Origin of the sequence: Nocardiopsis mangrovi (genome assembly GCF_042653925.1) — a bacterium.
Classification (GTDB): Bacteria; Actinomycetota; Actinomycetes; order Streptosporangiales; family Streptosporangiaceae; genus Nocardiopsis_B; species Nocardiopsis_B mangrovi.
Genome location: NZ_JBHSFQ010000019.1, coordinates 55,991 through 112,608 on the forward strand (window position 1 = coordinate 55,991; position 56,618 = coordinate 112,608).

A 56,618-nucleotide genomic window follows, 5' to 3' on the forward strand; every position below is an offset into this window, starting at 1 on the left:
GCACGAACACCGAGTCCGAGGGACGGGTCAGCAGCCCCTGGCAGTAGGCGACCGCCCGGTTGATGTCGGTGCCGCCGCCCAGCCGGGTGCCGAACAGCACCTCCACGGGGTCGGCGAGCCGGCCGGTCAGGTCCGCGACCGAGGTGTCGAACACGACCAGGGAGGTCCGCAGGGTCCGCATCGACCCCAGCACGGCGCCGAACACCCCGGCGTAGACCACCGACGACGCCATCGACCCGCTCTGGTCCACCGCCAGCACGACGTGCCGCCGCACGCCCCGCGCGCGGCGGCCGTACCCCACCAGGGTCTCCGGCACCACCGTGCGCCGCTCGGGCAGGTAGTGCCGCAGGTTGCGGCGGATCGTGCGGTCCCAGTCGATGTCGGCGGTCCGCCGCGGCCGCGCCGTGCGCGCCGACCGGTCCAGCGCGCCCTGCACCACCGACCGCGTGTGCCGGGCCAGCCGGCGCTCCAGATCCGCCACCACCCCGCGGACCACGGCCCGCGCCGACTCCCGGGCCGCCTCGGGCATCACCCGCGCCAGCGAGAGGAGCGTGCCGACCAGGTGCACGTCGGGCTCGACCGCCTCCATCATCTCCGGCTCCAGCAGCAGGCGCTCCAGCCCCAGCCGCTCCATGGCGTCGGCCTGCATCACCCGCACCACGCCGGTGGGGAAGAAGGAGCGGATGTCGCCCAGCCACGCAGCGACGCGCGGGGCCGACCCCTCAAGGCCGCCGCGGCGCGGCCCGTCCCCGTCGCGGTCGTAGAGCGCGCCGAGCGCGCCGTCCATCCGGGCATCGGCGGCGCCCAGCCCGCCCAGCGCGTCCGCGGCCGTGCCGCCGAGCACCAGCCGCCACCGCCGCATCCGTTCCGTGGCGGCCTCCGCCCCCGTGTCCGTGCCGTTCATCCGAGACCTCCTTGCGTGCGGGCCCCGGACCCGGCCGGGGAGGGACACGTCGTCGACGCCGGTTCCGTGGCGGGTCCGCCGTGCCCGGCCGAACCGCGGGTGACCGACGCGGCCGTCACCGGGCGCCGCCCGCGCCCCGCGGCACCGCACCCAGCACGAGGGCCGCCGTTGCCAGCGCCGGCGCCGCGCGCCCGGCGTCGAGGGCGGCGCCGCCCGCCGCCGGCACGGGCGCGCCGGTCTCGCGGTGCCGCACCCGATCGCCGACGGCCCGGCGCTCGGGCGCCTCGAACGCGCCGAAGGTGCGCCGCAGCAGGGGCAGGACGTCGGTGAACGCCTCGGGTGACAGGCCGGTCAGCCAGCCGTCGACCAGCGCCAGCAGCGCTTCGTCGTGGACCAGCAGCAGGCCCGAGCCCGACAGGAACCCCTCGATCCAGGCGGCCGCCCGCTCCGGTGGCGCGGCGCGTGAGGTGGCCAGGCCCAGCCGCACGGCGACGGTGGCGTCGTCGAGCCGCCCGGAGTCGTACAGGATGCGGTGCGCCCGGCCGCACACCCGGCCCGGGACGTCGTCGCGGACCGCCACGGAGCCGAGCGCGTCCAGCCAGTCGGCCTCGGCCGCGCCGCCCAGCAGCACGGCCGCCCCGTGCACCCCGTCGATGCCGGACACCACGTGCGCGGCGGCGTCGTCGCCCAGCCCCGACAGCGCCGGGCCCAGGCCCGCGCAGACCCGCGCCATGAGCTGCCCGGCCACCCGGCCCAGTGCGGCGGAGCCGGTGCGGCGGACGTCGCCGTAGCGGGCCGACCGGGCCAGCGGCGGCACCGCGTCCATCAGGTGCTCGATGTCGTCGTCCTCGGCCGCGCGGACGGCCAGGCGGGCCAGCACGTCGTCGACCGCGTCGTCCAGCCCGGCCTTCAGGCACGCTTCGGTGAGCGCGGTCAGCTCCGGCAGGGGCGCCCGGGCGGCGAGGTCGCGGGCGCGGGCCGCCGCGGCCCCGGCGACGGTGCCGCCCCAGCGGCCGGCCTCGATCAGCGCGAGGTCCAGTTCCGGCGCCCAGGCCAGCGTCCACGCCTCGCGAAAGGTGCCCTGCGACCGCGTCGGGCCGCGCCGGGGCTCGCCCCACGCGACCCCGATGAGCCGCAGCCGGTGCAGCAGGGCGCTGCGCGTTCGCGCGGACTCCTCGCGCAGGTCCAGGTCGAGGTCGTGGGCGACCGGATCGGGTTTGAGCCGGAGCCGCCGCTGCTGCGCGGCCAGGTCGCTCCGGAGCGGCACCATCGGAGTGGAATCGGGCACCGACCCCATGCGCTCACCGATCGCCATCTCGCGGTGGACCGGCCCGGCGCGCTCCGCCGAGCCCTCGCACAGCACCGCCGATGTCGCCTCGGCCAGCTCCGCCAGCCCGGCGAGCGGGCGCCCGCGGAGTGCGGCCAAAGCGCCGGTCAGCCGTACCGCCTCGATGACGTGCGCGGACGACACCGGATGGTCCTTCTCGCGCAGGAGCCGGGCGGCCTCGGCCAGCCAGCGCTCCACCGGCCGGTCCGGCGCGGTGAAGAGGTGGTGGTACCAGCCGGGGGAACGGACGCCGGCCAGGTACCCGGACCCCGCGGCCAGGCGGCCGTGGGTCCAGGGGATCCAGGTCGCGGCCACCTTCACCTTGGGCAGGCCGCGCAGGAGCGCGTCGTCATCGGCCACACGGGGGTGCTCCAGCAGAGCCGGCACGTGCCACGCGCCGCACACCACCGCGATCCTCTCGTGGCCCGCGCGCAGCGCCGAGCGCAGCACCCGGCGCATGTGCGCCTCGCGGCGCGCTTCGTGTGGATCGGGTCCGGGGGAGAGCTCGGCGCGCACCGCCGCCATCGCCTCGGCGATGGCCGGGAACGGCGAGGGCGCCCCGATGGCGGCGCCGGATTCGGGGCGCTGCTCGACGACGTCGTCCCACCAGCGCTCGGGGTCGTCGTAGCCCGCGGCTTCGGCCAGTACGCCGAGCGGGTCGACCCGGGCGCGCTCCGCGGCCCCGGGGGCGCCGCCCGCGGGGCGGACCCGTTCCGGGCCGTCGCTGCTGTCCACCTCCTCGGGCATGCCACCGGCCCCGGGACCGCCACCGGGCCCGCGGGCGGCGTCGGCGGCCAGGGAGTGCGCGGCGGGGAGGTCGCAGAAGCGGACCTCGGCGCCCGTGCGGGCGGCGTACTCCAGCGCCACCCACTCGGGGGAGAACTCCGCGAACGGCCAGAACGCGGCCCGCTCGGTGTCGCCGGGCGTGTAGGCGAGCAGCGCCACCGGCGGTTCCAGCCCCGGTACCAGGCGGGTCAGCGCGTCGGCCTCGGGCGGGCCCTCGATCAGCACCGCGTCGGGCCGCAGCCCCTCCAGCGCCGCCCGCACCGCCCGCGCCGATCCGGGGCCGTGGTGGCGCACCCCCAGCACGTGGACCCGGTCGGTGTCCACCCGGCCCATCAGCGGCTCTCCTCGCGGCAGGCGGCGTAGAAGTCCTCCCAGCCCGGGCGCTCGCGCACGACGGTGTCCAAGTACTCGCGCCACACGACGGCGTCGGAGACCGGGTCCTGCACCACGGCGCCGTGGACCCCGGACGCGACATCGGCCGGGCGCAGCGTCCCGTCACCGAAGTGCGCGGCCAGTGCGATGCCGTTGGTCAGCACCGAGATCGCCTCGGCGGTGCTCAGCGTGCCGCTGGGCGACTTCACCTTGGTGCGGCCGTCGGCGGTCACCCCGGAGCGCAGCTCCCGGAACACCTGGACGATGCGGCGGATCTCGTCGGTGCTGGTCGGCACCTCGGGCAGCTCCAGCGAACGGCCCAGGTCGGCGACTCGGCGGGAGACGATCTCGACCTCGTCGTCGGCGGTCCGCGGCACCGGGAGCACGACGGTGTTGAACCGCCGCCGCAGCGCGCTGGACAGGTCGTTGACGCCGCGGTCGCGGTCGTTGGCCGTGGCGATGACGTTGAACCCGCGCACCGCCTGGACCTCGGTGCCCAGCTCCGGGACGGGCAGCGTCTTCTCCGACAGCACCGTGATCAGCGCGTCCTGGACGTCGGAGGGGATCCGGGTCAGCTCCTCGACCCGGGCCAGGCGACCCTCGGCCATCGCGGTCATGACCGGGCTGGGCACCAGGGCGGCGTCGGAGGGCCCTTCGGCCAGCAGCCGGGCGTAGTTCCAGCCGTACCGGACCGCCTCCTCGGCGGTCCCGGCGGTGCCCTGGACCAGGAGCGTGGAGTCGCCGGAGATCGCGGCGGCCAGGTGTTCCGACAGCCAGGTCTTGGCGGTGCCCGGAACCCCGAGGAGCAGCAGGGCGCGGTCGGTGGCCAGGGTCGCCACCGCGACCTCCACCACGCGGCGGGCGCCGATGTACTTGGGGGTGACGGCCGTGCCGTCGTCGAGCGTGGTGCCGAGGATGTAGGCGGTCACGGCCCACGGGGACAGCCTCCACCCGGGCGGGCGCGGCCGGTCGTCGGCCGCGGCCAGGGCGGCCAGCTCGTCGGCGAAGTGCTGCTCGGCGTGCGGGCGCAGGGCGGCCGTGGCGGTGGCGGAGGTCAACGAAGCTCCTCGTGCATGTCGGATCGGAATCGGAGGGTGCGGGCGAGCCGGGAACGTGGTTCCCGGCGATCGTCCTCGGCGAGGTGGAGGCCCCCGTCGGCGTACGCGTCGAACAGGGGGTGCGTGCGGGGCGGCAGCCACGCCTCGGCCTGGCGGCACAGCCCGGCCAGCGGCGAGGAGGCGAGGTCCGATGCGGGCTCCCGGAGGATCACGCCGGCCACCAGCGCGCCCAGCTCCTCGGTCCACGGGCAGGAGAGCTGTTCCAGCACGGTGAGCAGGGCGGCCGCGGTGGCGCCCGTTCCCCGCTCGGCCGCCCAGGCGCACCGCTCCGCCGCGGGCAGCAGGGCCAGCAGCGCGCGTCCCCGGCTGCCGCGCATGTCGTGGCCGCGGGTGAGCCGGTCCATGGCGGCGGGGAGGAGCGCACGCGCCCACGCGAGGTCGCGCTGGACCACGGCCGCGTTGGCGAGGGCGTCGAGCAGGTCCCAGTCGCCGGAGTCCTGGGCCTGCGCGACCACGTGGGCGCGGTCGCCGCCGAAGTGGCCGGTCCAGGTGTCGAGCGGGGTGTGGGACACGAGCGTCCACAGCCATTCGCGGCGGATGTCCCCGCGGGGGTCGCCCCCTTCGGGGACGCTGACGTTCAGGTCGCGGACCAGGTCGGCGTCCGACGGGTCCGGCAGCGTCACGCGCGGACCACCGGTACCGGGGCGGATGTGGCGCCGGGCGTGGCCGGCGAGCCTCCTGCCGCGGTCGGTGTCGCCCAGCCGGGCCATCAGCGCCATGGCCAGGCCGCGGACGCGGGGGCTGCGGTCGGACAGCGCCTCGGCGAGGAGGGGTTCGTCGCCGGGGGAGAGGCACTCCTCCAGCGACTCCAGCAGCCGGCGGCGGTGATCAGCGTCGCCGGCGCGCCACTGCGCCACGGTGAACGCGCCGACCGGGGCCGACCGGGGCACGTAGGACCACTGGGGAGCGAGCGCGGCCAGCCAGCGGCCGCGCTCGCCGCAGACCCGCGCCACCCGGCGGCCCAGCCCGTGGTCGCGGGAGCCGGCGTCGAGCAGCCGGGGGAGCAGGTGCGGCGGGACGCGCCGCCCGCGCTCGGCGGCGAGGTCCAGCCACTCGCCGAGCCGGAAGTCGGCGGTCTGGGCGAGCAGCTCGCTCAGGCGCAGTGCCGCCGCGTCGCCCACCACCGGGGCGGACTCGGCCGGAGCGGGCGGCAGCGGGTCGGCGCGGCCCGGCGTTCGCCCGGCCCGATCGCGCACCGCGACCAGCGCGGCCCGGTCGAGCAGGGTCAGCGCCGGATCGCCCCCGGCGACAGCGGGCAGCCCCGGCGGATCCGGCACAGCCCGCCGGTCGGTGCCCACCAGGGCCGCGGACACCAGGTCCGGCCACACGTCGTCGGATGTCGACACGGAAAGCGGTCCTCTCACAGGGGAAGCAGGAGGGGGCGGGGTGACGGGCGGCGCGTACCGCGCCGACGCCGCGGCGGAAGCGGGCGGACCCGGTATCAGGGCCGCGATCACCGTTGCGGACGGCGTCTCAGGCGCAGGCGGCCGACGCCATCGGCGCGCACTCCGGCTTCCGCGGCGCGAAGCGCGCCGGGAGGTCCCACACGCGTCGGCCGGCGCCGCTCACCGCTGTGACCGCTCCCGGGCGACCGGCCGTCCCCGGCACGGGGTTCACGGCCGGGCCTGCTGGGTGCCTCGTCGCGTGTTCGACGCGGGCGCCGGTGGGGTGGTGCGGCTGTGTCCCGTCTGGAAATGGGCGGGTCCTGGGGTGAGGACCGCCGTGGGGGTGTGGTGTCGTGCGGGGTGTCGCCGCGGGTGGTTTCCGGTGGTCGGCCTTGCCGGGAGCGAGGTTCACGGCCGGGCCTGCTGTCCTCCTCGTCACGTGCTCGGTGCGGGTGCCGGTTGGGTGGTGCTGCGGTGGTGTCGCGGCGTCCGGAAATGGGCGGGTCCTGGGGTAGGGGTGCGGTGTCGCGCGGGGTGTCCGCGGACCTGGGGGTGTGCGTCATGGGCGGCCTAGACGGATTCGCCGGTGAGCTGCACGGGTGCGCCGTCGGGGTCCCAGACGGTCAGTGGGCGCAGGCCGTGCGGGGTCCACTCGGCGGCGACCGTGGCCGGGGCGCCGCCCGTGACGGCCGCCCACTGCCACGGCGGGGCCGACGCGGCGTGCAGCGGGAGAGCGGCCCCGGTGGGGTCGGCCAGCCACCACCCCTCGTTCCGGCCGATCACGGAGTCGGCCACCACCACCGGCCACGCCTCCAGCCAGGGGTCGTCGGCCAGTGCCCGCGCCCACGACGCAAGGGCGTCGGCGACGGTGCCGCCCCGCGGCGGCCCGGTCCGCCGCTCGGCGTGGCGCCGCGTGACGACGGCGCGCGATTCGGCCGGGTGGAAGGCGAGGTCGGCGTCGACTTCGGTCCCTATCCGGACCGGCGCGTCGGGGGCCTGGCCGGGCCGGGCGAAGGACACCAGGGCGGCGGCGCGCCCATCGCCGCCGCGCAGCCAGATGCGCCGGCCGCGTACCTGCCCCGCGTCGAAGAACGCCTGCCCCAGCACCTGCCAGGTGTCGCGGACCGGAGCGGATTCGTCGGCCGCGGCGGGGATCCCCGCCCGCGACCGGACGGTCGCACCCAGCGGCGCGGGGAGCCGGTCGCGGCGCCGGTAGCCGCTGATCAGCAGCCGCAACAGCGCGTACTCCGCCAGCAGCCGCGAGGGCCAGTCGGCGACCCGGCCGATCCCGGCGAGGTCGCGGACACGGTCGGCGATCCGCGCCGCCTGGGCGTCGACCAGCCGCGCCGCCATGTCGTCGTAGTGGGCGTAGCCCGGGTCGCGCGCGCCGGCGAGCCCGGACCCGATCTGGTCGCGCAGCCACAGCTCCAGTTCGGCGAGGCCGTCGGCCACCCGGTCCTCGCGCCGCCGCGCCCGCTGCTCCCGCTGTTCCTGCCGCCCGGCGGCGTCGGCGGCCGGCCGCGGGGACGTGCCGCCCGCGGCCGCCCCCCCGCGCTCGGCGAGCCAGCCGGCCACCCAGCCGGGCGGGTCGCCGGCCTCGGCCACGTGCCCGCCGCTCCACAGGTGGAGCAGGGCCAGGGTGTGCTTGCACGGGAACTTGCGGCTGGGGCAGCTGCACCGGTACGCGGGCGAACCGGGTTCCAGGAAGTGCACCGCCGCGCGGTAGGGGGTGGCGCCGCTTCCGGAGCACTCCCCCCACAGCACCTCTGCCACCCCCGCGGCCGACCGGAGCCCCCGCACGGGCCAGGACGACGGGGTCCGGGCGACCTGTGCCGCGGCCTTCCGGGACGCGGCGTCAGGGGCGAGAGCCCAGATGTCGTCGGCACTCCAGCGTTCGCTCACACCCCCGAACCTAGGCCCAGGGTGTGACATTCACCCGGCCCGGACAGCGGGACGCGGGGGACGAAATCGGCCATCCCGGTGATTCCGCGGGCACACGGCGTTACGGTGAAACGGGAGCAGGGGAGAGCGCGGGAGCGGACCGGGGAGCGGTGATGCACGTGAGAGAGGCCCAAGACGACGCCGATCGCAGTGAGCTGCTGGGACTCCTCGTGGGGCCCTGGCTGGCGTACGCGGTCTCCGCCGCCGTGGAGCTGGGCGTGGTCGACCGGATCGCGCGGGAGCCGGCGGGCCCCCGGGAGCTCGCCGAAGAGCTGGGCCTGCGACCGGAGCCGCTGTACCGGCTGCTGCGCGCCCTCGCGGCGATCGGGATCCTCGCCGAGGACCCCGAAGGCGCCTTCGCCCCCACCGGCAAGGGCCGCCTGCTGAGCGCCACCCATCCCGGCTCGATGCGCGACCTCGCGCTGCTCTACACGAGCGGCTTCTTCACCGACGCCTGGAAGCGGCTGGGCGACTCGGTCCGTACCGGCGAGCCCGCCTTCCGCACGGCCCACGGCACCGACATCTACGGCTACCTGCACACCCACCCCGCCGACTCCGCCCTCTTCGACGCGGGGATGTCGGTGGGCAGCTCGTTCGCCGCCGAACTCCCCGCCGTCGTCGACTTCTCCGCGGCCTCGCGGATCGTGGACGTCGGCGGCGGCGACGGATCGGTGCTGGCCGGGCTGCTCATGGCCCACGCGCATCTCAGCGGCGTGCTCTTCGAGCGCCCCGATGTGATGCGCTCCGCCGAGGGGCGGCTGGGGACCTACGTCGCCGAAGGCCGCTGCCGGGCGGTCCCCGGCGACTTCTTCCGCGAGGTCCCCGCGGGCGGGGACGTCTACCTGCTCTGCCGCGTCCTGCACAACTGGGACGCCGCCGCCGCCCGGACGATCCTGGCCAACTGCCGGGCGGCCATGCCCGCCGACGGCCTGCTGCTGATCCTGGAGCGGATCGTCCCGGGCCACGGCCCCGGGCGGGGCGGGGCCGCCGTCCCCGACCGGGGGCCCGAACCACGTGGGACCGCCGCCCCCGACCGCGACCCGGCCTGGCTCGCGCTCGCCTTCGACCTGAACATGATGGTCATGACCGCCGGGCGCGAGCGGACCGCCGCCGAGTACGACGAGCTGCTGGGCTCCGCGGGGCTGCGCACCCGTGAGGTCCGCGACCTGGCCGGCGAGATGCGGGTCCTGGTCGCCGCCCCCGGCTGACCTGCCTCGGCACGGGGCGCCGACCTGGTGGCCCGGTGGCCGCCCGGTCGCGGCCGGCGGCCGTCACGGCGGTACTCCGTCGCAGGTCGCGGGTGTTGCGCCGCGAATATCCCGAAACCGCCTACCTGGCCGTCGCCGGGTCGATACGATCACCGGCACGGGGGGCCGGTACGAATGTGAGCGTTGGGATTCGAGGAGGCCGCCAGGTGTCGGGACGAGAACGGGAGCGCTTTCCCTGCACGGAGGCCGTCGTCGTGCCCATTCACGGTGAGATCGACATCGCCACCGCCGACGACATGCGCGACCGCATCCTGCGGGCGGCGGGGCCCTCCGGCCGGTCCTGCATGGTGGTCGACCTCTCCGGCGTCGTCTTCTTCGACGCCAGCGGGGTGCGGGCGCTCATGGGCGCCTACCGCCGGCTCACCGGAGAGGGCCGCCACATGGTCCTCGCCGAGCCCACCTCGGTGCCCGCGCGCATCCTCGACGCCCTCCAGCTCCACGAGGTCTTCGACGTCTACCCCCTGGTCGAGATGGCCCTCGCCCACATCAACCGCCCCGCCCGCCGCTGAGCCTCCCGCGGGTGCCCGCCTCCGCCCCGGCCCGAGCCGGGAGAGGCGGGCCACACGGCGTGCCGCCGGCGTCCGTCCGCCGGCGCCGGCCCGGTCAGGCCGGCTCCAGGAACGGGGCGAGCAGCCCCGGGACCGCGTCGTCGGCGAGGCGGACCCCCTCGATCAGCCCCATGTCGACCGCGCGGTAGACCCCGGCGCCGCCGGCGGTCGTCGCGCCCACGGTGACCAGGCCGGCGCGGCGCTGCATCGGCGAGCGGGTGAACCGCCAGCCGATGATCCCCTCGCGTTCGAGTGCGACCGTCGCGCGGGCGGCCATGCCCGTGCGCGTGATCAGGTGCCCGGGCGTGAGCGCGTGCCCCAGCCCCCGGTAGGCGCCCACGGCGTAGGCGACCAGAAGCGGCGCCGCCACCGCGGCCGCGATCGGCCCGGTCCACCAGGCCACCCACGGCGTGGCCGCCGCCGCGCCCGAGAGCACGGCCCCGATCAGGGCGGTCAGCAGCAGCGCCCCGACCACGCGGCGGCGCAGCGCGGCGCTCGGGTGGGCGGTGAGCGGGGTCTCCAGGAGGAGGAAGGGGGCCTTCAGCACGGCGGCGGCCAGCCGCCGGGCCCGCGGCCCCGGCATCGCCGGCGACAGCGCGTTGCGGGAAACGGTCTCCTCGTGGTCGCCCCCGCCAAGGCCGGTCGCCACGGCGGTCACCTTGGCCCCGCCCGACCAGCGCAGCGGCAGGGGCTCCAGCACCGCCGCGCCGTGCAGCCGACGCTCCTCCACCGACAGCGCCTTGGCGGTCAGCAGCCCCCGCCGCACCAGCAGCGTCGCGTCGGCCTCCCGCGTCATCCGGTAGTTCCACCACGCCTCCACCTGGAGGGCGGTCGCCGCGACCGTGCCCGTCGCGGCAACGGTGAGCACCAGTGCGGTGGCGGCCACGGCGGGGTGGGCGAGGGCGAAGTCCCAGACGGGCATGGCCGTGCGGGCGGCCCGCTCCTCGCCGAACCAGCTGAGGACCTGCCACACGCCGCCGAGCGCGCCCGCGCCGAGCAGCGGGACGGCGCGGCTGAGCGGGGCATAGCCGAACCAGGCCGGGGACAGTGCCGCGAGTACCGCGGCCCCGGGCAGGCCGGGTGCGTCCCCGGTCTCCGCCGCGGACGCGCGGAGCAGGAGTTCGCGGCGCAGCCGCGCGCCCTCGGCCGCGGTGACGTAGTCCAGGCGCAGTTCGTCCTGCTGAGCGGCGCCCGCGGACACGCCGGTCCCCACGGTCACGGTGCACAGGCCCAGCACGCGGACCCAGATCGCCGCGGAGACGTCCACGCTGCGGATCCGTTCGCGCGGGATCGACCGCGAGGAGCGCGCGACGATCCCGGATTCCATCTCCAGCCGCTCGCCGGTGACCCGGTAGCGGGTGCGGCGCAGCCGAAGCGCGTCGAGGCCGACCAGGACCCCGATGAGCAGCACGGCGGCGGGCACGATGACCACCGGCCACGGGAGCGGCGCGCCGCCCAGGACGACCGCGGCGGTGGCGACCAGGGCGGGCAGCCCGATCACGGCGGCGAGCACGATCGCGCCGGCCCAGACGGTGGCCGGGCTGAGGCCGCGCCAGTCCGCCGGTTCGACGGTGCCACCGGAGTCCTGCCGCGGGGCCGGGCCCGCGGGTGCGGCGGCGGTCATGTGGCATCACCCGGCAGCGCCCGGGTCGTGGCGGCCGTCAGGCGCGCGGCCAGCCGGGCGGCGCGTTCATGGCCGAGTCCGTCGATGCTGAGGGGCCCGGCGGCCGAAGCGGTCGTGACGGTCAGGCTGGACAGGCCGAACAGCCGCTGGAGCGGTCCGCGGTCGGTGTCGACGGTCTGGATCCGCGACATCGGCGCGATCCGCCATTCCTGCCACAGCCACCCGGAGGCGGTGTACACGGCGTCGTCGGTGACCTCCCAGCGGTGCACGCGGTAGCGCCACAGCGGCATCGCGGCGGTGACCGCGACACCCGCGGCGGCGAGGATCCCGGCGGCCAGCCAGAGCCAGGGGCGGGCGGCGTCGGCGAACGGTATCGCGTCCAGGACGGTGACCGCCGCCGGCACCGCGGCGGCCGGGACGGCGATGAGCAGGGACCGGGTGGTCCACCAGGCGATGGCGCGGCGCTCCACCCGGTGGCGGGGCGGTCGCAGGCGCAGGGGTACGGGCATCGGTTCTCCCTGTCAGGTCGGTCCGGACCGGGGTCCGGAGGGGCGCTTAATAAAGTGATATCACAATGCTATGCTGGCGGCATCACATCAGATCGAGGGAGGACCCCCATGAACGACGCCACGCGCGCCGACGCCGCGAGCGTGCAGATGCCCGACCCGAAGGTCCGGGAGCGCCAGGTGAGCGGGGCCCCCGGGCTGCCCGTCGCGGCCCTGTGCCTGGTCCTCGTCGTCGCCGGCGTGCTGCTGGTGCTCGCCGGATTGTTCGCCGGCGCGGGCCCGGCGGCATGGGTCGGCGGGATCGCGCTGATCCTGGCCGGCCTGATCGCGGCGGTCGGGCTGACCATCGTCGCCCCCAACGAGGCCCGCGTCGTGCAGTTCCTCGGCCGCTACTCCGGGACGCTGCGCGAGGACGGCCTGCGCTGGGTCAACCCCTTGACCACCCGGCAGCCGATCTCCACCCGCATCCGCAACCACGAGACGTCGGTGATGAAGGTCAACGACTTCGACGGCAACCCCATCGAGATCGCCGCGGTCGTGGTCTGGCAGGTCGAGGACACCGCGCGCGCGGTCTTCGAGGTCGACGACTACGTGCGGTTCGTCTCCATCCAGACCGAGACCGCCGTGCGGCACATCGCCAACAACTACTCCTATGACGCCCACGACGAAGGCCGGCTGTCGCTGCGCGACAACGCCGACGAGATCACCGAGAAGCTGTCGGGGGAGATCGCCGCGCGGGTGGAGTCGGCGGGGGTGCGGATCGTGGAGTCGCGCTTCACCCATCTCGCCTATGCTCAGGAGATCGCCCAGGCGATGCTCCAGCGCCAGCAGGCCGGCGCGGTCGTGGCCGCCCGGCAGCTGATCGTGGAGGGGGCGGTGGGAATGGTCGACATGGCGCTCCAACGCCTGTCGGAGCAGGACGTCGTCGAGCTGGACGAGGAGCGCAAGGCGTCGATGGTCAGCAACCTGCTCGTCGTGCTGTGCTCGGACCGGCCCACCAGCCCGGTGGTCAACACCGGCTCGCTCTACCAGTAGCGGACGGCCGATCACCGTGGCCGAGCGGAAGAAGATCCTGCTGCGACTCGACCCCGCCGTGCACGACGCGCTCGCCCGCTGGGCGGGCGACGAGTTGCGCAGCACCAACGCGCAGATCGAATTCCTCCTCCGCCGCGCGCTGTCCGATGCGGGCCGCATGCCCAACAACAGCGCGGCCATCCCCCGCCGGGGGCGCCCGAAGAAGGCGCCTGATCCCGAGGAGGACGCCCCACCGGATTCCGGCCCCGAGGCCGAGGAGTGACCGGGCTCTGGGCGGCGCCGCGGCGCCGCCCAGAGCCCGTCCTGTAATTCCAGCTCGTGCGGCCGGGCGGGCGTTGTGGCACCCTGGGCGAAATCGAGGCCCGCGGTGTCAAGATCTCTTATGCGACCGTTACCGGCCATCTGATATGCGCGCGGTGACCCTGTTCTCGCCGCAGGTCACTGTGCTTTCCTGGGGCGGCTGGTGCCACAAGCATCCACAACCAAGGATGGGTCACATGACCGAAACCAGACGATCTATCGACGCCGAAACCGCGCCCGGCGCGGTCGACGGGATGTCGCGCCGGAGTATCCTCCGCGGATCGGCATTCGTCGCCGGCGGCGTTCTGCTCGGCGGCGCGGCTCAGGTGGGGATGGCCGGCAGCGCCCTCGCCGCACCAGAGCCCTCGATCTCGTCGCGTTCCGCCTGGGGCGCCCGCGCACCGCAGAACCCGGCGCAGGTGACCAGCACCAGGCCGACCTACATCGTGGTCCACCACACCGCCACGGCCAACAGCACCGACTACAGCCAGAGCCACGCGTTCGCGCTGTCGCGGTCGATCCAGAACTACCACATGGACTCCAACGGCTGGGCGGACACCGGGCAGCAGCTCACGATCAGCCGCGGCGGGCACATCATGGAGGGCCGCAACCTCTCCCTGTCGTCCATCCGCGGCGGACGGCACGTGGTCGGCGCGCACGTCGCCAACTACAACGGCGTCGCCGTCGGTATCGAGAACGAGGGCACCTACACCTCCGTCGGCCCGACCACCGCGCTCTACAACTCGCTCGTGGCCACCTGCGCGTGGCTGTGCACGGTCTACTCCCGGCCCACCTCGGCCATCGTCGGGCACCGCGACCTCAACGCCACCGCGTGCCCCGGCAACCAGCTCTACGCGCGGCTCCCGCAGCTGCGCTCCGACGTCGGCGCCCGGCTGACCAGCATCGGCCTCGCCGAGCTGCACGACGCCGACCTGCGCACCGACGAGCGCCCGCCCTACCCGCGGACGCCGGACGACGAGCCGTTCGTCCGCTACGACCACGGTCCCGCCCTCGGCTCGCGCGACCCCAACCACGCGATCGGCTGACCCCGACGGCAGCGGCGGCCCAGCGAGCGGGCCGCCGCCGCCCCGGCCCGACACCCGCCCGCCCGGCGGCGACCGCGGGACCGGGCCCGGCCCGGCCCCGGCCGCGCACGCCGTGCCCACCGCCGCCGCGCACCCGGCGCGCGTCCGCGGCGCTGCCGCCCCCGTATCGCATCGGCTTCTCGCCCACCGGGATACCGCGCCCGCCTGCCCGTCGGCCCAGCGCACCGCACCGGAGTACCGCGCCCGCCGGGGCCGGAACGCGCTCCCTCGCGCAGTCCTCGGCGCGGTCGGCCGGTTCCGCCCCGGTGGCGGATCCTCCGCCGCCCGCCGCCCGCCGGTCCGGCGGTCAGTCCGGGTCCAGCCCGAGCGGGCCCGCGAGCCGCCGCCGGTGCCACTCCGGGCTCCCCAGGAGCAGCGCCGAGGCGTGGGCGCGCTTGAAATACCGCTGGCAGGGGTGCTCCCAGGTCACGCCGATCCCGCCGTGCAGCTGGACGGCCTCACCGGCGACCGTCCGGAACGCCTCCGCGCACACCGACGCGGCCAGCGACACCACCTCCGGCGCGTCGGGCGCGCCGTCGGCGAGCGCGAACGAAGCCGCCTGCGCCGCCGACCGGGCACTCTCGACCAGCACGAGCATGTCGGCCAGCCGGTGCTTGACCGCCTGGAAGGCCCCGATGGGCCGGCCGAACTGGACCCGCTGCCCGGCGTAGGCCACCGCCGCCTCCAGGCAGTAGGCCGCGCCGCCCACCTGCTCGGCCGCCAGTGCGGCGCGCCCCGCGTCCAGGGCGCGTTCCAGCACCGCCGCCCCGTCGCGGGCCACCCGCCGGGCGGGTGCGCGGTCCAAGGCGACCCGCCCCTGCGGCCGGCTCGGGTCCAGCGGTACCCGTGCGGTGACGGTGACGCCTTCGGCGCCGGGGTCGACGGCGAACAGGCCCGGCCCGTCCGGCCCGCGTGCCGCGACGAGCATCAGGTCCGCGGCCGCGATGTCGAGGACGCGGTCCTTGGCCCCGGTCAGCCGCCAGGATCCGTCCGGTCCGGGAACGGCGCGCGCGGTGGTGGCCTCGATGTCGCGGGCGCCCTCGTCGGCCCAGGCGAGGGCCGCCACGAGGGAGCCGTCGGCCAGGCGCGGCAGCCATCTCCGGCGCGCCGTCCGGTCCTCGCTCGCCGCCAGGGCCTGCCCGGCGAGGATCGCCGAGCCCAGGAAGGGAACGGGGGCCAGCGCCCGGCCCAGCTCCTCCATGACCACGTGCGTCTCCCGGCAGGAGAACCCGCCCCCGCCGTAGCGCTCGGGCAGTGCCAGGCCCTGCGCGCCGATCTGGCCGGCGAGGTCGCGCCACATCCGTCCGGGATCGCCGGCCCGCCGCTCGGCCAGGCCGCGCACGGCGGCCCGCAGATGCTCCTGTTCGGCGCTGAAGCGCACGGCACGCCTCCCTCATCGCTACCTAACAAGTGTTTGCTAGGCTATCCCGCGTCCCGGCACCGCAGAAGGCGCCGGACCCGACCGGCGGGAGGGGCCGTGGACCCGGAGCGCGAATTCCGCGAGGAGGTCCGGACCTGGCTCGCGGAGAACCTGGTCGGAGATTTCGCCGCCGCCCGCGGGCTCGGCGGCCCCGGCCGCGACCACGAGGCGTTCGGCGTCCGCCTCGCCTGGGAACGGCACATGGCCGCCGCCGGCTGGACGTGCCTGGGCTGGCCCGTTGCGTACGGCGGACGCGGCGCGGGGATCGGGCGCCAGGTCGCCTTCCACGAGGAGTACGCGCGCGCCGACGCCCCCGCCCGGGTCAACCACATCGGGGAGCACCTGCTGGGGCCCACCCTCATCGCGTTCGGCAGCCCCGCGCAGCGCGCCCGGTTCCTTCCCGCCATCGCCGCCGTGCGGGAGCTGTGGTGCCAGGGCTACTCCGAACCCGGAGCGGGATCGGACCTCGCGGCGGTCGCCACGCGCGCCCGCCCGGACCCCGGGAGCGGCGGATGGGTGGTCGACGGCCGCAAGGTCTGGACCTCCCACGCCCGCGAGGCCGACCGGTGCTTCGTGCTCGCCCGGACCGAGCCCGGCTCGCGCGGCCACCGCGGGCTGGGCTACCTGCTGGTGCCCATGGACGCCCCGGGCGTGGAGGTGCGTCCGATCACCCAGCTCACCGGCACCTCCGAGTTCAACGAGGTCGTCTTCGACGGCGTGCGCACCGGCCCCGACGCCCTCGTGGGCGCGCCCGGCGACGGCTGGCGGATCGCGATGGCCACGCTCGGCTTCGAGCGGGGCGTCTCGACGCTCGGCCTCCAGGTCGGCTACGAGCGCGAACTGCGGGAGCTGATCCGGGTCGCCCGCGACAACGGCGCCGCCCGCGACCCGCTCATCCGCGACCGGCTGGTGCGCGCCTGGACCGGCGTGCGCACCATGCGCTACACGGCGCTGCGCACGATGGCCGCCACCGCCGCAGGGGCCCCGGGACCCGAAGCCTCCATCGGCAAGCTCTTCTGGGCCCGCTGGCACCGCGACCTCGGCGAACTGGCGATGGACGTGCTCGGGGCGCCGTCGATGCTCACCGCGGGCACCGCCACCGCCGCCCGTGAGGCGGGCACCGCGGACGGCGCGGCGGACCCGGCGGTTCCCGGGGGATACGACCTCGACCGCTGGCAGCGGCTCTTCCTCTTCTCCCGCGCCGACACGATCTACGCGGGCACCGACGAGATCCAGCGCAACGTCATCGCCGAACGCGTGCTCGGCCTGCCCCGCGACCCCCGCCCGTCCCCACCGCCCGCCTGAGGGCGGGGACCCCGGCCGGCCCGCGCCGGGCGCCCGGCGCGGGCCGCGGCTAGGAGCCGGCGTCCCAGCCGTGCTCCGCCTTCACCCGCCTCTTGAGCAGCTTGCCCGCCGCGTTGCGCGGCAGGTCCCGGTCGACGATCCGGATGTGGGCGGGGACCTTGAACGGTGCCAGGCGGCCGTCGAGGTGGCCGCGCAGGTCCGCCTCCGCCAGGGTGTGCCCGGGGATCGGGTGCACCACAGCGCCGACCTCCTCGCCCCAGACCTCGTGGGGGACGCCCACCACCGCGACCTCGCCCACGGCGGGGTGTTCGTGGATCGCGGCCTCGACCTCCGCGCAGTACACGTTCTCCCCGCCTCGGATGATCATGTCCTTGGCGCGGTCGACGATGTACACGAACCCCTCATCGTCGAGCCGGCCCAGGTCCCCGGTGTGCAGCCAGCCGTCGGTGAAGGTCTCCGCGGTCGCCTCCGGCCGTCCCCAGTAGCCGAGGACGACGCCGGGCCCGCGGATCCACACCTCGCCGACCTCGCCGGGCGGCAGCTCCGCCCCCGCGGGGTCGACGACCTTCACGTCCACGGTCGCGACCGGCAGCCCCGCGCTGTCGGGGCGCAGCAGGTAGTCGCGGCCGCCGTTGATCGTCGCGGTGGCCGAGCACTCGGTCATCCCGTACCCCTGGCCCAGCATGAGCTCGTGCAGGCGCGCCCGGGCCCGCCCGACCAGGGCCGGTGGCGCCGGCGCCCCGCCGGAGCCCAGCGTGAGCAGGCTGGAGAGGTCGTGCTCGGCGAGTCGCGGCGAGGAGAGCATCTGGGAGATCATCGCCGGCACCGCGGTGATCGCCGTGACCCGCTCCCGCTCCACCGCGCGCAGCGCCTCCTCGATGTCCCACCGGTACATCAGCACCAGCGTCCCGCCGGCGGCCAGAGTGGGCAGCATGACGGTCTGCGCGCCCGTGGCGTGGAAGAGCGGCAGGACGCACAGCACGACCGAGGGCGGCAGCGCGTCGAGGAGCGCCCGCACCTCCGGCAGCTCCAGGCCCAGCCGCATCAGCGCCCGGTGCCGGGCGTAGGACCCCGCCAAGATGTTGGCGATCATGTTGCGGTGCGACCCGAGGGCGCCCTTGGGGACGCCGGTGGTGCCCGACGTGTAGAACATGGTCGCCGGATCGTCGGGGGCGAGGTCGGCCGGCGGCAGGTCGGCGTCGCCGGGCACCTCGCCGAGCACGTCCGGCCAGGCGCGGGCGCCCGCCGGCAGCGGGCCGGGGGCGCGCACCGCGACCACCGCGACCCCGAGCCGCTCCGGAACGCCTGCCAGCCGCTCGATCCGCTCGGAATCGGCGACGAGGACCTTCGCTCCGCTGTCGGTGAGCCCGAACTCCAACTCCGCGCCGGTCCACCAGGAGTTGAGCGGGACGACGATCGCCCCGATGCCCGCCGCGGCGAAGAACGCGACCACCCATTCCGGGTGGTTGCGCATGGCGATCGCGACCCGGTCGCCCTTGGCCACGCCGTAGTCGTCGACGAGGCGGCGGGCGAAGACGGCGGCGGTGCGGAAGTAGTCGGCGTGGCTCATCCGCTCGTCGCCGTAGACGAGCGCCGCGGCGCCGTCGCGCCCGCGGCTGCCCTCCAGGATCGCGCGGAGGTGGACCGGCGCGTTCGCCCAGATCCGGGTCGGGACACCGTTGATGTCGGCGGTCGCGGTCTCGAAGGGGCTGCCGCGCACCAGGAGCCGGGCGGTCACCGCCGCCAGCGAGCGCACCGGCCGGGCGATGTCGGAATCGGTCATCTGCACCTCCGTCGGTCCCTGGTGTGTGCCCCCGGTCACATAGGAAGTCGTGGATGCGAGATTACGCTACCGACCGGTCGGTATCCAGGCCCCGGCGGACCGCGCGGTGGCCGGCGCCGCCCGGCGCCCGCGGGTTCAGCCGGCCATCAGCGTCACGCCCCAGCCCGCGAGCAGGGGATTGATCGGAGCGAAGTACGTGGCCCCGCCGGTGGCGCAGCTGCCCGCCCCGCCCGCGTGGATGCCCTGCGCCTGGCCGCCGCTGAGGTAGGGGCCGGGCCGGTCGCCCGGTTCGGTGCAGATCGAGGTCCGGGTGAGGCCCGAGACCGGGCCCTGGGGGAAGTTCACCGTCTGATTGCGGGCCTGGACGACACCGCAGTGGACGCCGGTCGTGGCGCCGGCCCGGCAGACCTGCGCGCCGACCGGGGCCTCCTGCGACCCCGAGACCGTGGCCAGCCCCGCCCCCATCCGGACATAGGGCGTGGGCGTCCAGCCCGGATCGGCCACGACCAGCGCCGCGCCGGCCGGGGAGACCGCCGCGAAGGTGCCGGTGCCGCCGCCCGTGCCCGACGCCGTGTCGCCGACCTCGCCGCAGCCCGGCCCCGCGACGAACCCGGTGTCGACCGCCAGGCCGATCACGCACCGCACCACGCCGTCGGTGGCGAACGGTTCGCCGCCGATGATCTGCGCGTCGGCCGCCGCAGTGCCGCGGCCCGGCGCCGGATCCGCAGCGGAGGCGGGGACGTCCGGTGCCAGGGGGCGGGGTTCGCCGGTCTCCACCCGCACCGCGCCGGCGTCGACGCCGCTCGCCGCGATGAGGGGGCCGGCGGCGCCGGGGTCGCCGCCGGCGACGCCGATGACCACACGGCCGGTGGTGGGATCGGGGTACCAGCCGGTCACGTCGGTTCCGGCGGCCCACGCGGCGGCGTCGAGGCCGGCCGCGACGGCGTCGAGCGTGCGCGCGTCCGGCGCACTGTCGCGCGGCCCTGCCGCGGCCGGGCCGGCGGGCAGGAGGGCGAGGGCGAGTCCGGCCGCCAGGAGGGCGGCGGCCGATGTGCGGGTGGTGCGGGCGCGGTCCACGGTTCGTGCTCCTTGCTGGGGGAGGACAAGGGCGGGACACGGGGCACCGGGGCCGGTCGGGGGCGGACCGCCGGCGTGCGGGGAACAGCGGATCCCGCGGCGGCTCGGAGGGTCCACGCGCCCGGGCGGTCGCGGGGCGGGTGTCCCCTGAACCGTAACCGCGGGCCGGCGCCGGAGAGGTGGCCGGTACCGGGCGCGGGACCGGGTGGACGCGGCGGTGGCCGGCTGCTACCCACGGGTCGGCGCCGGAGTCCACCGCCCCGGATCGCCCGCCTTCCAGGGCACCGGCGCACGCGCACCGCGCACGGGAACGGCGGGCCCGTGCCCGGCGGCGCCGGCGGATGTCACCATTCGAACTTCTCCGTGTGCCGCTGGCCGGGGCCGATGCCCTGCTCGTCGAGGGCGGCGTCCACCGCGGCGACGAAGGCGGGGCCGCCGCAGACGAAGAAGCGGGCGGTCCGCGCGGTGCGCGGCCCGATGCGGCCCAGCACCGCCTGCGCGTCGAACCCGGGGCCCCCGTGCGGACCCGTCCGCGCCGGCTCCATGTGCACGTAGTCCGGGCCCAGTTCCCCGCGCAGCTCCGCGCCGAACAGCGCGGTCGCGGGCGACCGGCTCACGTGGAAGAGGGTGAGCCCGCCGGCCGGGCGCGAGCGCACCAGCTCCACGAACGGGGTGACGCCGATCCCGCCCGCGATGAGGACCGTCGGCCGGTCCCCGCGCAGCGCCTCGTGGGTGAAGGTCCCGTGCGGGCCGTCGACGTACAGGGTGGCGCCGGGCGCCAGCCCGCTCAGCTCGCCGGTGAACGGGCCCGCGTCGCGCACGGCGAAGGTCAGCTCCCCGCTGCGGGGATCGGTCCGCACCACGCTCAGCGGGTGCGACCGCGCCGCGGGCCCGGTGCGCACGTTGCAGAACTGGCCGGGCAGGGGGCGCAGCCACGGGCCCTTGGGCGCCATCGTGTAGACGGTCGCCTCCGGGCCCGCCCGGGTGGCGCCCGTGAGTTCATAGCGGGGCGAGCGCAGCGGCGCGGCCAGGCGCCACGCGCACGCCGCCGCGAACGACGCCCCCAGCGCCAGCCAGTAGGCGCGCAGCCAGGCGTTGTCGTGCATGAAGGAGCCCACCCCGTAGGCGTGCACGAACACCAGCGCGCCCAGCGGGTAGGACAGGTAGTGGACGTAGTTCCAGGTCCGGTAGCGGACCGCGGCGCGCAGCAGGGTGCTGGTCAGCCACAGCGCCAGGAACATCAGCAGCGCCGCCCGGCCCAGGGACGTGTAGCTCGACTCCGCCCAGGTGAAGTCGAAGCGCACCAGGTATCTGAGGTCGTGGCGGTCCGCGATCATCTCCATCAGCGGGTGCAGGAGGATGAAGAAGGCCCCCAGCGATCCCAGCCAGGCGTGCAGCGCCACGATCGCGCCGCGGTCGGGGGTCAGCAGCGCCGATACCTGCCGCATGCCCAGGACGAGCTGCCACCAGATCAGCACGCCGCCGATCAGGCCGGCGATGTTGGCCAGCCCGGGGACGGGCCCGCCCACCGCGTCCAGCATCCCCAGCAGGGGCGCGAACGGGAGCAGCGAGACGGCGATGGCCGCCGCCACGTAGCCGGTGCGCAGCGGGCGCGGCGCGGTGAGCGCGGCCTGCCGGGCCGGGCTCGCCTCATGAACGGTCATCGAAGGCCGCCTCTTCGCAGTGGAGGTGGAGGTTGGGGGAGGGGCGCACCCGGCCGTCGCGGTCGACGGTGATCCACGCGGCGGTGGCGTCGAGCCCGGCGAGCAGGTCCGGGCCGGCGCCGGTCCCGAGCAGGAGCAGGCAGGTCGCATAGACCTCGGCCGCGCCCAGGTCGGCCGCGAGGACCGTGGCCTGCGCGCAGTCCGATGCGGAGGGGGCGCCGGTGCGGGGGTCGATCAGGTGGTGGACGGGTGCGCCGTCGGCGTCCCGCCATGCGCGGCGGGCGACGCTGCTGGTGGCCACGGCGGTGGCCGGCGCCAGGGACAGCTCGGCGGCGGTCGCGCCGGTCAGGGGGTGCTCCACCCCGATCCGCCACGGGGCACCGTCCGGGGGGCGCCAGGCGGCGATGTCGCCGCCGGCGTCGATCAGGCCGCGCGGGACGCCGCCGCGCCGCAGGGCGTCGGCGGCCTGCTGGACGCTCCACCCCTTGACGAAGCCGCCGAGGTCCACGCGCAGGCCGGGGGAGAGGGCGACGGTGCGGTTCACGTGGTCGATCTCGACCCGGGGCGCGCCCCGGGTCGGCGGAGGCGGAGCGGCCGCGTGGCCGGATGCGGCCACGCCGTCCGGGGCGATGAGCGCGAAGTCGCGGTCGTAGCCGATGCGCTCCATGTCGGCGGCGAGGAACGGGTCGAACAGCCCGCCGGTGCGCTCGGAGTGGGCGCACGCCTCGGCCAGTGCGGCGGCGAACATCGGCGCGACCTCGGTGGGCCGGCCCTCGGCGGAGTTGACCCGGGCGGTGTCGCTGCCGGCGGTGAACCGGCTGAAGGTGCGCTCGACGTCGCCGAGCCAGCCGAAGACCTGCGCCTGCCGGGTGGTGTCCAGCGCCGCGAGGAGGACCTCGGTGCCCATCAGGCGCTCGCGGGCGCCCCGGCTCTCAGGAGCCACGGGTGAAGGCGGTCAGCACGGCCGGGTCGAGCGGCTCGCCGGGGCTGAACTCCGCGCCGACGTCCTCGACCATCGTGCCGTCGCGCTCGGCGGCAGCGGGCAGGAACTCCTGCTCCGCCGCCGAGGAGCTGGGCTCCTCTCCCAGGGTGATCGTGCCGGTGAACATGATCCGGTTCTCCCAGGAGGTGTTGCCCTCGATGCGGTACACGTAGTCGCCCGGCGGGACCGGCCGCCCGGTGCGGTCGGTGCCGTCCCAGTAGAGGGTCTGGTCGCCGCTGTCCTGGGCGGGGCGGCTCGCGCTCTCGACCTCGTCCTGGGGTGCGGACTCCCACTGCGCGGCGGCGCGCCATTCCACCAGCGATTCGGGGCGGCGGACGTAGCCGCCGTTGGCGGTGAAGCTGGTGGCGAAGAGGGTGCGGATGTAGGTGCCGCCCGCGTCCTCGATCCACACCGCGATCTGGTTGCTGGCGAGCTGCGGCAGGCGGTGCAGCCGGTAGTTCACCCGCACCAGGCCCAGGCCGGCCGCCGCGGGCTCCTGGGCCGACTCGCCCGGGGAGGGGCCGGGCCCCTCGCTCTGCGCCGGCGCCTGGGGGGCGGCCTGGCCCTGGGGGGCGAAGGCCACGGCCTCGACGGGCTCGCGGTGCAGGAAGTAGGTGCCGGTGGAGACGGTGGCCACGCCGGTGACGACCACCAGCGGGACGACCATCCGGATGCTGCGGTCCGACATGGGCTGCGGCGTCCTTTCCGGGTTCCGGTCAACGGCGAACAGGTCGAACGGGTTAAATCCGCGCAAACCACGACATATGCCATTTATAAGTCCTCTCACGAGTATAAGATCGCTGACGAAAATTCGACGAAAGACCAGCTAGGGGGCGTAATCGAGTGATCAGCGACACGCGATCACGCCCCGCCTCCCGCTACTCGGGGATCTCGCCCAACCGGACGGTCCCGGACGCGTCGACCCCCCACCCGGGGTTGTGGCAGACCTCCCAGATCACCCCGTTGGGGTCGGCGAAGTGGCCGTGGTACCCGCCGAAGGCGGCGCGCTGCGGCGACTTCACCAGGGTGGCGCCCGCCAGGAGGGCCGACTCCACGACCGCGTCGACCTCCGCCGGGCCGTCGACGTTGTGGGCCAGGGTGAGCCCGGTGACGCGGGTGTCGGCGACGGCGCCGGCGATGTCGGCCCGGAACTTCTCGGCGTCGAAGAGGCCGAGGGCGAACGCGGGGGCTGTCTGGAAGAAGATGATCTCCCCGGGGACGTCGAGCAGCGGCTCCCAGCCGAGGCCGTCGCGGTAGAACCTGCGTGCGGCGTCGAGATCCGGGGTCGCCAGCGTGATGATGTGCGTCTTCTGTTCCATGCCGCGAGTCTTGCAGCGGGGCGGGGTCGCGGGCTTGAACGAAACGGCCGTCTTCCCGGTCCCGCGCGGCGGCCTCGCGGCCGGAGGGTGCGCGCATATGCGGGGAAATGCATCGGCCGCGGAGTTTCGCGTCGTGTGGCCGACCGGGAGAATTTTGCCGGGTTCGTTCCCGTGCGTTCAATTCGCGCGTCGGATGTCCGGTGGAATTTCCGCCGCGCGCACGTCCCGCCGCGGATCCCCATTCGGGCAGGCGGGCGTCCAGGGAGGTCAGGGATTTGCGGAAGCCGCACACGGGGTGCATCCGACGGGCCATATCCACGTGAGGCAGATAACCGGGTGCGAGTTGCGCCGATGGGCTGTGGAAAACGGTTCTGAGATCGTAGAGTGCGAATCCAGGGATCTCGGAGGGAACCGGATATTCGGCGCCACCCCGGGGTGCCGCGGACACAGGACTTCCCCGGCCACATTCCGACGAGGGGGTGGGCGGGCCGGGGAGCAGGGAGGCCCCGGGGCCGTGAACCCGCCCCGGGGCCTCACCTCGTCCGGCGCCCGCCCCGTCCGCGCCCGGCGCCATCAGCTGAAGAACTCGACCTCCACCACCTCGTCGTGGAAGTGCACGGGGAGACTGGATCCGGGAAGGGAGACGAGGGAGCAACGGGCGGCCTCGAAGCAGACGTCGCCCATGGCCGGGACCGGCCAGAGGGCGAGCGCCGAGGCGGTGACGGATGCGGCGGTGAGCCGTCGCAGCATGGTGGGCTCCGTTTCCAGGCGTGTGTAGGGGTCGGTGTGTGATCGCACGGTGTCCGGCGCGTCCCGCCGGGTGCCGGGGCGGTGATCCGCCGGTTCCCGGCCGCAACGAACACCGGAAAGTGCATGTCCCAAATCGGGTCCGCGAACGCCCTCGAAATGGCCAAGTGCAGGTCAAGGGAGTCCCGGACCGGGGCGTCGCCGACGTGTGCGGTGAATGTGGCGAGGGCCACCGAAGCACCGCGAATGCACACCGCGTGATGGTCGCGCCGGGTATCCGGCCCATCCGGCCCGGCCGACGGCGACGGGCGCCCGCCGACGCGTCGATAAGGTCGGGAACCGTGTCCAGCAAACAGAAACGGCTGCCCCGCGAGGTCCGCGAGCAGCAGATGATCGACGCCGCCGTCCAGGTCTTCTCCCGTTCGGGCTACCACTCCGCGAGTGTCGAGGAGATCGCCGAGGTGGCGGGGATCTCCAAGCCGATGGTCTACATCTACCTCGGCTCGAAGGAGGGGCTGTTCACGGCGTGTATCCACCGGGAGGCCGACCGGCTGGTGCGGGCCGTGCGCGACGTCGTGCGGGCGGACGACCCGCCCGAGCTGGGCCTGTGGCAGGGGCTGCGCGCGTTCTTCGGGTTCGTCGCCGAGAACCGCCAGAGCTGGGTCGTGCTCTACCAGCAGGCGCGCACCCAGGGCGAGCCGTTCTCCAAGGAGGTCGCGGCGGCCCGCGCGCGGGTGCTGGACGAGATCACCGCGATGGTGGTGGCCGGGACCGGGCTGCCCGGCGGCGGGCGCATCATCTCCCCCAAGGACGCCGAGATCCTCGCCCGCATCGCCACCGGAGCCGCCGACGCCCTGGTCGACTGGCTGCTCGACCACCCCGAGGAGACGCCCGAGAGCCTGAGCGACCGCGTCCTGAACCTCGCCCTGGTGGGGGTCGAGCGCGCCACCGCCGACTCCGCCGCCCTCTGAACCGCCCGCGCCGCGGGCGGCCCCGCACGGGTCAGGCCAGGCGCCAGCCGGTCTGGGCGAACCTGTCGTCGCCCTTGCGGAAGGCGAAGACCCTGGCGGGCGCCACCTCGTAGACGCCCGCCAGACCGCCGCCCTCGTGCCAGAAGTCGCCGCCCCTGACCTCGAAGCGCCAGACCTCGCCGTACTTGTCGACCCACGCCTGCGCCAGGGACGCCAGCCGATCCGGGTCGCTGATGCGCACCGCCGCGCCCTCGGCGACGACGTCGAACCCGCCCTGGAGCGCGCTGTCGCCGGTGGTGAGCACGACGTTGGGGTTGGCGGCGAGGTTGTGGGCCTTCTGCTCGCGGTCGCCGGTGCTGAAGTACAGCGACGCGCCGTCCCAGACGGCGATCAGCGGGGTGACGTGCGGGCGCCCGTCGCGGCGAACGGTCGACAGCCAGTACGTCCCCGCGGTCTCCAGGGTCGCGTGCACCTCCGCCCACGCGCTCGGTCGTGCATCGGGCCGGCTGTAACGCGCGTCGAGCGTGCCGGTGCGCGCGGGCGAGTCGGTCATGGCGGTCCCTCCAGGGTCGGGGCTGCGGCCGGGCGGGCCGGTGCGGCGGGCCCGGAGCCCCCATCCTGCCGGGGCCCGGTGACAGCGCCGGTGCCGCCGCCCGGCGCGCACCTGTCCCCGGGCGGCTACCCGCGGGCGGCGGCTCCGCTACACGCCCGGCTCCGCGGTCGCGGCCGGCGCGGCCCCGCCGCCCGCCGGCGCGCCGATCCGCTCCGCCAGCCAGTCGTGGAACGCGGCGATGTGGTGCTCCATGGGCACCAGCACCCCGCCCGCGCGGTAGGCGCGCGACGCCATGGTCGGCTGGCACCGCTCGCAGGCGTCGAAGTCCTGCCGGTTGACCCGGTCGAACAGCTCCACCGAGCGCGAGACGTCCGCCCCGCCCGCCAGGGTGTCCGGCGCGTACAGCCAGTCGCACTCCACCCGCGTGCGGTCGGCGGCCAGCGGGAACATGCGGTGCACGATCACGTGGTCGGGAACGAGGTTGACGAACACCTGCGGGGCGATCGTGATCGCGTAGTAGCGGCGGTCCTGGTCGTCGCGCACGCCGTCGAGCCGGCCGAACCCCGCCCCGCCGTCGACCGTGAACCCCTCGACCTCCGCCCCGAACTCCGCGCCGTGGCCCACGTAGTACTGCGCGGCGTAGCCGTCGGCGAACTCCGGCAGCACCTCCGTCAGCTCCGGGTGGATGGTGCCGCAGTGGTAGCACTCCATGAAGTTCTCGATGATGAGCTTCCAGTTGGCCCGGACGTCGTAGGTGATGCGCCGCCCCAGATCCAGGCCGCCGACCCCGTAGTTGCCGATGGCCTCGGCCGAGCCCAGCCGCTCGGCGACGACCCCTTCGACCGTCTCCGCGAACGACGGCGGGTCGTCGGCCAGGCACACCCACACGTACCCGAGCCATTCGCGCACGTGCACACCGATCAGGCCGTGCGCGGCGCGGTCCACCCCGGGCATCCCGGCCAGGTTCGGCGCGGCGATCAGCCGGCCGTCGAGGTCGTAGGTCCAGGCGTGGTAGGGGCACTGGAACGAGCGGCGGACCTCGCCCGCCTCCTGGACGCACAGCTGCGCCCCCCGGTGCCGGCACACGTTGAGGAACGCCCGGACCTCCCCGGACCGGGTGCGGCTGACCAGGACGCTCTCCCGCCCCACCTGGACGGTGCGGAACGCGCCGGGGCGCGCGAGGTCGCCCGAGCGAACGGCGCAGAACCACACCGCCTCGAAGACGCGCTCCTGCTCCCGCGCGAACAGCGCGGGGTCGGTGTAGAAGTGTCCGGGCAGTGTCGCGATCAGGTCCGAAGCCGGGGCGGGAGCGGGGGAGGGGTCGGTCGCGGTCACGGGGTCACCTCGTGTGCGTCGCGGCGGTCGGGGGAGCAGACGGCGGCGCCGCCCGTGAGGGCGCGGCGCGGGTCGAACAGGCCGATGGGGTGGCGGGTGGCGCCGGTGGTGGCCAGGTCGGCGAGGATCTCGCCGACCACCGGGGTGAACTTGAAGCCGTGCCCGGAGAATCCGCAGGCCACCGTCGCCTGGGGGTGGCCGGGGTGCGCGGCGATGACGAAGTGCTCGTCGGGCGTGGTGGTGTACATGCACGCCGCCCCGCGCAGGAAGCGGCCGGGCAGGTCGGGCACGCGCGCGGCCAGGTGGGCGGCGATGTCGGCGATCTCGCCGGGGTGCACCTCGCGGTCGAGGGAGTCGGGCGAGGCCGCGGTCCCGCGCCGGAAGAACGCCGTCTTGACGCCGTCGCCCTCGCCCTCGTAGGCGGGGAAGCCGTAGACCTGCGTGCCGCCGGCGTCCTCCCACACGTAGACCGGGTGACGGCCGGGCCGGAAGGGCGCGGTCCCGCCGCGCGGCGCGAACCAGTACTGCACCTGGCGCTCCACCGTGAACGGTACGCCGAGCCCGGCCAGCAGCTCCGGCGCCCACGCCCCCGGGCAGACGACCGCGTGGCCGGCGGTGTAGGTCCCCGCCCCGGTCACCACCCGCACCCCCTCGCCGCCGGGCAGGGGCGCCCAGCTCAGAACCGGCTCGCCGAAGCGCAGGTCGGCTCCGTCGCGCGCGGCCAGCCGCAGGTGGGCGTCCACGGTGGCCTCGGGGCGGACGAACCCCGCGCGGGCCTCGTACAGCGCGACCTCGTCGTCGGCGGGGGCGAAGGTGGGGAAGCGGCGGCGGATGTCGCCGGCGTCGAGCATCTCGTAGGGCAGCCCCCACTTCTCGGCGGACTCCCGGCTGCCCGCGACGGTGCGGCTCTCGGGGCGGCCGAGCATCAGCCCGCCGGTCGTCGTCATCAGATCGGCGCCGGAGTCGCGGCACAGTTCCTCCCACAGCTCATAGGAGCGCAGCAGGAGCGGTACGTAGTCGGGGTGCTCGAAGTAGGCCTGGCGGATGATGCGCGAGCCGCCGTGGCTGGAGCCCCGGTCGTGGGCGGGGCCGAAGCGCTCCAGCCCCAGGACGCGGCGGCCCCGGGCGGCGAGGTGGCGGGCGGCGGCGCTGCCCATGCCGCCCAGGCCGATGACGGCGACGTCGTACGAGGTTGCCATGGGGATCGGACTCCTCCCGGTCGGTTCTGCGGGCGCGGGCGTCAGCGGCGGATGCGGGCCATCTCGGGGTCGACCAGGGGTTCGGCGGCGACGGTCGCCGGGACCTTCTCGCCGAAGTAGGCGATGGAGACCGCCGTGCCCGGCACCGCGGCATGGGCGGGCAGCCAGGCGTAGGCGATCGGCCGGTCGATGGTGTAGCCGTAGGCGGCGCTGGTCACGTACCCGGCGGGGGCGCCGTCGACCAGGACGGGCTCCTTGCCCATGACCATGTGGCCGCGGTCGTCGAGGGTGAGGCACGCCAGCCGGCGCGCGGGCTCGCGCCCGGCCCGCTCCAGCAGGGCGGCGCGGCCGGTGAAGTCGCCCTTGTCCAGGCGCACCGCGAACCCCAGGCCCGCCTCGTAGGGGTCGTGCTCGGTGGTCATGTCGGTGCCCGAGGCCCGGTACCCCTTCTCCAGCCGCAGGCTGTTGAACGCGCTGCGCCCGGCGGCGATCACGCCCAGCGGGCGCCCCGCCTCCCACAGCGTGTCCCACAGCCGCAGCCCGAGGTCGGCGGTGGTGTACAGCTCCCAGCCGAGCTCGCCGACGTAGGAGACGCGCAGCGCGGTCACGGGTACGTCGCCGATGTGGGCGCGCCGCGCCTTGAAGTACCCGAACCCGCTGTGCGAGAAGTCGTCGCGGGACAGCGGCTGCACCAGGTGGCGGGCGCGCGGCCCCCACACGCCGATGCAGGTGGTGCCGGCGGTGATGTCGCGGATGGCCACCGACCCGTCATCGGGGGCGTGGCGCAGGAGGTGGTCGAGGTCGAGGGGGCCGTTGGCGCCCACCTGGAAGCGGGTCTCGCCCAGCCGGGCCACGGTGAGGTCGCTGCGCACGCCGCCGGCGTCGTCGAGCAGCAGCGTGTAGGTGACCGAGCCCGGCTTCTTGCCCAGCCGGTTGGTGGTGAGCCGTTGCAGGAGGTCCAGGGCGCCCGGGCCGGTGACCTCCAGCCGGGTCAGCGGGGTCATGTCGTACAGCGCGACGCCCTCGCGGGTGGCGCGGGCCTCGGCGGCGGCGATGGGCGACCAGTAGCGGGCCGACCAGGGGTCGCGCTCGGGCACCTCGGCCCCCGGCAGCCGGGAGTTGGCCTCGAACCAGTGGGGGCGCTCCCAGCCCGCCGATTCCAGGAAGTAGGCGCCCAGGCTCTGCTGCCGGCCGTGGAACGGGCTGGTGCGCAGCGGGCGGGGCCGCTCGATGGGCTGGAGGGGGTGGACGACGTCGTAGACCTCCACGAAGTTCTGCCGGGCCCGCTCCTCGACGTAGGCCGGTGACAGCAGGGCCGGGTCGAACCGGTGGACGTCGCACTCGTGCACGTCGGTGCCGGGCCGGCCGTCGACCAGCCATTCGGCGACGGCCCGCGCCACGCCGGCGGAGTGGGTCACCCACACCGCTTCGGCCAGCCAGAACCCGCGCACCTCCCGGGACTCGCCCAGCAGCGGCATGCCGTCGGGCGTGAACGAGAACACGCCGTTGAAGCCCTCGGCGACTTCGGCGCCGGCCAGTCCGGGCAGCAGGGCGACGCTGTCGTCCCAGCTCGGCGCGAAGTCGTCGGGGGTGAACTCCAGCATGGAGGGCATGACCGGGGCCGCGTCCGGTGCGGCGACGTCGTCCAGCGCCACCGGCATGGGGCGGTGGGCGTAGGAGCCGATGCCCAGGCGGTCCCCGTGCTCGCGGAAGTACAGGTCGCGGTCCTGGTGGCGCAGCAGCGGCAGGGACGCCTCCTGCTCGTCGGTACTGCGGCCGCGCAGCTCCGGCAGCGGTCCCGTGGTGGCGTACTGGTGGGCGAGCGGCAGCAGCGGCACGTTCACGCCGGCCATGGCGCCGATCCGCGGACCCCAGAACCCGGCGGCGCAGACCACGACGTCGGCGGGGATGTCGCCGCGGTCGGTGCGCACCCCGCGGACACGCCCGCCGCGCACGTCGATGCCGGTGACCGTGTGGTGGGCGCGCAGCACCGCGCCGCGCGCCGCGGCCGAGCGCGCCTGCGCCTCGGCGGCGCGCAGCGCCTTGGCGATGCCGTCGTCGGGGGTGTGCAGGCCGCCGAGCACGGCTCCGGGTGCCAGCAGGGGCCACAGGCGCCGGCACTCCTCCTCGGAGACGAGCGAGGCGCGCACCCCCCACGACTCCGCCCAGCCGTGCTTGCGCTTGAGGTCGGCCCAGCGCTCGGGGGTGGTGGCCACCTCAAGCCCGCCCACCGCCCGGAAGCACCAGCGGCCGTCGAGGTCGAGCCGCGCGTACTTGCGCACCGTGTAGGCGGCGAACTCGGTCATGGTCTTCGACGCGTTGGTCTGGAACACCAGGCCGGGCGCGTGCGAGCTGGACCCTCCGGTGGCGAACAGCGGGCCTTGGTCGAGCACGGTGACGTCGGTCCAGCCGCGTTCGGTCAGCTCGTCGGCGAGGGCGCAGCCGACGATCCCGGCACCGATGATCACGACGCGCGGACCGGTGCCGGGGGAGGGGGCGGGGGCGGAGGAAGCACTCATCGCGGTGTCCCTTCTCAGGGAGGAGTGAGCACGGGAAGGAAGCCCGGGGGGATCGGGGGTTGCGTCAAGGGGGTTGCGTATGGCGCTACAGGGTGCGCGACTCCCAACACAGTGCAGCCCATGAGAGGCGCCGTCAAGACCACCGCCGTTACACCTTCTTTACCGTCGCGTTGCCGCGGAAAGGCGGAATCCCGGGGCTTGACGGCCGGGCGCGGGCGGCTGAGACTGTTGCGTATTCGACCTTTGGTTGCGCACTAGGGAACACTCTGCCCGTTTCGCCCGACCCCGGCGAACCGTGCCCGCACCACCACCCGTACCGCCGGACACCGGCCGCGCCCCCCTTCGGCGTGCCCGGAAACCCCCCGGCGGCGGTACCCCACGAGGAGGCGTGATGCTCTACGCATGTCACCTGGACGATCTGCCCAAGGGGGAGTCCCTGCGCGTCGCCGCCGACGTGCCGATCGCGGTCTTCAACGTCGACGGTGAGATCTACGCCGTCGACGACACCTGCACCCACCAGAACGCCTCGCTGTCCGACGGCTGGCTGGAGGGCTGCTTCATCGAGTGCCCCCTGCACGAGGCGGCCTTCGACCTGCGCACGGGGATGCCCACCTGCCCGCCCGCCAAGCGCCCGGTGCGCACCCACCCGGTGACGGTGCGGCCGGACGGCCACGTCTACGTGCACGCCCCCGCCGCGGTCCCCGCCGCCCCCGCGGCGCCCCTCGCCTCCGCCGCTCCCGCCCCCGGCGCCCCCGCGCCGGCCCTCGCACCCGCCGTCCCCGCCGCGTCCGCGGGGGACGCCGCATGAGGGCCGTCACCGTGGTCGGCGCCTCCCTCGCCGGCCTCGGGGCCGCCCGCGCACTGCGCGAACAGGGCTTCGACGGCACCCTCACCGTCGTGGGCGAGGAGGCCCACGCGCCCTACGACCGCCCCCCGCTGTCCAAGGACTTCCTGCTCGGCAAGGCCGGCCCCGCCGACCTCGCACTGCACGACGACGCCGATTCCGGCCTGGACATCCGCTGGCGCTTAGGCACCCGCGCCACCGGGCTCGACCCCCGACGGCGCGCGGTCCTGCTCGACGACGGCTCGGAGCTGGCCGGCGACGGCGTCGTCATCGCCACGGGCGCCACCCCCCGCAGGCTGCCCGGGACCGGCGGACCGGCCGGCGTCCACGTCCTGCGCACCCTCGACCACGCCGAGGCGCTGCGCGCCGACCTCACCGCGGGCACCCCGCGGGTCGCCGTGGTCGGCGGCTCCTTCATCGGCGCCGAGATCGCCTCCGCGTGCTCGGCGCTGGGCCTGGAGACGACCGTCATCGAGGCCGCCCCCCTCCCGCTCGCGCCGGTCCTGGGGGAGCAGATGGCCGCGCATTGCGCCGCCCTGCACGCCGACGCCGGCGTCCGGCTCCTGTGCGGGACCGGCGTGGCCCGGCTCTTGGGGGCCGGCCGGGTGACCGGGGTCGAACTCGCCGACGGCCGGCGCGTCCCCGCCGACGTGGTGGTCGTGGGGATCGGTGCCCGGCCCGTCACCGGGTGGCTGGCCGGGAGCGGGGTCGAGGTCGACGACGGGGTGGTGTGCGACCCCGGCTGCCGCACCTCGCTCCCCGGCGTGGTGGCCGCCGGCGACGTCGCCCGCCTGCGCTCGGGCGGCGGCGGCAGCGCCCGCGCCGAGCACTGGAGCAGCGCCAACGACCAGCCCGCCGTTGCGGTCCGCAACCTCCTGGCCGGCGCCACCGTCCAGGAATACCGCCGTACCCCCTACTTCTGGTCCGACCAGTACGGCGTGCGGATCCAGTTCGCGGGGGAGGCCCGCCCCGGCGACACCGTCCGGGTGGTCGACGGCAGCCCCGCCGCCCGGTCCTTCGCCGCCGTCTACGAACGCGGCGGGACGGCCACCGCCGCCCTCGCCCTCAACCGCCCGCGCCCCTTCACCCGCCTGCGCCGCACCATCGCCGCATGAGCCCGCGGCGGCCGGAGGCCCCCCGCGGCGGCGGGGCTTCCGGGAGCGCCGACGCTACGCGGCTACTTGGGCCAGTAGAAGACGTCGGCGGTGGCCGAGGAGATGGTCGCCGGGGCGCCGCCGAACTGCGCCACCCGGACCCGCACCCGGCGGCCCTCGGCGAGGTTGCCCTTCCAGGAGTAGGTGAAGTGGCCGTTGCCGCCCACCTGGACGGGGGAGTCGATCGGGCGGTTGCGGGCGATCTCCCACCCGCCGCCGCCCTCCTCGTACTCCGTGGCACGGATCTGCACCTCGGCGCCCGCCGCCAGGCCCTCGATCGTGACGCCCACCGACAGGTCGTACAGCGCGCCGTCGGGCTCGTCGACGCCCACCAGCGAGAACAGCTCACCGGTGGCGCCGTCGTGGCGCCGGTCGAACTTCAGCGACGTCCACCGGTCCGAGGCGAGCTCCTGGGCATCGTCCTTCTCGAAGCGTCGGTGCTTGGGCATGTCGTCCTCTCCATCGGGCGGGAAGCCCCCACTGGGGGCCTTGCGGAACGTGCCGTCGCGCACCATGGCGTAGGCCTTGTCGCCGGGGCACGAGGTGGAGATGAAGTCCCGGTGCCCCTTCACGGTGCGGGAGATGGAGGACTCGGGCTCCACCAGCCACTGGAGGAGCTGGCGCACCGCCTCGATCTGGGCGTCGGTGATCGGGTCGGTGGGGCCGGTGGCCAGGGTGACCGAGTAGTAGGTGGAATTGCCGCCGGGCTGGGCGGCCTGCTGCTTGAACAGCCCCCGCCCCTCGATGACGTAGCCGTGCGGACAGGCCATGAAGGAGTTGCCGGTGAAGTACACCGTGCCCGCGCGCCGCGCCAGCCAGGTGCGGTCGGGGGTGGAGGGGCACCAGATGCGGCCGGTGTAGGTCTCGGTCGTGACGGAGAAGCCGATGGCGCGGTCGGCCGCCAGCGGAGCGAGGTGGGACTCGCTCCGCAGCTCCACCCGCCACCCGGCCCTGCCCGAGGGCGGCTCCGGGGGCGTGCGGCGCAGGACGGTGGCGTGCCCGGCGAGGATCGCGGCGAACTGGAACGCCTCGGCCAGCCGGCGGTCGACCGGCCCGAACGAGGCGGCCCCCGCCGCACCGCCGCCGCGGGCCGCGGTGGCCGCCTCGACGAACAGCGCCAGCTGCGCCCGGGTGAGGGTGCGCAGGAAGGAGTGGCGGGGCACGCCGCGGGGCGCGTGGTCCAGGGCGACCCTGGCGGCCTCGGGCCCCAGCCGGAACCGGGTGAGGACGCCGTCGGCGGACTCCCACCACCGCAGCAGCCCCCGCGGCGGAGCGCCCGGGCCCGGAAGCTCCGGCGACGGCGGGCCGCACGTGGCGCGCAGCGCCGCCCTGACCCGCGTGGCCAGGCCGGGGTCGGCGACCTCGATGACGTGGCCCCCGCCCTCGTCGTCGGCGCGGCCCAGCGTGCAGCACCACGCGACCGACTCGACCAGGGGGTCGGACCACTTGGCCTCGGGCGGGAGGTCGCCGCACGGGGCGCCGAGCGGGATGCGGTCGCCGGGGCCGAGGCCGTCGGTGGTGGTCCAGCCGCGCCGGGGGGCCGCCGCGGGGCGCGCGGGGCCGGCGGGCCCGTGGGGGCGCACCACCGGCCACCGGTGGGCCGTGGTGGTCAGCGACGAATGGCCCTCGCCCTCCATGCGGACGAGCTCCCTGCGCATCGCCGGGAACTCGTTCACCGCGCCCAGCGGCTGCCAGCGGGACAGCCCGGTGGTGTGGTCGAGCGTGAGGACGGTGTCGCCCGGGGCGATCTGGAGGAAGCTCCGCCAGCCGTCCTCGGTGAGGATCTCGGTCTGCTCGTCGACGCAGTAGCCGATGTCGACCCAGCCGCGGGACGGCCCGGTGTGGAAGTTCCGGGTGTTGCGCCAGTAGGTGATACAGGACGAGTGGGATTTCTCGGCGAGCCGCTGATCCGAACTGTCGTAGTGGATGACCAGCCCCGACTTCGGGTCGGCCGAGGAGGCCGGGGAGGACCCCCAGCCGAGGTCGCTGCGGGAGACATAACGCTGTGGCTTTGGCACGGTCCCTCCTCTGGAGGGAAGATAGCTCACTTCCGGTGCGCTGACGATCTCTATGGGTGAAATCCCGGCGCTCCACCCTTCTGAGCTGGAGCGGGAGGGAAAAGGAAGATCGGACCGGGCCCCGGGGCCGACCGCGCGGCCGGGAATGCCCGCCCGGTACCCCGCCGCCGGCGGACGCCCCCGCCGCCACCGGAGCCGCGCGGGCGCGCCTTCTTGCTAACGTTCCGACTGTCGTCCACGCCGGATCCGGCCCCCCGTCCGGAGTCCGGCCCGCACCGAGTCGAAAGCCCCCACTATGCGCCTCCTGCCGCCCCCCGCCCTCCGCCGCGCCCTGCTGGCCTCGGGCGCCGCCCTCGCGACCGGCGCCCTGCTGTCCGGATGCGACTCCGTCCCCTTCGACCTCGGCGACGACTTCGGCGACCTCGAACTCCCCGACTTCGCCAGCCCCTCGCCCTCAGCGTCGGAGGGTGCGGGCGAGGAGGCGGCGGCGCCCTACACGCTGCCCGCCTCCTGCGCCGACGCCGGGGCGGCCGACATCGTCGGCGGCCTCGTCCCCACGGGCGCGCAGGTCGACGAACAGGCCGGGCGGATCGAGGACGCGGCCGACGCCGAACAGGTGGCGTGCGTGTGGTCCGCGGGCGGCGCCGCGACGGGCACCCCGGCCGAGGGCGCAGGCGGCGGGGCGCCCCAGGCCGCCGAGACCATCGCGCTGGTCTTCACCGTCAACACCGACCCCTCCGACAGCGCCCAGGTGGTGCAGGTGCAGGGCGCCGAGGCCGAGGCCAACTGGGAGGTGGACGTCGACGTCAACAGCGACACCTACCGCACCGCCGCGACCGACTCCCTCGAAGGCGAGTTCGAGTACATCTCCACCGTCGAGGGCTCCACCCGCCACCTCTACCTCACCCTGCCCGGGGAGTTCCACATCACCGCCTCCGCGCTGCACTCCGACGCCACCCAGGAGCAGCTGGAGGAGATCGTCGTGCAGGCCGCCGAGCGGGCCAGGTCCTGACCCGCCCCGCGGCGCCGCCCCGGGACCCGCGTCCCGGGGCCGCCCGCGCGGGTCGCTACTCGACCGGGATCTCCTCCAGCTCGCCGAACGGCCCGGCCCGCAGCGTCAGTTCCTCCACACCGGGCGCCGGGGCGGGGAAGACCGCCACCACCTCGTAGGGGGCGCCGGGCTGCAACTCGTGCACCTCCTCGGCGAACCCGCTGTAGCGGCCCTCGCCGAAGTTCATCTGCGCGACGTAGCGCACCAGCCCCGATTCCGGCTCCAGCAGCTGGAACCCGCCCAGGGTCCCCTTGCTGAACTGCTCGGGGCCGCCCGCCGGCAGCGCGTCCAGCCCGCCCATGTCGGGCGTCAGCGGCTCGTCGGTGGTGTTGGTCAGCTCCACCGCGCCGATCACGTAGGCGCCGTCGCGGCGCAGCGGGTACACGTCCAGGCGCACGCCGTCGCGGTCCGCGGACGCCGCCACCGAGCCGTTGTCGTCGGTGAACGGGGCCGGCCAGGTGACGCTGCGCTCGGCCACCCCCAGGCCGTCGTCGGCGGCCTCCGACTCCTCGGGGTCGGCGGAGCGGTCCACCTGGTAGGAGAACTCCACGCGCCGGTTGCGGGCCCGCGCCTGCTCGTCGTCGGCGCCGCCCTCGCGCGCCACCGGCTCGCTGCTCCCGCGCCCCTCGACGACGTAGTCGTAGTCGTCGCCGATCTCCTCGCGCAGCAGCTCGCGGACGCTCTCGGCGCGCTGCTCCGACAGCGTCTGGTTGTAGTCGTCGGCGCCGATCCCGTCGGTGTGGCCGATCACGGTGATCTCGGGGGTCTCGGGGTCGACGTTGGCGGCCAGCGAGGCCGCGGCGCGCCGGACGACCTCGGCGGCCTCCTCCGTCAGCTCCGACTCGTCGAACTCGAACATGACGTCGGAGTGCAGCGCGATCGTCTCCACGTCGCCGTCGCGGGTGGTCGAGGCGATCTCGGAGTCGACGAAGCTCTCGACCTCGCCCTGGTCGGCCGCCGCGTCCTCGTCGGGCTCGCGGTTCTCGAAGGTCAGGTTCTCCCCGGCCGGCGGCGGGGTGTCGGTGGTCAGGTGGTCGGCGCCGTTGGGGTCCTCCGGGGGCGGCTGCTCCTCCTCCACGTCCTGGATCGGGATGCCGGTCATCGCGCCCAGCCCGCTGCCGATGAACGTCACCTGCCGCACCTCGTCGGGGATGCGCGGGAAGTAGCGGCGGTACTCGTTGGTCGCCCCGTCGTGCACCGGGTACAGGCCGTCGCCGTTGGGGCTCACCGAGCCGTACTTCAGGCCCTCGGGGTCGAAGTACTGGCGGTAGACCCGGCCGGTGATGGGGTCGACCAGGGTGTGGGCCATGCTCAGGTTGCGGTTGGCGCCGGCGAAGCCGTCGGGGTAGTCGATCTCGTAGTACATGACGGTGTGGTCGTCGGTGCGCTCCAGCCCGGTGATGGAGAACCGCATCGTCTCGTCCTCGCCGGTGTCCTGGAAGATGCGCCCCTCCTTGGTGTAGGGGAACTCCTCCCGGACGTCCGGCGGACCGCCGTCCCCGAACCACTCCGACCACGTGTCGGTGCTGCAGCCGCTCGCCAACAGGCCGAGCGATACCAGCACCGCCGCCAGGGACAGGGGCGTCTTACCGGACATACGGGGGGTCTCCGATCCTCTGCGGGGGATGTGCCGGGTTCATCTTCCGGCAGATCGGGGTGATTGGCGAAACGGCCGCGACCCGTGCGGACCCGCCGCCGGCAGGGCGGTCCCGGCGACCGCGCCGGGGAACGGGCGGCCGGTCGGTCAGGAATGGAGAAGTACCGACCGCAAAGCCGCAGGTAGTGTGACCGTGGACATCGAGGCGGGGCGGTTGGAGACACGATGAGCACGACCACGGGGAGCGACGCGCGGCCGGCTGCGCCGCACGTCGCCGACAGCCACGACGCGATCCGCGTGTACGGCGCGCGCGAGAACAACCTCAAGGACGTCGGCATCGAGATCCCGAAGCGCCGCCTGACGGTGTTCACCGGCGTCTCGGGCTCCGGCAAGACCTCGCTGGTGTTCGCCACGATCGCCGCGGAGTCGCAGCGGATGATCAACGAGACCTACAGCGCCTTCGTGCAGGGCTTCATGCCGACCCCGGCCCGGCCCGAAGTGGACGTCCTCGACGGGCTGACCACCGTGATCACCGTCGACCAGCAGCGGCTGGGCTCCGACCCCCGCTCCACGGTCGGCACCGTCACCGACACCAACGCGATGCTGCGCATCCTCTTCAGCCGGCTCGGCACCCCGCACATCGGCCCGCCCGGCGCCTACGCCTTCAACGTCCCCTCCGTCCGCGCGAGCGGCGCGATCACCGTGGAGCGCGGTGCGAAGACGAAGGCGGTGAAAGAGACCTACACCCGCACCGGCGGCATGTGCGCGCACTGCGAGGGCCGGGGCACGATCCCCGATATCGACCTCGGCCAGCTCTACGACGACTCCAAGTCGATCGCCGAGGGCGCGTTCACCATCCCCGGCTGGAAGTCGGACAGCTTCTTCACCGTGCGGGTCTACGCCGAGTCGGGCTTCGTCGACCCCGACAAGCCGATCCGCGCGTTCACCGAGCAGGAGATGCGCGACTTCCTCTACCGGGAGCCGACCAAGGTCAAGGTCGAGGGCGTGAACCTCACCTACGAGGGCCTGATCCCCAAGGTCCAGAAGTCGTTCCTGTCCAAGGACAGGGAGTCGATGCAGCCGCACATCCGCGCCTTCGTGGACCGGGCGGCCACCTTCGCCACCTGCCCCGAGTGCGGCGGCACCCGGCTCAGCGAGGCGGCCCGCTCCTCCAAGATCGCGGGCACGAGCATCGCCGACGCCTGCGCGATGCAGATCAGCGACCTGGCCGAATGGGTCCGCGGCCGCGACGAGCCGTCGGTGGCGCCCCTGCTCGCGAAGCTGCGGCACACCCTCGACTCGTTCGTGGAGATCGGGCTGGGCTACCTCTCGCTCGACCGGCCATCGGGCACCCTGTCGGGCGGCGAGGCGCAGCGCGTCAAGATGATCCGCCACCTCGGCTCCTCGCTCACCGACGTCACCTACGTCTTCGACGAGCCCACGATCGGCCTGCACCCCCACGACATCCAGCGCATGAACGACCTGCTGCTGCGGCTGCGCGACAAGGGCAACACGGTGCTCGTCGTGGAGCACAAGCCCGAGGTGATCGCGATCGCCGACCACGTCGTCGACCTCGGCCCCGGCGCCGGCACCGAGGGCGGCACCGTCGTCTTCGAGGGCACCGTCGAGGGGCTGCGGGCCGGCGGCACCATCACCGGCCGCCACTTCGACGACCGGGCCGCCCTCAAGGACACGGTGCGCACGCCCGCCGGCGCGCTGGAGATCCGCGGCGCGGCGGCGCACAACCTGCGCGGCGTCGACGTCGACATCCCCCTCGGCGTGCTCTGCGCGGTCACCGGTGTGGCGGGCTCCGGCAAGAGCTCGCTCGTGCACGGGTCGATCCCCGCCGGCGAGGGCGTGGTGGCGATCGACCAGAGCCCGATCCGCGGCTCCAGACGGAGCAACCCGGCCACCTACACCGGGCTGCTCGACCCCATCCGCAAGGCGTTCGCGAAGGCCAACGGTGTGAAGCCGGCGCTGTTCAGCGCCAACTCCGAGGGCGCCTGCCCCTCCTGCAACGGCGCCGGCGTCGTCTACACCGATCTGGGGATGATGGCCGGCGTCGCCTCCACCTGCGAGGAGTGCGAGGGCAGGCGGTTCCAGGCGGCGGTGCTCGACCACCACCTCGGCGGGCGCGACATCAGCGAGGTGCTCGCGATGTCGGTGGCCGAGGCCGCGGACTTCTTCGGCGCGGGCGAGGCGCGCACGCCGGCCGCGCACGCCGTGCTCGGCCGGCTCGCCGATGTGGGGCTCGGCTACCTGACGCTCGGCCAGCCGCTCACCACGCTCTCCGGCGGCGAGCGGCAGCGGCTCAAACTGGCCACCCACATGGCGGCCAAGGGCGGCGTCTACGTCCTCGACGAGCCGACCGCCGGCCTGCACCTCGCCGACGTCGAACAGCTGCTCGGCCTGCTCGACCGGCTGGTCGACTCCGGCACGTCGGTCATCGTCGTCGAGCACCACCAGGCGGTCATGGCGCACGCCGACTGGATCATCGACCTCGGCCCCGGCGCCGGCCACGAAGGCGGCCGCGTCGTCTTCGAGGGCACGCCGGCCGACCTCGTGGCCGCCCGCTCCACCCTCACCGGCGAGCACCTGGCGGCCTACACCGGCGCCTGACCCCGCCGCCCGGCGCCTACCCGCTCCCGGGGCGCACGGCCGGGAGCCTCCCGCCGCTCCCGGTCCGCACCGCGTGGCGCCCGCCACCTCTCCCGGCCGGCACCGCCGGGCGGGGCGGGTGCCAGAATCGGCGCATGGACCGTGACGAAGCCGATCCGCCCGCGCCCGCCGGAGCACGGGGGGAGACCGTCGGCTCCGCGGCGGCGGCACCGCTGCCGGTCTGGACGGTCCCGGTGCGGATCGCCGGGGCGGTCGGTGCCGTGATCGGCGGCCTCCTGCTCCTGACGGCCCTCGTCGGCGACGGGGCGGCCACCGACACCGGCACGCTCGTGCTGCGCGCGGTCGGCGGCTCCGTTCTGACGATCCTGGTGGCGGCGCTCGCCGTCCTCCTGGCCCGGTCCGTCGAGCGCAGCCCGCCCCAGGGCACACAGCGCACGGGCCCGGCGGAGGGGTGGCGCGCCTTCCTGATCGGGACGGCCGCCTGGTTCCTGCCCGCGGCCCTCGCCTTCGGGATCCTCGCGCTGCTCGGGGCCCCGCTGTCGGTGACCGCGCCGGCCGGCCGGTTCTGGGGCGTCCTCGCGCTGCTGTTCCTCGCCGTGCTCCTGTCCGAGGCGGTCCCCGAGGAGCTCGTCTTCCGCGGCTACGTGACCGCGGTACTCGCCGAACGGCTGCGCGGATGGTGGGTCGTCACCGCGCAGACGGCGGCGTTCACGCTCACGGTCCTGGCGCTCCGCGGCGGACTCGGCATCCTCGACCTCTCACTCTTCGCCACGATGGGTTTCTGCCTGGGCTACCTGCGTATGGTCACCGGCGGCGTGTGGACGGGCGTCGGCTTCCACTGCGCGTTCCAGACCGGGGCGCAGCTCGTGCTCACCCACGACATCGTGGGCTTCGGCGGCTCCCAGCCCCTGGCGATGCTCGCCCTGGGCGCGGTGCCGTTCACCGCCGCCACGCTCCTCGTCCCGGCCCTCGCCGCCAAGCGCCCCGACCTCTTCGCCCGCGCCGGGTGATGGCGGCCCGCCCGTCCCGCGGGGCCCGGGAACCCGCGGACGGAACCCGCGGATGCTACTCGAAGGCCCTGAGGGTGTCCTCGCCGTCGGTCCACCAGACGCCCAGGCGCTGGCGGGTCAGGAGCCAGCCGTCGTCCGGGCCCCTGCGGAACTCCCAGTCGTAGGGGCCGCCCATGGCGTAGGGGGAGGAGGCGGCCCCGGGGTCGGTGACCGCGACGAACCACATGTAGCCGACGCCGGTCGCACGGTCGCCCGATACGTCGAAGTGCATGTTGAGGATGTGGTGCTGCATGCTCGGGTAGGGCGACTCCGCCTCCTCCACCTTCGCCCGGACCGCCGTTCGTCCGCGGACCTCCCCCCAGGGGCCGAACTCCAGCACCGCGTCCTCGGCCCAGCAGCCGATCCAGGCCCGCCAGTCCTTGCGGTCCAGCGCCCGCCACCCGCGGATCATGAGCGCGCGCAGGGCCTCCTTGTCCTCCAGGACCCGCAGTCTGCGGGCCAGGTCGTCGTCGTGGCCGGCGGCGGTGTGCGTCATAGCGGTCTCCTGGGTCATTGGGCGCTGGCGGCGGGGCGGACGACGATCTCGTTGACGTCGACCTCCGCCGGCTGGGAAACGGCGTAGGAGATCGCGTCCGCGATGGCGGAGGCGGGCAGCGCCACCGCGCGGTAGGTCTTCATGGCCTCCCGGGCGGCGGGGTCGGAGATGCCCTCGGCGAGCTCGGACTCGGTCACGCCGGGGGAGACCAGCGTGACCCGGATGTCCCCGGCGGACTCCTGGCGCAGTCCCTCGGAGATCGCGCGGACGGCGAACTTGGTGGCGCAGTAGACGGCTGCGGTGGGCGAGACCTCGTAGGCGCCGACGGAGGCGACGTTGACGAAATGCCCGCCGCCCTGAGCGCGCATGCCGGGCAGGGCGGCGGCGATGCCGTGCAGGACCCCGCGTATGTTCACGTCGATCATGCGGTCCCACTCCCCGGTCCGCAGCGCCTCCAGGGGCGAGAGCGGCATCACCCCGGCGTTGTTGACCACCACGTCCACGCGTCCGTAGCGCTCGCGGGCGGCGGCGACGAAGGCCCGGACATCGGCGGCGTCGGTGACGTCCAGCCGCCGGCCGGTCGCGGTGCCGCCGGCCTCGGTGATCTCCCGGGCCAGCGCGTCGAGGCGGTCGGTGCGCCGTGCCCCGAGGAGGAGGCGGTGGCCGTCGGCGGCGAGCCGGCGGGCGGTCGCCTCGCCGATCCCGCTGCTCGCTCCGGTGACCGCCACGACCTTGCCCGCCGTGGTGCCTGCGTCCGTCATGCCTGTTCTCCCTCTCGTCCTTCTCGGTGGAGCACGAGGTGCTCGTGGTAGAGCACACCGCCGCGGACGTCGCCCGTGGCGGTGAAGCCGGAGTCGTCGACGTAGTCGATGTGGTCGCCGGTCACCGTGTAGCGGCCCGTGTACGCGCTGAGCCGGTCGCCGCGGGCCTCGTCGTAGCGGCCGTCGGCGCGCAGCTCCTGGCGGATGTGACCGTCCGCGGTCACCCACATGCCGACCACGCCGGCATCGCGGGCATCGCCCTTCTCGGTGGCGCCCGTCAAGGCGGACTCCCCTCATCCGGTGGTGCGGATCCCTTCCGCCCGACCGAGTCTGGGCGCGCCGGCGACGGCCCACCAGGACGTATGCAGCCTGGGTGCGGCGCACCCAGGCTGCCCGGTGCTCCCGCCGCTTAGCCTGGGGGACATGACCGACAACCACCTGGGAGAGTTCCTCCGCGCCCGCCGGGCGGCCCTCCGGCCGCAGGACGTGGGCGTCGCGAGCCACGGTGTGCGCAGGGTCGCCGGACTGCGCCGCGAGGAGGTCGCCGTCCTCGCCGGGATGAACGCGGACTACTACACCCGCCTGGAGCAGGGGCGCGAACGCCACCCCTCGGCCCAGGTGCTCGACGCGCTCGGCGGCGCCCTGCGACTGGACTCCCACGCCCACGCGCACCTGCACCGGCTGGCCGGGACGACGCCGGGCGACCGGTTCGCCGCCCACACCACCGACCGGGTCGGCCCCGCCCTGCGCCAGCTGATGGACGGCTACCCGGGCGCACCGGCGTTCGTCATCAACCCGGCCTTGGACATCCTGGCCGCCAACGCCCTGGCCGAGGCCCTGCACTCACCCTTCGAGCCGGCGGACAACCTGGCCCGCATGGCCTTCCTGGACCCGGCGGGCCGGCGGTTCTACACGCGGTGGGGCCGCACGGCGGAGGCCGTGGTCGGCCATCTGCGCCAGTCGGCCGGCCTCGACCCCGACGACCCGCGGCTGCGCGCCCTCGTCGACGACCTCACCGAGCACAGCGCCGACTTCACCCGCCTGTGGAGGTCCCACATCGTGCGCGGCAAGACCCAGGACACCAAGCACGTCCTCCACCCGGACGTGGGCGCCCTGACCCTCACCTACCAGTCCTTCGACGTGCGCGACGCCCCGGGCCAGCAGCTCATCGTCTACCAGGCCGAACCCGCCGGCCCCAGCGCCCAGGCCCTCAGCCTGCTCGGCTCCATCCACGCCACCGCGAACCGGGCCGCCCTCTGACGCCACGGCGACCGCCGGCGCGACCGCTCGCGGCCGCTCAGCCGATGAGGGCCGCGGTGATCTGCCGGGCGGTCTGCGCGGCGACCCGGGGATCGACCGCGGCGTAGGAGGTGTAGGCGTTCAAGCCGGTGGCCAAGGCCCAGCCGCGGCCCCGGGCCCAGGTGGCGTCGTCCACGCCGAGCGCGGAGCGGAAGGCGGCCCGGCTGCCGGCCGACATCAGGGTGAAGGCGATCATCAAGTCGCGCGCCGGGTCGCCGATCCCGAGTTCGCCGAAGTCGATGACCGCGCTGAGGCGGCCGCCGGCGGTCAGCAGGTTGCCGGTGTGGAAGTCGCCGTGGAACAAGACCGGAGGGCGGTCCCACCCCGGGGCGCTCAGCGCCGCCTCCCACAGTTCCGTCATGGCAGCGGTGTCGAAGGCGTCGCCGACGCTCGCGATGGCGGCGCGCGTCGCGTGGTCCCGGCCGGACAGCGGCGAACCGGTGAGGTCCGCGCGGGAATCCCCGGCGGGGCCGTCCCCGGGTGCGAACCGCTGGAGGGCGGTCAGGAACTCCGCGAGTTCGACGGCGGCCCGCGGCGAGTCGGCCAGTGCGTCGGTGGTCGCCACCTCGCCGTCCAGCCAGCGGGACACCGCCCACGGCCACGGATAGCCGAAGCCGGGCTCACCCACCCCCACCGGTACGGGGACGGCCAGCGGCAGGTGCGGGGCGAGCCGGGGCAGCCACTCCGATTCCTTCTCGGCCTGGCCGATGGCCCCCGCATGGCGGGGAAGCCGGACGGACAGCTCCCCGCCCAGCCGGTAGATCACGTGGTCCGAGCCGGCGGGATCGAGCGGCTTGAGCGGCAGCCCGGCCCACTGCGGGAACTGCGTATCGACCAGGCACCTGGCGAGGGCGGCGTCGATCACGGGCCCCTGCGCCGCGGTTCTGCCCGTTGTCACGAGAGCGACTCCTGCGTCCGGCCCGCTGCATGCGGCGGGCGCTCGCGGCGATCACAGCGCGCCGCGGGCCCGTCTGTCGATCGGTTTTCCCGCCCGGCCGCTCACGCCTGGGGGGGTACCGCTCTCCCGTTCCGCGTGGAGGGCGATGTTGCGCGCCATCGAGCCGAACACGATGCTGTGAGCGGGCTTCACCCCCCACCAGTACGCCTGGCCGGCGAGCCCCCGGGGATGGAACAGGGCGCGCTGCCGGTAGACGGTTCCCGCGTCGTCCTCGTCCACGCACAGCTCCAGCCAGGCGCGCCCGGGCAGCCGCATCTCCGCGCGCAGCCGCAGCAGCCGGCCCGGTTCGATCTCCTCGACACGCCAGAAGTCCAGGGAGTCGCCCGCCCGTAGGCGGCGCGGGTCGCGCCGGCCCCTGCGCAGCCCCACACCGCCCGAGACGCGGTCCAGCAGCCCGCGTGCGCCCCAGGCCAGGGGCGCGGAGTACCAGCCCTGCTCCCCGCCGATGCCCTCGATGACGCGCCACAGGTCCCGGGCGGGCGCGCGTACACGGCGGTGCCTGTCGTCGGTGTAGAGGGAGCCGCCGGCCCAGTCGGGGTCGGTCGGCAAAGGGTCCGAGGGGGCCGCCGGCCATCCCGCGGAGGACCAGCGGGTGGCGACATCGGCGTCGCCCACGCGGCGCAGCGCCAAGGCGACGGCGTCGTCGAACCCGAGGCGGTGGTGGTCGCCGAGCAGGTCGGCCAGGTCGTCCTCGGCGGCCACCACCTCGTGGCGCAGCGACTCCACCAGCGGGCGGGCGACCGAGCCGGGGACGGGGGTGACCAGCCCGACCCACAGGCTCGACAGCTGGGGCGTGAGGACCGGAACCGGGATGATGGTGCGCCGCCCGAGCCCTTCGATCCGGGCGAACCCGCGGATCATGTCCGCGTAGGTGAGGACCTCGGGCCCGCCGATGTCGAAGGTGCGGTGCACACCGCTGTCCAGTCCGGCGGATTCCACGAGCAGGCGCAGGACGTCGCGGACCGCGATCGGCTGCACGCGGGTCGCCACCCAGCGGGGGGTCGTCATGACCGGCAGCCGCTCGGTCAGGTAGCGCAGCATCTCGAAGGAGGCCGATCCCGACCCGATGACGACCGCCGCCCGCAGCACCGCGGTCGGCACGGATCCGGCCAGCAGCGCCTCGCCGACCCGCGCCCGCGAGCGCAGATGCGGGGAGAGCTCCTCATCGCGCGGCGTGATGCCCCCGAGGTAGACGATGCGCCCGACCCGGGCGCGGGCCGCGGCGGCGGCGAAGTTGTGTGCCCCGGCGGTGTCGAGGCGGGCGAATCCGGCGCCGCCCGCCATGGAGTGGACCAGGTAGTAGGCGATGTCGATACCGGACAGGGCGCGCCGGAGGCTCGCCTCGTCCTGCACGTCGCCGGCCGCCACCTCCACACGGGCGCGCCACGGCTGGTCGCGCAGCTTGTCCGGTGACCGCGCCAGGCAGCGGACGTCGTGCCCGGCGTCGAGGAGCTCGGGAACCAGGCGTCCCCCGATGTATCCGGTCGCCCCGGTGACCAGGACCCGCATCGTCCTCCCCGATCGCTCGCCCCGCTGCCGGCCGGCCCCCGCCCCGCTGCCGGCCTGCCCCGCCCCGCAGCCGGCCTGCCCCCGCCCCCGCTGGTCCGGGACGACCCGCACGCGGCACGGGGTCCCGCCGCTACCCCGGAGACGCACCGCCCACCGTCGCATCCCGCGCCTTCTGAGGTGCGGTCCGACCCGGCCACCCGTCCCTCCGGGAGGCCGCCGGCAGCGGGTGGGGGGCGGGCGCATCGCGCACCCCTGGCCCCCTGCGGCCGAACAGGACGAACGATGCCCCTCCAGGTGGACCGACGCACGACGGCCCCCGGACGTCCGGCGTTCCGCCTGAGATCCCTTCACGAGGAACGGGACGACCCCGGATCCACCCCCGGACGGTCGCCCCGCCTACGGGCGCGCCGCCCGACTCCCGCCCCTCGGCCGGGCAGACCGGCCGTATACCCAGACGGGGTATTTGTATTACAGGGCGGGATGAGTATAGGCTCACATACCCCTGGGCGGTATTTCCCGGTCATTCTGTCGGAGAGGCGCCGCGCGAGGTCTGCTCCGTAGGCGGACACGACCGGAGGGGGCTCTCCGCCACCCCCATGACAGCAGGGAGCCGCGATGCCCGAGATCGGATTCGCCGGCGGCGACGGATGTGAGCTCTCCGCCACCGTCCTCGGCCAGGGGCCACCGATGGTGCTGCTGCACGCCGGCGGTCCCGACCGCCGCAGCCTGCTCCCGTTGGCGCGACTCCTTCGCGACCGGCACACCCTGGTCCTGCCCGACATCCGCGGATACGGGGCATCGGTGTGCGCCGACCCCTCGCGCCATACGTGGCGCCGATACACCGAGGACCTGTTCTCCCTGCTGGACCACCTCGAACTCGAACGGGCGGCCGTCGGCGGGACCGGACTCGGCTCGACGATCTCGCTGCGCGCCGCCCTGCACCGCCCTGAGCGCGTCGCCCGCGTGGTGCTCATCGGGGTCGAGGACATCGAGGACGATGATGCCAAGGCCGCCGAGATCGAGTTCCTCGACGCCTTCGCGGCACGGGCCTCGTCGCACGGGCTGAACGCCGCGTGGGAACCGATCCTGGCGGGGTTTCCGCCGGTCGTCGGCGCCATGGTGCGTGACGCCATTCCACGCAGCGATCCCGCGAGCGTTATAGCGGCGGCCGCCATCGGCCGCGATCGGTCCTTCGCCGACGTGACGGAGCTGGGGGCGGTCGTGGCACCCACCCTGGTGATTCCCGGGACGGACTGGAGGCATCCCCGCGCACTCGCCGAGCGGTGCGCCGAGACCATCCCCAACGGCGTCCTCGCGCCGGTCGCTGTGTCCCCCGACCTGCGCACGGCCGAGGACCTGGCGCGCCGGGTCGCCCCATCGATCCGCGATTTTCTCGCCGGGCTCCCGGCGCCGCCCGCCGGATGACCCCCGCGGGTGAGAGGCCGCCGACCCCGACGCGCGGGGGCTGGAAGGTCAGGGGAGGTGTACCGGGCAGAGGTTGTAGTCCGGGGTTTCGACCACGCGGTCCCATGACCTCACGTCGTCGCCGCCCTCGCAGCTCTCGCTCGGGTCGCGGGGGCCCGTCGCGTCCGGCCCCCGGCTGTGCCGGAGGATGACACTGTACTCGGCGTCAGCGGACTCGCAGGGGACTTCGGCCGACGAGCCGTCGGCGCGGTCCCCCGCGTCGAGGTCGCGCACGTCGCCGGGGTCGGTCAGCGCGCGAGCCACCCGGGCGGAGAAGCGATATGTGCCGCCGTCGTACAGCACGACGGCAGCGGGGACGAGGGCCGATACGACCTCTGACGATCGGCCCTGAGCCCGCGGATACGGCCGGCCATAACGACGAGCCCCGCTCGCCCGATGGCGGGCGGGGCGCGCCGCACCCCGGCCGGTGCGGCCGACTCCGGGCATGACGTCGGCTAGTACTCCAGTGCGACTTCGCGATCTTGTAGGAAACCCTGGTCGGGAACGGGTACGGAAACGACGCCCGCGGCAGTCGGCAGGTCCGCGCGCTACCGTCGGCGAAGCCGATGTGCCTGGTCATCGCGGCGAGCCGGCATTGTCGACGGGCTTGATCGCCCATGAGGGAGCCCAGCCGATCCCGCTGGAGGGGGCCGCGGTCGGCCCGGTGGGCGCTGCTCCTCTTCGTGGCGGACTCAGCGGACCGCCGGAGCCGGCGGCGCGACCACTTCGCACAGCTCGGCGGCGGCCTGGGCGACGAGCTCGGAGAAGGTTGCGTCCGGGTCGGCCAGCCAGCGGGACGTGGCGCGCCGGGAGACCGCCATCGCCACGTCGATGATGAAGCGTGCCTTGTCGGGCTCGACGCCGCGGCGCCCGAGCGCCGGCACCAACGCCTCGGCGATGTCGGCGAGCTTGATCAGATCGCGCTCGGCCAGTGCCGGGCTGGCGGCGATCACCCTGACGCGGCGCAGCAGGAACTCGCGCGAGCGAAAGACCTCGTCGGCACTCCTCAGCGCGGTCAGCAGCGCCTCGAGTGGCCTGAGGCCCGGGTCGGCCTCCTCGACCTGTCCCACGAGGTGGGCCTCCAGCTCGTGGCCGGCGAAGAGGACTTCCCGCTTGTCGGGGAAGTAACGGTAGAAGGAGCGCTCGGTCAGACCGGCGGTGCGCGCGATCTGCGCGACCGAGGTGCGCTCGTACCCCTGCGTCTCGAACAGCTCGAGCGCCGCGCGCTCGAGCCGACCCTGTGCGTCGGACTCCCATCTCGGCATACGCATCAGGGTATGACAGCAGATGCTGTTGTCGCGCTAGGATCCATGACAACAGATGCTGTCATCACGTAGGAGATGCTCATGAAGGCTCTTCAGTTCGACCGATTCGGGTCCCCAGAGGTGATCGTGCTCCGCGATGTCCCGAAGCCGGAGCCGGGACCCGGACAGATCCGAATCGCCGTGCGGGCGTGCGGCCTGACCCCGGCTGACTGGGTGGTCGTCGACGGACTCTTCGCCGACCGGATGCCGCCGCTGCCGCGCGGGCTCGGCCTCGAGATCGCGGGCACCGTCGACGCGCTCGGCGAGGACGTCACCGGCATCGAGATCGGCGACCCCGTGTTCGGCCCGGCCGCCTTCGACGGCCCGACGGCCGGCGCCGCCGAGTTTGCGCTGATGGCGGCCTGGGCGCGCATCCCCGAGGGCGTCACCGCCGAGCAGGCCGCCGCGCTGCCGATGGCGGCCGAGACGGCGTGGCGCGCGCTGGACGACCTCGGCGTCCAGCCGGGTGAGCTGCTGCTCGTCCACGGCGCGGGCACCACGGTGGGTGAGGCAGCGGTGCGCTTGGCGCTGCACCGGGGTATTCGGGTGATCGCCACCGCCGGGCCGACCCGGGCCGCTGCCCTGGAAGAGATCGGCGCCCAGGTGACCGGCTATGGCGACGGTATGGCCGAACGCGTTACCGCACTGGCCAGAGGCCGCGTCGACCGCGCCCTGGACACGGCCCCGACCGGCGGCCGGATCGACCGAGCCGACCAGGCCAGCCCGGCCGGCGGCTCACTGCCGACCCTGATCGAGCTGACCGGTGATCCCGACCGCGTCCTCACCGTCTCGGACTTCGCGGCCGCGGCCGAGCTGGGGGCCCGGATCACCACCGAGATCCGCTACGACCTGATGGGCGAGTTCGCCCGGCTGGCCGGCGAAGGCGTCCTGACCGTATCGGTCGCCCGCACCTACACGCTCGACCAGATCCAGGAAGCGGCCAAGCTCAGCCAGTCCCGCCGCCCCGGCGGCAAGCTCATGCTCGTCCTGTGATCGCCTTGCCGGCCTGGTCAGGCGAAAGGAGTCCGCACAACCCGCGACGATCACGCGGTGACCGCACCCGGTCTCGACCAGGTTTCCTACAAGATCGCGAAGTCACACCGGAGTACTAGGCCGGGAACCGTGTCACGGCTGGGGCGGGCGCGGCACCTGGGGCTGGTGGGGCGCCTGAGGCTGGTGGGGGGAGGCGGGCAACCCGCCTTGGGGGTAGGGCGCCGGGTGCTGCGGGAGCGGAGCCCGGCCGTCGAATCGTCCGATCTGAAATGCGACGCCGCCGATCATCAGTGTCAGACCCGCAATGGCGATCACCAGCGCGATGTTCTGCACCCCCTCCGCTTCCACCTCGCATGCCGGGGTGACCTCCGAGCTGCCTCCGCTGGGGCAATGCGCGGCGTTGGTCGCCGCCACCATGAACGCGATGCCGAGGCAGACCACGGAGAACAGAAAGCAGGTCACGAATCCTGGGAGGAGCCTGTTGGGTCGCATGGCGCCACATGGTAAACCCATCCTTGCGTAGATGCGTCATCCTTGGCGCATGGTCCACATCGGACGGTTTTCTTCGGGTTTCCCGTACCGGCGGCGGATCCCTGTCCGCTCCCCGCCATGTGCTCCCCGATCGGGCGCGAAGAGCGCGCACGATCGAGAACAGACTGATGTGAATGAGGCGAGACGCTGTCGGACTCGCTCCGTTTTCCGGGGGCGGGGTCGGAGACGCGTGCGTGGGCTCTCCAAAGGAAAGCCCCGGCCGAGGACGGCCGGGGCGCTTGTAACGGTCGGCGAACCCGCGACGCCCGCGCCGCAGCCGCAGTCCTGGCGGAAGCACCGTCGACACCAAGGGCCCACGACGAAACGCCCCGCCCCGGGCAGGAAGCCCGGGGCGGGGCCGGGCCCGGCATCGTGGGGTGTCCCCCAGCGAGCAGAGACGGACGCTCACGAACGACGCCCCACCCGGTGACGGAGTCCGCAGCCGACCTCAGTGACCCGGAGCGTCAGTCCGGCCGGAGGGGCCCATCTCCGCCGACAGCGTTTCAGGGAAACCGCAGTTGCGCAGTCCAGGAATGGGCTCATAATTCCCACCGCCAGAGATGTTCACCGCCGGGAACCAACCCCAGCCCTGGTCCGAATACGCCACGTCACCCTGGGTGTAAAGCCACCAGTTATTGCGATACTCGCCGACCGGGGGGTTCTCCAGGTACGTGAACTGCTGCTGACAGACGAACCATGCACGGCCCGCGTAGAGGTGGCCCGAGATCTCACTCGGATTGTCCTTGCCGACGCCCGCTTCAAGGTCACCGCTGCGCCACGCATCGCAATACGTTGTCGACCAGGTGTTTCCCACGTAGTCGATCACGGTGGGCCCGGCCCCGGAGCACCCGTCCGCCGCATTGGCCGGCGCGGCTGCGGTGATGCTCCCGGCCAGTGCCGCCGCTACCAGGAGGCTTCTCGAAATCGTCTTCATCGTCTCATCTCGCTAAGCGGTATCGAGGGATTCAACGCCGTCGCAGGGAATCCTCACATGCAGGCGAGATATTCATAATGAAATCGCAGTAATTGTCCGATTTCGGTCACCCTGTCGTCCCCACGTGCACCACGGTCCCCATCCTGCAAATCCCATACCGCATTTCACTCAGGATGTGGCACTTCATGAGTCCAGGCAGAGAAAGTCGTCAACTCCTGGTGGGCGTGCTGGACTCTGCCCGACGGTTCCAGGAAGGGCAGTCCGGATTCACCACCGAGACCAAGGCGCTCGAATTCGGACGCAACCACGAGGCTGAAGCCCGCGTGCTCGGGACGTCGGCCGACAGATCCACGAAGATCACGCTGAAGCAGTGGGCGAGGGAATGGATCGCGGTGCTCGGCCTCTCGGGCCCTTCGACTATGCCCGGGTTCACGATCGGTCAGGGCCCGGCAAGGCGGTGGCGTGCCGGGCGCTGACCGCTCCCGGAATGACACCGCATGGGCTGCGGCGCTCCCACAGGACGCTCATGACGTTCCTGGGGATGGCGCCGCAGCTCATGAACGAGCGGATGGGTCACCTGGACCGCGCCGTTCCGGCCCAGTACGCGCATGTGACTCCCGAAATGAGGCGGATCCTGACCATGAGGCTGTCCGAGGTCTGGGACGAGACGCTCGCACGACGCAGGGAGATGTCGACGACCTCGCCGGTGCCGCTCGTCCAATGGCTGCTCGATGCCACGTCCCCCGCACAATCTCACTCCAGATCCACTCCAGATTCGGACCGGCGGCGAGTGGTCGCGATTCGCGGTGACGTTGCCTCGTAGCTGCCCACCTGGGAATACGCCTCCTGCTCCTACTGCATCGCGAAGCTGGGGTGCGGGGGCTGGTTGTACGCGGTGTTCTGCCAGGCCAGGGCCGTTCGGTACTGGCGGTCCTGGGTCAGTGAGGGGCGGGAGTGCTGGGTGGGGATGTCGGTGGAGTAGATCCGCAGGGCGCGGTTGTCCGACGTGCGCCAGATGACCTCCTCGCGCCAGTCGCCGAGGATGTCCCCGCTGAGGACCGGGGTGGCCTTGGTGCCGTTGTTGCTGGCCACCCCGCTGCCGGTGAGCAGCCGGGTGTCGCCGTTCGGGCCGTACTTGTCGATCTGGGTGCGGTCGAGCAGTTCGCGGCTGAGGTCGCCGTCCCACCACACCAGGAAGTTGATCGAGCTCGGCTTGCGGCCCACCGACTGCCCCTGGGCGTTGAGCAGGTTCCCGCTGCCGTTGGCCGACCAGAACTCCGCGCCCGGGCTGCCCGCGTAGATGTCCCCGGCCACACCGCGTCCGTTGTCGCCGCCATTGGCCGGGGTGGTGAAGATCGTCTGCCCGGTCGCCCCGTCCACGAGCCAGGAGCTGGGCGAGCCGCCGTTCTCGGCGACCCCGTAGACCTGCACACCGCTCCGGCCGGGGACGAACGCGCCCACGTGCAGCGCGTCACCGTGGCCGAAACGCGTGTTCCACATGCCCCATCCGTTGTCGTCGATGGCGATGGCGCCGTAGGCGATCTCGTCGCGGCCGTCGCGGTCGAGGTCGGCGATGGAGAGGCTGTGGAACCCCTGCCCCTCCCACGCGGGCCCGTTCGTGGAGCTGCGGCTGTCGAAGGTCCACTGCCGGCTCAGCGTGGAGCCGTTGAGCCGGAACGCCGACACGACCGTGCGCGTGTAGTACCCGCGCGCCATGATCAGGCTCGGGTTCTGGCCGTCGAGGTAGGCGACGCCGGCGAGGAAGCGGTCCACCCGGTTGCCGTAGTTGTCGCCCCAGTCGGCGACGCTGCCGCGGGCGGGCACGTAGTCGACGGTGGTGCGCGCGGCCCCGTTGTTGCCGTTGAACACGGTCAGGAACTCCGGCCCCGACAGCACGTAGCCCGAGGAGTTGCGGTGGTCGGCGCTTCCGTTGCCGATCACCCGCCCCGCCCCGTCCACGGTGCCGTCGGCGGTCTTGGCGGCGACCTCGGCGCGGCCGTCGTTGTCCAGGTCGTAGACGATGAACTGGGTGTAGTGCGCCCCCGAGCGGATGTTGCGGCCCATGTCGATGCGCCACAGCCGCGTGCCGTCGAGCTTGTAGGCGTCGATGAAGGTGTTGCCGGTCGTCCCCGACTGGGAGTTGTCCTTGGCGTTGGTGGGCTGCCACTTGAGCACGATCTCGTACTCGCCGTCGCCGTCGAGGTCGCCTACGCTGCCGTCGTTGGCCTCGTAGGTGTAGCCGCTGCCGGCGGGCGGCGGCGAGATGGGGATGTCCGTCGACCCGTTCTCGAACCGCAGGGCGGGCTCGGACGCCAGGCTGCGCACCTCTTCGGCGCCGACGACCGGAGCGACGGTGTACTCGGCGTTGGAGGGCGCGTCCTCGTCGAGGTAGGAGGTGGTGCCGGTGATGGGCTCGTCGTTGACGCGGGTGCCGTCCCGGTAGAGGTTGAACCCGATGTCCTCGGGATCTCCGGCGAACAGCCGCCAGCTCACCAGGTTGCCGTCGTCGCCGCCGACGCTCACCGCCCCGCGGCCCAGGCCCTGCGACTCGACGGGTACCTGGAGGTCGGCGGGCGGGGCGTCGCCGGAGTCGGCGACCGAGGGGGAGGCGTGCAGTCCGTAGGCGGCGGCCACTAACGCCGCCAGCGTCGCGCCGGTGGCCAGCAGCGCCGGCCGCCTCCGGTTTCGGCGGGGGGTGGGGGATGTATCGGATCGACTCATTTCCGTGGTCACTCCTTGTCACCAGGAGGGCCCCGTGCGTGGGGGGTAGGGGCCAGGGAGTCCCCATGGACGGGGGGATCCGTGGTGGGGGCGGGGACTCCGGGGGCCGCGATTGTCGCAGCGCCTTACCGGGTGCGGCGGAGGGGCGGGGGAAACCGTGGTTTGTTGCCGCGTTGTTTCGCTGAGAGCGAAATCGACCCGCGGGTGGCCGTCCGTAATGCGGGCCGCCGGCGGCCCGCGGCCCGCATTGCCGTCCAGAACACCGACGGTGTCTCGGAAAGCGCTTACATTGCGTGGGCGATTTCGGCGCGTGTCCGGTTTGGCCGAAACCAGGAGGCGGTCCGGAACACGCAGCGGGGCGCGGCCGTCCGGCCGCGCCCCACTGCGGGCGATGTGCGCGCCCCGGTCAGCCGGTGCGGGTGATGCGCCCCGCGCCGCCCTCGGGGTAGTCGGCCGCGGTCACGGTGCCGCCGAGGTCGTCGGTGAGGTAGTCCAGCAGCGCCTGCTGGTAGGTGACCCCCACGGAGGTGAACGGCAGCCCGCGGAACGGGTACTGGTCGCCGCCGCGCGCCGAGAAGTCGTTGGTGGCCACGGAGATCCCCGCACCCTCCACCACCTGGCCGTCGGACACGATGACCGTGCCGTCGTCCAGGACGACCTCGCGCACGCGCTCGCCCGGCGTCTGCACCACGCCCGCGTCGTCGACCACCTGGGCGGTGCGCGCAGGGTCGTACTCGAACGAGAACCCGGCCACCTGGGCGAAGCGGCCGTCGGCGGCCGGCGCCGCCGACACCGCGTTCTCCAGGACCTCCTTCACCTGGGCGCGCGGAACGTCGGGCACCACCGCAACGAAGTTGGAGAACGGCGCGACCGAGTAGGTGTCCAGCTCGCTCACGCCGCCCGCGGGCAGCAGCGAGTTGTTCCGGATACCGCCGCTGTTCTGCAACGCGATGTCGGGGGCGGCCACACCGTACTGGTCGGCGGCGTCCCGGCCCGCGTCCAGCAGCGCGTCGGAGAGCAGGTCGCCGAGGTTGGTCTCCTCGGTGCGCACGCCCGGGTCGCGCCGGCCCTCAAGGGCGACCTCGCTCTCGGCCACCACGTTGTCGGCCATGGCTTCGACATAGGTCTGGACGGGCTCGACGACGTCGCTCTGCACATCGGGGTCGGCCTCGACGGCGTCCTCGCCCGTGCCCGAGACCCGGACCAGGCCCGAGCGCTCGGGAACGGAGACGACCCCGCCGTCGCGGTCGAAGTTGACCACGATCCGGCCCACGTACTTGTAGTCGCCCGCGGTGGTCACGATGGGGACGTCCGCACCGTCGGCGTCGGGTACCCACAGCGGATAGCGGTAGGGCTCGCCGGTCTCGGGGTCGGTGGTGATGGTGTCGCCGGGGACCAGCGGGACGTCGTCGTCGGCCTGGAGTTCGTCGCCGCCCCCGGCGATGACCACGTCCACGTCGCGCAGCTCGGCGGCCAGCGCCCGGTCCTCGGGCAGCCCCTGGAGGTGCGACACCAGGACGATCTTGTCGATGCCGCGGCGGGTGAGCCGGTCGACCTCGTCCTGCACGGCGGCGCGCACGTCCTCGTCGACGACGACGTCGCGCGGGCTGGAGATCGACGCCAGCGCCGGGGTGGTCGCGCCGACCACCCCGATCCGCTCGCCGCGCTCGCGGATCACGGTGCTGGAGGCGATGCGGTCCTCGGCCGCCAGCTCGGCGAGGCCGGGTTCCGCGGAGACGTCGAGGTTGGCCGACAGGAACGGGGCGTCGCCGGGCACCCCGCCGATGAAGTCGGCGAAGGTGTCGGGGCCGAAGTCGAACTCGTGGTTGCCGATGGCCAGCGCGTCGTAGCCGATCGCCCCGACGGCGAGGGAGTCGTAGAAGGGGACGCCGCGGTCCAGGCTTGCCGCGAATTGCGGTCCGGCCAGGTAGTTGTCGCCGGAGGAGAGCGTGAGCACCCCGCGGCGGTGGGACTCGCCCCGCTCCGCGGCGGTGGGCGACGCCTCGGTCCGGCGCAGGTCGTCGACGAGCGTGGTGAAGCGCGCGACGCCCCCGTAGCCGGGGTCGGCGGGCGCGCCCAGCAGCTGGGACTCGCCGTCGTTGTTGTGCAGGATCGTGAGGGTGAAGTCGGTCGAGGGAGGCCGTCCGTGGCTCCCCTGGCCGCCGCTGGGGCCGGACTCGGCGGCGGTCGGTGCGGCGGCGACCCCCGAGAAGAGGACGGCGGTGGCCAGCAGGGCGCCGCCG

General features: G+C 74.4%; 49 protein-coding genes (2 of these 49 running past the window's edge). 17 read left to right on the forward strand and 32 right to left on the reverse strand.

The features are described 5' to 3' along the window. From ACFO4E_RS18875 to ACFO4E_RS18895, 5 genes are all read right to left on the reverse strand, one after another. Positions 1-904, reverse strand: the 5' portion of a protein-coding gene (locus ACFO4E_RS18875) for a VWA domain-containing protein (RefSeq protein ID WP_378576619.1). Its footprint begins 299 nt before the window's first position; only the first 904 of its 1,203 coding nucleotides appear in the window; its start codon is at positions 902-904; its stop codon lies beyond the left edge, outside the window. A gap of 115 nt (positions 905-1,019) precedes the next feature. Next, complete coding sequence (locus tag ACFO4E_RS18880; RefSeq protein ID WP_378576621.1) at positions 1,020-3,350, reverse strand: DUF5682 family protein; 2,331 nt, start codon at positions 3,348-3,350, stop codon at positions 1,020-1,022. Then, on the reverse strand, positions 3,350-4,447 hold the full coding sequence (locus tag ACFO4E_RS18885) for an ATP-binding protein (RefSeq protein WP_378576622.1): 1,098 nt from the start codon (positions 4,445-4,447) through the stop codon (positions 3,350-3,352). Before ACFO4E_RS18885 ends, ACFO4E_RS18880 begins: the two co-directional genes overlap by 1 nt. After that, entirely contained in the window at positions 4,444-5,853 is a 1,410-nt protein-coding gene (locus tag ACFO4E_RS18890; RefSeq protein ID WP_378576624.1) for a DUF5691 domain-containing protein, read from the reverse strand. The genes ACFO4E_RS18885 and ACFO4E_RS18890 overlap by 4 nt, the downstream gene beginning before the upstream one ends. 609 nt (positions 5,854-6,462) lie before the next feature. Continuing rightward, entirely contained in the window at positions 6,463-7,794 is a 1,332-nt protein-coding gene (locus tag ACFO4E_RS18895; protein ID WP_378576626.1) for an SWIM zinc finger family protein, read from the reverse strand. A gap of 152 nt (positions 7,795-7,946) precedes the next feature. Here ACFO4E_RS18895 and ACFO4E_RS18900 point away from each other — a divergent pair, with 152 nt between their 5' ends. Beyond that, complete coding sequence (locus tag ACFO4E_RS18900) at positions 7,947-9,041, forward strand: methyltransferase (RefSeq protein WP_378576628.1); 1,095 nt, start codon at positions 7,947-7,949, stop codon at positions 9,039-9,041. Positions 9,042-9,247: 206 nt separating this feature from the next. Further along, complete coding sequence (locus tag ACFO4E_RS18905; protein ID WP_378576630.1) at positions 9,248-9,610, forward strand: STAS domain-containing protein; 363 nt, start codon at positions 9,248-9,250, stop codon at positions 9,608-9,610. Between the two features lie 94 nt (positions 9,611-9,704). Here the strand turns inward: ACFO4E_RS18905 and ACFO4E_RS18910 are convergent, their stop codons facing one another. Continuing rightward, entirely contained in the window at positions 9,705-11,273 is a 1,569-nt protein-coding gene (locus ACFO4E_RS18910) for a PH domain-containing protein (protein ID WP_378576632.1), read from the reverse strand. Beyond that, positions 11,270-11,782, reverse strand: coding sequence for a PH domain-containing protein (locus tag ACFO4E_RS18915; protein ID WP_378576634.1), 513 nt, complete (start codon positions 11,780-11,782; stop codon positions 11,270-11,272). Before ACFO4E_RS18915 ends, ACFO4E_RS18910 begins: the two co-directional genes overlap by 4 nt. A gap of 108 nt (positions 11,783-11,890) precedes the next feature. On the opposite strand from ACFO4E_RS18915, the gene ACFO4E_RS18920 reads away from it, so the two are divergent. The 3 genes from ACFO4E_RS18920 (at position 11,891) to ACFO4E_RS18930 (ending at position 14,160) form a co-directional block, all read left to right on the forward strand. After that, a complete protein-coding gene (locus ACFO4E_RS18920) occupies positions 11,891-12,814 on the forward strand; it encodes an SPFH domain-containing protein (RefSeq protein WP_378576636.1) in 924 nt (307 codons plus the stop codon). A gap of 16 nt (positions 12,815-12,830) precedes the next feature. Next, a complete protein-coding gene (locus ACFO4E_RS18925; protein ID WP_378576638.1) occupies positions 12,831-13,076 on the forward strand; it encodes a type II toxin-antitoxin system antitoxin in 246 nt (81 codons plus the stop codon). A gap of 235 nt (positions 13,077-13,311) precedes the next feature. Then, a complete protein-coding gene (locus ACFO4E_RS18930; RefSeq protein ID WP_378576640.1) occupies positions 13,312-14,160 on the forward strand; it encodes a peptidoglycan recognition protein family protein in 849 nt (282 codons plus the stop codon). A gap of 346 nt (positions 14,161-14,506) precedes the next feature. On the opposite strand, the gene ACFO4E_RS18935 is transcribed toward ACFO4E_RS18930, so the two are convergent. Further along, entirely contained in the window at positions 14,507-15,580 is a 1,074-nt protein-coding gene (locus tag ACFO4E_RS18935; RefSeq protein WP_378576642.1) for an acyl-CoA dehydrogenase family protein, read from the reverse strand. Positions 15,581-15,676: 96 nt separating this feature from the next. Here ACFO4E_RS18935 and ACFO4E_RS18940 point away from each other — a divergent pair, with 96 nt between their 5' ends. Continuing rightward, positions 15,677-16,924 (forward strand): acyl-CoA dehydrogenase family protein, encoded by a 1,248-nt coding sequence (locus ACFO4E_RS18940; protein WP_378576644.1) that lies wholly within the window; start codon positions 15,677-15,679, stop codon positions 16,922-16,924. 49 nt (positions 16,925-16,973) lie between these two features. Here ACFO4E_RS18940 and ACFO4E_RS18945 read toward each other — a convergent pair whose 3' ends face one another. The 7 genes from ACFO4E_RS18945 to ACFO4E_RS18975 all read right to left on the reverse strand — a co-directional run bounded on the left by ACFO4E_RS18945 (position 16,974) and on the right by ACFO4E_RS18975 (position 24,499). Next, the gene (locus ACFO4E_RS18945; protein WP_378576645.1) at positions 16,974-18,707 is read right to left on the reverse strand and encodes a class I adenylate-forming enzyme family protein; all 1,734 of its coding nucleotides are present in this window, start codon (positions 18,705-18,707) and stop codon (positions 16,974-16,976) included. A gap of 135 nt (positions 18,708-18,842) precedes the next feature. After that, positions 18,843-19,784: a S1 family peptidase gene (locus tag ACFO4E_RS18950; protein ID WP_378576647.1), complete on the reverse strand. Its 942-nt coding sequence runs from the start codon at positions 19,782-19,784 to the stop codon at positions 18,843-18,845. Positions 19,785-20,128: 344 nt separating this feature from the next. After that, the gene (locus tag ACFO4E_RS18955) at positions 20,129-21,448 is read right to left on the reverse strand and encodes a ferric reductase-like transmembrane domain-containing protein (RefSeq protein ID WP_378576649.1); all 1,320 of its coding nucleotides are present in this window, start codon (positions 21,446-21,448) and stop codon (positions 20,129-20,131) included. Further along, a complete protein-coding gene (locus tag ACFO4E_RS18960) occupies positions 21,435-22,391 on the reverse strand; it encodes an FAD:protein FMN transferase (RefSeq protein WP_378576651.1) in 957 nt (318 codons plus the stop codon). The genes ACFO4E_RS18955 and ACFO4E_RS18960 overlap by 14 nt, the downstream gene beginning before the upstream one ends. Further along, complete coding sequence (locus tag ACFO4E_RS18965; RefSeq protein ID WP_378576653.1) at positions 22,381-23,118, reverse strand: DUF2271 domain-containing protein; 738 nt, start codon at positions 23,116-23,118, stop codon at positions 22,381-22,383. Before ACFO4E_RS18965 ends, ACFO4E_RS18960 begins: the two co-directional genes overlap by 11 nt. 190 nt (positions 23,119-23,308) lie before the next feature. Then, entirely contained in the window at positions 23,309-23,749 is a 441-nt protein-coding gene (locus ACFO4E_RS18970; RefSeq protein ID WP_378576655.1) for a VOC family protein, read from the reverse strand. 573 nt (positions 23,750-24,322) lie between these two features. After that, positions 24,323-24,499, reverse strand: coding sequence for a hypothetical protein (locus ACFO4E_RS18975; RefSeq protein WP_378576657.1), 177 nt, complete (start codon positions 24,497-24,499; stop codon positions 24,323-24,325). Between the two features lie 338 nt (positions 24,500-24,837). Here ACFO4E_RS18975 and ACFO4E_RS18980 point away from each other — a divergent pair, with 338 nt between their 5' ends. Then, positions 24,838-25,467: a TetR/AcrR family transcriptional regulator gene (locus ACFO4E_RS18980; RefSeq protein ID WP_378576659.1), complete on the forward strand. Its 630-nt coding sequence runs from the start codon at positions 24,838-24,840 to the stop codon at positions 25,465-25,467. A 31-nt stretch (positions 25,468-25,498) separates the two neighbouring features. Here the strand turns inward: ACFO4E_RS18980 and ACFO4E_RS18985 are convergent, their stop codons facing one another. The 4 genes from ACFO4E_RS18985 to ACFO4E_RS19000 all read right to left on the reverse strand — a co-directional run bounded on the left by ACFO4E_RS18985 (position 25,499) and on the right by ACFO4E_RS19000 (position 31,073). Next, the gene (locus ACFO4E_RS18985) at positions 25,499-26,020 is read right to left on the reverse strand and encodes a pyridoxamine 5'-phosphate oxidase family protein (RefSeq protein ID WP_378576660.1); all 522 of its coding nucleotides are present in this window, start codon (positions 26,018-26,020) and stop codon (positions 25,499-25,501) included. Between the two features lie 147 nt (positions 26,021-26,167). Beyond that, positions 26,168-27,355 carry an aromatic ring-hydroxylating oxygenase subunit alpha gene (locus ACFO4E_RS18990; RefSeq protein WP_378576662.1) on the reverse strand — a complete coding sequence of 396 codons (1,188 nt, stop codon included), beginning with the start codon at positions 27,353-27,355 and terminating at the stop codon, positions 26,168-26,170. After that, positions 27,352-28,554, reverse strand: coding sequence for an N-methyl-L-tryptophan oxidase (gene solA / locus ACFO4E_RS18995; protein WP_378576664.1), 1,203 nt, complete (start codon positions 28,552-28,554; stop codon positions 27,352-27,354). The genes ACFO4E_RS18990 and solA overlap by 4 nt, the downstream gene beginning before the upstream one ends. A 41-nt stretch (positions 28,555-28,595) precedes the next feature. Further along, positions 28,596-31,073 carry a GcvT family protein gene (locus tag ACFO4E_RS19000; RefSeq protein ID WP_378576666.1) on the reverse strand — a complete coding sequence of 826 codons (2,478 nt, stop codon included), beginning with the start codon at positions 31,071-31,073 and terminating at the stop codon, positions 28,596-28,598. Positions 31,074-31,464: 391 nt separating this feature from the next. On the opposite strand from ACFO4E_RS19000, the gene ACFO4E_RS19005 reads away from it, so the two are divergent. Both ACFO4E_RS19005 and ACFO4E_RS19010 read left to right on the forward strand, forming a co-directional pair. Next, entirely contained in the window at positions 31,465-31,881 is a 417-nt protein-coding gene (locus tag ACFO4E_RS19005; protein ID WP_378576667.1) for a bifunctional 3-phenylpropionate/cinnamic acid dioxygenase ferredoxin subunit, read from the forward strand. Next, positions 31,878-33,032: an NAD(P)/FAD-dependent oxidoreductase gene (locus tag ACFO4E_RS19010; protein ID WP_378576669.1), complete on the forward strand. Its 1,155-nt coding sequence runs from the start codon at positions 31,878-31,880 to the stop codon at positions 33,030-33,032. Before ACFO4E_RS19005 ends, ACFO4E_RS19010 begins: the two co-directional genes overlap by 4 nt. 62 nt (positions 33,033-33,094) lie before the next feature. Here ACFO4E_RS19010 and ACFO4E_RS19015 read toward each other — a convergent pair whose 3' ends face one another. Beyond that, positions 33,095-35,089 carry an N-acetylmuramoyl-L-alanine amidase gene (locus ACFO4E_RS19015; protein WP_378576671.1) on the reverse strand — a complete coding sequence of 665 codons (1,995 nt, stop codon included), beginning with the start codon at positions 35,087-35,089 and terminating at the stop codon, positions 33,095-33,097. A 295-nt stretch (positions 35,090-35,384) separates the two neighbouring features. Between ACFO4E_RS19015 and ACFO4E_RS19020 the strand changes: the two genes are divergently transcribed. Next, on the forward strand, positions 35,385-36,101 hold the full coding sequence (locus ACFO4E_RS19020) for a hypothetical protein (RefSeq protein ID WP_378576673.1): 717 nt from the start codon (positions 35,385-35,387) through the stop codon (positions 36,099-36,101). Between the two features lie 55 nt (positions 36,102-36,156). Here ACFO4E_RS19020 and ACFO4E_RS19025 read toward each other — a convergent pair whose 3' ends face one another. Continuing rightward, positions 36,157-37,737 (reverse strand): OmpA family protein, encoded by a 1,581-nt coding sequence (locus ACFO4E_RS19025; protein WP_378576675.1) that lies wholly within the window; start codon positions 37,735-37,737, stop codon positions 36,157-36,159. A 225-nt stretch (positions 37,738-37,962) separates the two neighbouring features. Here ACFO4E_RS19025 and ACFO4E_RS19030 point away from each other — a divergent pair, with 225 nt between their 5' ends. After that, entirely contained in the window at positions 37,963-40,356 is a 2,394-nt protein-coding gene (locus ACFO4E_RS19030; protein ID WP_378576677.1) for an ATP-binding cassette domain-containing protein, read from the forward strand. 134 nt (positions 40,357-40,490) lie between these two features. Then, positions 40,491-41,366: a CPBP family intramembrane glutamic endopeptidase gene (locus tag ACFO4E_RS19035; protein ID WP_378576679.1), complete on the forward strand. Its 876-nt coding sequence runs from the start codon at positions 40,491-40,493 to the stop codon at positions 41,364-41,366. 55 nt (positions 41,367-41,421) lie between these two features. Here the strand turns inward: ACFO4E_RS19035 and ACFO4E_RS19040 are convergent, their stop codons facing one another. Genes ACFO4E_RS19040 through ACFO4E_RS19050 form a run of 3 tightly spaced genes read right to left on the reverse strand, consistent with a single transcriptional unit; the run spans position 41,422 to position 42,943 of the window. Further along, positions 41,422-41,901, reverse strand: a complete 480-nt coding sequence (locus tag ACFO4E_RS19040) for a nuclear transport factor 2 family protein (RefSeq protein WP_378576681.1) — start codon at positions 41,899-41,901, stop codon at positions 41,422-41,424. 14 nt (positions 41,902-41,915) lie between these two features. After that, positions 41,916-42,662: an SDR family oxidoreductase gene (locus ACFO4E_RS19045; RefSeq protein WP_378576683.1), complete on the reverse strand. Its 747-nt coding sequence runs from the start codon at positions 42,660-42,662 to the stop codon at positions 41,916-41,918. Continuing rightward, positions 42,659-42,943 (reverse strand): Atu4866 domain-containing protein, encoded by a 285-nt coding sequence (locus tag ACFO4E_RS19050; RefSeq protein WP_378576684.1) that lies wholly within the window; start codon positions 42,941-42,943, stop codon positions 42,659-42,661. Before ACFO4E_RS19050 ends, ACFO4E_RS19045 begins: the two co-directional genes overlap by 4 nt. Positions 42,944-43,085: 142 nt before the next feature. On the opposite strand from ACFO4E_RS19050, the gene ACFO4E_RS19055 reads away from it, so the two are divergent. Beyond that, positions 43,086-43,922 carry a helix-turn-helix transcriptional regulator gene (locus tag ACFO4E_RS19055; RefSeq protein ID WP_378576685.1) on the forward strand — a complete coding sequence of 279 codons (837 nt, stop codon included), beginning with the start codon at positions 43,086-43,088 and terminating at the stop codon, positions 43,920-43,922. A 37-nt stretch (positions 43,923-43,959) separates the two neighbouring features. Here ACFO4E_RS19055 and ACFO4E_RS19060 read toward each other — a convergent pair whose 3' ends face one another. After that, positions 43,960-44,859: an aminoglycoside phosphotransferase family protein gene (locus ACFO4E_RS19060; RefSeq protein WP_378576686.1), complete on the reverse strand. Its 900-nt coding sequence runs from the start codon at positions 44,857-44,859 to the stop codon at positions 43,960-43,962. A gap of 51 nt (positions 44,860-44,910) precedes the next feature. Then, positions 44,911-46,428, reverse strand: coding sequence for an SDR family oxidoreductase (locus ACFO4E_RS19065; RefSeq protein ID WP_378576687.1), 1,518 nt, complete (start codon positions 46,426-46,428; stop codon positions 44,911-44,913). A gap of 615 nt (positions 46,429-47,043) precedes the next feature. Here ACFO4E_RS19065 and ACFO4E_RS19070 point away from each other — a divergent pair. Continuing rightward, positions 47,044-47,853, forward strand: a complete 810-nt coding sequence (locus ACFO4E_RS19070) for an alpha/beta fold hydrolase (protein WP_378576688.1) — start codon at positions 47,044-47,046, stop codon at positions 47,851-47,853. A gap of 48 nt (positions 47,854-47,901) precedes the next feature. Here ACFO4E_RS19070 and ACFO4E_RS19075 read toward each other — a convergent pair whose 3' ends face one another. Together ACFO4E_RS19075 and ACFO4E_RS19080 are read right to left on the reverse strand one after the other, a co-directional pair. Continuing rightward, the gene (locus tag ACFO4E_RS19075; protein ID WP_378576689.1) at positions 47,902-48,195 is read right to left on the reverse strand and encodes a hypothetical protein; all 294 of its coding nucleotides are present in this window, start codon (positions 48,193-48,195) and stop codon (positions 47,902-47,904) included. 389 nt (positions 48,196-48,584) lie between these two features. Further along, positions 48,585-49,163: a TetR/AcrR family transcriptional regulator gene (locus ACFO4E_RS19080; protein WP_378576690.1), complete on the reverse strand. Its 579-nt coding sequence runs from the start codon at positions 49,161-49,163 to the stop codon at positions 48,585-48,587. Between the two features lie 75 nt (positions 49,164-49,238). Here ACFO4E_RS19080 and ACFO4E_RS19085 point away from each other — a divergent pair, with 75 nt between their 5' ends. Beyond that, positions 49,239-50,189: an NADP-dependent oxidoreductase gene (locus ACFO4E_RS19085; RefSeq protein WP_378576691.1), complete on the forward strand. Its 951-nt coding sequence runs from the start codon at positions 49,239-49,241 to the stop codon at positions 50,187-50,189. A gap of 132 nt (positions 50,190-50,321) precedes the next feature. Here ACFO4E_RS19085 and ACFO4E_RS19090 read toward each other — a convergent pair whose 3' ends face one another. Then, positions 50,322-50,651, reverse strand: coding sequence for a hypothetical protein (locus tag ACFO4E_RS19090; RefSeq protein WP_378576692.1), 330 nt, complete (start codon positions 50,649-50,651; stop codon positions 50,322-50,324). A 517-nt stretch (positions 50,652-51,168) separates the two neighbouring features. Continuing rightward, positions 51,169-51,654 carry a hypothetical protein gene (locus ACFO4E_RS19095; protein ID WP_378576694.1) on the reverse strand — a complete coding sequence of 162 codons (486 nt, stop codon included), beginning with the start codon at positions 51,652-51,654 and terminating at the stop codon, positions 51,169-51,171. A 218-nt stretch (positions 51,655-51,872) separates the two neighbouring features. Here ACFO4E_RS19095 and ACFO4E_RS19100 point away from each other — a divergent pair, with 218 nt between their 5' ends. Beyond that, complete coding sequence (locus ACFO4E_RS19100) at positions 51,873-52,130, forward strand: hypothetical protein (RefSeq protein WP_378576696.1); 258 nt, start codon at positions 51,873-51,875, stop codon at positions 52,128-52,130. A 50-nt stretch (positions 52,131-52,180) separates the two neighbouring features. After that, complete coding sequence (locus ACFO4E_RS19105; RefSeq protein WP_378576698.1) at positions 52,181-52,477, forward strand: hypothetical protein; 297 nt, start codon at positions 52,181-52,183, stop codon at positions 52,475-52,477. 29 nt (positions 52,478-52,506) lie between these two features. On the opposite strand, the gene ACFO4E_RS19110 is transcribed toward ACFO4E_RS19105, so the two are convergent. Beyond that, a complete protein-coding gene (locus ACFO4E_RS19110; protein ID WP_378576700.1) occupies positions 52,507-54,375 on the reverse strand; it encodes a rhamnogalacturonan lyase in 1,869 nt (622 codons plus the stop codon). Positions 54,376-54,781: 406 nt separating this feature from the next. After that, positions 54,782-56,618 carry the 3' portion of a bifunctional metallophosphatase/5'-nucleotidase gene (locus tag ACFO4E_RS19115; RefSeq protein ID WP_378576702.1) on the reverse strand. The gene runs 29 nt beyond the window's last position, so 1,837 of the gene's 1,866 nt are visible here — the last part of the coding sequence; its start codon lies off the right edge, out of view; the stop codon is at positions 54,782-54,784.

Coding starts and splice junctions, on each gene's coding strand:
- ACFO4E_RS18880 (WP_378576621.1), bottom strand. CDS start 3,350: ATGGGCCGGGTGGACACCGACCGGGTCCACGTGCTGGGGGTGCGCCAC.
- ACFO4E_RS18900 (WP_378576628.1), top strand. CDS start 7,947: ATGCACGTGAGAGAGGCCCAAGACGACGCCGATCGCAGTGAGCTGCTG.
- ACFO4E_RS18910 (WP_378576632.1), bottom strand. CDS start 11,273: ATGACCGCCGCCGCACCCGCGGGCCCGGCCCCGCGGCAGGACTCCGGT.
- ACFO4E_RS18915 (WP_378576634.1), bottom strand. CDS start 11,782: ATGCCCGTACCCCTGCGCCTGCGACCGCCCCGCCACCGGGTGGAGCGC.
- ACFO4E_RS18920 (WP_378576636.1), top strand. CDS start 11,891: ATGAACGACGCCACGCGCGCCGACGCCGCGAGCGTGCAGATGCCCGAC.
- ACFO4E_RS18930 (WP_378576640.1), top strand. CDS start 13,312: ATGACCGAAACCAGACGATCTATCGACGCCGAAACCGCGCCCGGCGCG.
- ACFO4E_RS18945 (WP_378576645.1), bottom strand. CDS start 18,707: ATGACCGATTCCGACATCGCCCGGCCGGTGCGCTCGCTGGCGGCGGTG.
- ACFO4E_RS18955 (WP_378576649.1), bottom strand. CDS start 21,448: ATGACCGTTCATGAGGCGAGCCCGGCCCGGCAGGCCGCGCTCACCGCG.
- ACFO4E_RS18965 (WP_378576653.1), bottom strand. CDS start 23,118: ATGTCGGACCGCAGCATCCGGATGGTCGTCCCGCTGGTGGTCGTCACC.
- ACFO4E_RS18970 (WP_378576655.1), bottom strand. CDS start 23,749: ATGGAACAGAAGACGCACATCATCACGCTGGCGACCCCGGATCTCGAC.
- ACFO4E_RS18975 (WP_378576657.1), bottom strand. CDS start 24,499: ATGCTGCGACGGCTCACCGCCGCATCCGTCACCGCCTCGGCGCTCGCC.
- ACFO4E_RS18985 (WP_378576660.1), bottom strand. CDS start 26,020: ATGACCGACTCGCCCGCGCGCACCGGCACGCTCGACGCGCGTTACAGC.
- solA (WP_378576664.1), bottom strand. CDS start 28,554: ATGGCAACCTCGTACGACGTCGCCGTCATCGGCCTGGGCGGCATGGGC.
- ACFO4E_RS19000 (WP_378576666.1), bottom strand. CDS start 31,073: ATGAGTGCTTCCTCCGCCCCCGCCCCCTCCCCCGGCACCGGTCCGCGC.
- ACFO4E_RS19005 (WP_378576667.1), top strand. CDS start 31,465: ATGCTCTACGCATGTCACCTGGACGATCTGCCCAAGGGGGAGTCCCTG.
- ACFO4E_RS19010 (WP_378576669.1), top strand. CDS start 31,878: ATGAGGGCCGTCACCGTGGTCGGCGCCTCCCTCGCCGGCCTCGGGGCC.
- ACFO4E_RS19020 (WP_378576673.1), top strand. CDS start 35,385: ATGCGCCTCCTGCCGCCCCCCGCCCTCCGCCGCGCCCTGCTGGCCTCG.
- ACFO4E_RS19025 (WP_378576675.1), bottom strand. CDS start 37,737: ATGTCCGGTAAGACGCCCCTGTCCCTGGCGGCGGTGCTGGTATCGCTC.
- ACFO4E_RS19030 (WP_378576677.1), top strand. CDS start 37,963: ATGAGCACGACCACGGGGAGCGACGCGCGGCCGGCTGCGCCGCACGTC.
- ACFO4E_RS19035 (WP_378576679.1), top strand. CDS start 40,491: ATGGACCGTGACGAAGCCGATCCGCCCGCGCCCGCCGGAGCACGGGGG.
- ACFO4E_RS19040 (WP_378576681.1), bottom strand. CDS start 41,901: ATGACGCACACCGCCGCCGGCCACGACGACGACCTGGCCCGCAGACTG.
- ACFO4E_RS19045 (WP_378576683.1), bottom strand. CDS start 42,662: ATGACGGACGCAGGCACCACGGCGGGCAAGGTCGTGGCGGTCACCGGA.
- ACFO4E_RS19055 (WP_378576685.1), top strand. CDS start 43,086: ATGACCGACAACCACCTGGGAGAGTTCCTCCGCGCCCGCCGGGCGGCC.
- ACFO4E_RS19065 (WP_378576687.1), bottom strand. CDS start 46,428: ATGCGGGTCCTGGTCACCGGGGCGACCGGATACATCGGGGGACGCCTG.
- ACFO4E_RS19070 (WP_378576688.1), top strand. CDS start 47,044: ATGCCCGAGATCGGATTCGCCGGCGGCGACGGATGTGAGCTCTCCGCC.
- ACFO4E_RS19080 (WP_378576690.1), bottom strand. CDS start 49,163: ATGCGTATGCCGAGATGGGAGTCCGACGCACAGGGTCGGCTCGAGCGC.
- ACFO4E_RS19085 (WP_378576691.1), top strand. CDS start 49,239: ATGAAGGCTCTTCAGTTCGACCGATTCGGGTCCCCAGAGGTGATCGTG.
- ACFO4E_RS19095 (WP_378576694.1), bottom strand. CDS start 51,654: ATGAAGACGATTTCGAGAAGCCTCCTGGTAGCGGCGGCACTGGCCGGG.
- ACFO4E_RS19105 (WP_378576698.1), top strand. CDS start 52,181: ATGACGTTCCTGGGGATGGCGCCGCAGCTCATGAACGAGCGGATGGGT.
- ACFO4E_RS19110 (WP_378576700.1), bottom strand. CDS start 54,375: ATGAGTCGATCCGATACATCCCCCACCCCCCGCCGAAACCGGAGGCGG.